Consider the following 57491-nt stretch of genomic DNA (forward strand, 5'->3'; position numbering starts at 1 on the left):
GTATTGTGCTGTCCATCGGTGCTCTGGCGATTGCCGCCGCCCTGCTCACCCTGATGCTTGGCCCCGATCACTGGAACTGCTTCCGCGAGCATGCCGGCGCCTGGTATGGCCAGGTACTTCTGTTCGGCTGGACCTGGTGCTTCGCATTCCACCTGTTCGGTGGCTTGCGCCATATCCTGCAGGACTTCGGCCAGGCCTTCGCGGTGCGCGCCTTCGTCACCCTGGGGTGGCTGTCGGTCATTCTGAGCCTGGTGCTGACTGCAGCCATCTGGGCCTATGTGCTGTTGGCTGGAGGTGCCGTATGAACCGCTACCGTACCCCGTTGAAGAACGTGCGTGGGCTGGGTGCCGCCAAGACCGGTACCGAACACTTCGTGATCCAGCGCCTGACCGCAACCGCGCTGGTGCCGCTGTCGATCTGGTTCCTGATCTTCGTGCTGAGTCTGATCGGTGCCGATCACGCTGCCGCCAGCGCCGCGGTCGCCAAGCCCTGGAATGCGATCCTGCTGGTTGGCTTCCTGATCGCCTCGTTCTGGCATGCGCAGCTCGGCATGCAGGTGGTGCTGGAAGATTACGTGCACAACTCGCTGCTCGCTCTTGCGGCGCAGACACTCGTGCGCTTCGTCGCCGTGCTAGGCGCCATTGTCAGCGTGTTTGCCGTGGCGCGTATCGCGCTGGGCATTGCCTGAGCCAGCGATCCAACAGGAATCCATAATTCGATGTCCGCTTACAAGATCACAGAACACAAGTACGACATGGTCGTGGTTGGTGCCGGCGGTGCCGGCCTGCGCGCGACCTTCGGCCTGGCCCAGAAAGGCCTGCAGACGGTCTGCCTGACCAAGGTCTTTCCGACCCGTTCGCACACCGTGGCCGCACAGGGCGGTATTTCCGCCGCGCTCGGCAACATGGGCGAGGATGACTGGCGCTATCACTTCTACGACACCATCAAGGGCTCGGATTGGCTGGGCGACCAGGACGCCATCGAGTACATGTGCCGCGAAGCGATTCCGGCCATCATCGAGCTCGAACACTACGGCGTGCCGTTTTCGCGCACCGAGGAAGGCAAGATCTATCAGCGCCCGTTCGGCGGCATGACCACCAAGTACGGCGAGGGCCCGTCCGCGCAGCGCACCTGCGCGGCGGCCGACCGTACCGGCCACGCCATGCTGCACACGCTCTATCAGCAGTCGCTGGCGCACAACGCGCGTTTCATGATCGAGTACTTCGCGCTCGACCTGATCTTCGACGAAGAGGGTGTTTGCCGCGGCGTGCTCGCGCTGGACATGGCCGAAGGCTCGCTGCACCTGTTCCGCGCCCACGGCGTGGTACTGGCCACCGGCGGCTACGGACGTGCCTATTTCAGCGCCACCTCCGCCCATACCTGTACCGGCGACGGCGGCGGCCTTGTGATGCGTGCCGGCCTGCCGATGCAGGACATGGAATTCGTGCAGTTCCATCCCACCGGTATCTACGGTGCGGGCTGCCTGATCACCGAAGGCGTGCGCGGCGAAGGCGGCATCCTGCGCAACAGCAACGGCGAGCGCTTCATGGAGCGCTATGCACCGCACTACAAGGATCTGGCCTCGCGCGACGTGGTGTCGCGTTCGATGACCATCGAGATCCGCGAAGGCCGCGGCGTCGGCGAGCACAAGGATCACATCCTGCTCGACCTGACCCACCTGGGCCCGGAAGTGATCAACGACAAGCTGCCCGGCATCGCCGAGAGCGCGCACATCTTCGCCGGCGTGGACGTGGCCAAGCAGCCGATTCCGGTATTGCCGACGGTGCACTACAACATGGGCGGCATCCCGACCAATTACCATGGCGAAGTGGTGCGCAAGCAGGGCGACAATCCGGATGCGGTGGTGCCCGGCCTGTACGCCATCGGCGAAGCGGCCTGCGTGTCGGTGCACGGCGCCAACCGCCTGGGCTCCAATTCGCTGCTGGACCTGGTGGTGTTCGGGCGTGCGGTGGCCAACCGCTGTGCCGAGACCATCAAGACCAACCAGCCGCACAAGCCGCTGCCCTCCGATGCCTGCGACAAGGCGCTGGGCCTGCTGGACAAGCTGCGCTACGCCAATGGCTCCACGCCGACGGCGGTGATCCGCGACAACATGCAGCGCACCATGCAGTCGGACGCAGCGGTGTTCCGCACCAGCAAGACGCTGAAGGAAGGCGTGGACAAGATGGCGCAGATCTTCGCCACCTTCGAAGACGTCAAGGTGTCGGATCGCTCGCTGGTGTGGAACTCGGACCTGATCGAGACCTACGAATTGAACAATCTGCTGCTCAATGCGGTGGCGACGATCAATTCGGCCGAGCAGCGCAAGGAAAGTCGCGGCGCGCATGCGCACGAGGACTTCCCCGACCGCGACGACGTCAACTGGCAGAAGCACACGCTGGTCACCGTGGACGACAAGGGCACGTGCGCTTTCGACTATCGCCCGGTCCATATGTACACGTTGAGCAAGGATGTGGATGTGGTCCCGCCGAAGCCGCGCGTGTACTGATCGTCGATGCCGATGGCTGAGCCCGCTCCTTTCCCATACCCACCGATCAGGCGCTCTGCGCAAGTCGGTCGTGCGGATCCGGGGTGTGGCGTCAGCCTGACGCAGGTGCGGCGCCGGCCAGTGGCCGGACGCCGTGCCACTGTCTCGGCGGTGGCCTCCATCGTCTTCAATTCCATGCGCACGGTGCGGTTTTCGCTCGCGCCGCGCGTCGCCTGAGCCAACGAGAGCAGCTATGGCAGAGTTCACCCTCCCCAAGAATTCCAAGATCGGCAAGGGCAAGCATTACCCTGCACAAGGCGCCAAGAACACGCGCACCTTCAAGGTGTATCGCTGGGACCCGGACGTGGATGCCAATCCGCGCACCGACAGCTACGAGATCGACCTGGACAAATGCGGCCCGATGGTCCTGGACGCGTTGATCAAGATCAAGAACGAGATCGACCCGACCCTGACCTTCCGCCGCTCCTGCCGCGAAGGCATCTGCGGCTCGTGCGCGATGAACATCGACGGCACCAATACGCTGGCGTGCACCAAGGCGATCGCGGCCTGCGGCAAGGCCGAGGTGCCGATCTATCCGTTGCCGCACATGGATGTGATCAAGGACCTGGTGCCGGACCTGACGCATTTCTACGCGCAATACGCGTCGATCAAGCCGTGGATCCGCACCCAGACCCCACCGCCGCCGGATCGCGAGCGCCTGCAGTCGCCGGAAGACCGCAAGAAGCTCGACGGCCTGTACGAGTGCATCCTGTGCGCCTGCTGCTCGACCAGCTGCCCGAGCTATTGGTGGAACGGCGAGCGCTACCTGGGCCCGGCGATCCTGTTGCAGGCCTATCGCTGGATCATCGATTCGCGCGACGAGGACACCGGCGCACGCCTGGACGATCTGGAAGACCCGTTCAAGCTCTACCGCTGCCACACCATCATGAACTGCGCTCGGACCTGCCCGAAGGGGCTGAACCCGGCGCTGGCGATTGCCGAGATCAAGAAGCTGATGATGGCGCGTCGCGCCTGATCGCAAGGCGGTGCGGTCCCGCCCTGGCGGGATGGCGTTTGCAGCGGCACCGGCCTCCAGGCTCGGTGCCGCTGTCGTTTTGGTCCGCCGCAGGGCGGGTGGAGAAAGAGATGGACGAAGACACGCTGCTGAAGAAATTGCGCTGGCGTTGCCGGCGCGGCATGCGCGAGCTGGATCAATTGTTCGGCAGGTATCTGGACAGGCGCTGGGCGCAAGCGCCGGCGGCAGAGCGCGCGGTTTTCCTACAGTTACTGGATTGCGAAGACGATAAGTTGTGGCGGTGGTTCATGGGATACGAGGCCTGCCCGAATGCCGACAACGCCGCACTCATCGCCGATATTCGCGCCATGCCGGCTTGAATGGCGTCCCTCGCGCGGGCTTGCCTGCGCGCTGCTGCTGATGGCGCTGCTGGCCCAGTGCGCTGTGTGGGGCTGCGGTGCGCCGATCTGGGGAAGACTGGTGTTGTCAGGCGTCGCGGTGCTGCTGGCGTTTCGGTCGCTCACGCAGTTGTTGCGTTCGCCGGTCCGTCAACTGGTGGTGCCATGGGCCGACGCCGCGGCCAGTGTCGACGGCGAGCGTATGGAGGATCTGCAGGTGCGCTGGCGCGGGCCGATCGCCGTCGTGTCCTGGCAAGGCCGTGGCAACCGCCGCATCCACCTGCATTTCTGGCCGGATACGCTTTCGGCAACGCAGCGACGTGAACTGCGTCTGGCCGCACAGGCGCACGCGATTTCGTCCCGGGCGCCGCAAGTGGCACCATAGCGTCCCTTTTCCGGTTGAACCGCATGTTCAAACCTATCCCGGTTGCCATCGGCCTGCGCTATCTGCGTGCCAAGCGGCGCAATGGCTTCATCTCGTTCATCTCGATGGCATCGATCCTGGGGATCGCCCTGGGCGTGACCGTACTGATCACCACGCTGGCGGTGATGAGCGGTTTCCAGAAGGAGATCCGCGACCGCCTGCTGCAGATGGCCGCGCACGCCACCGTCAGCGCCGAAGGTGCGCCGATGCGCGACTGGCAGCACGCGGTCGAGGTCGCCATGGCCGACCCGCGTGTTGCCGGCGCGGCACCCTATATCGAGACCGAATCGCTACTGCAGGGACCGCGCAAGCAGCCTGCCATCGTGCGCGGCGTGATTCCGTCCGAGGAAGCCAAGGTGTCGGTGCTGGCCAAGAAGATGCAACAGGGTTCGGTCGACAGCCTGACCCCGGGCTCCTACAACATCGTGATCGGCAAGGAGCTGGCGCTATGGCTGGGCGTGGATGTCGGCGACGGCATCGTGGTGCTGCTCAGCGATACCCAGGCCACGCCGTTGGGGGCAATGCCGCGGCTCAAGCGCTTCACCGTCAGCGGCATCTTCGAGGCCGGCTACAACGAGATCGACCGCGGCTTGGCAGTGGTGAACATGCAGGATCTGGCCCGGGTGCTGCGCATGGACGGCGTGACCGGCGTGCGGCTGCGCCTGCACGACATGGATCAGGCCTGGAACGTTGCACGCGACCTGGCGCTCAATCTGCACGGCCCGTACCGCGTCAGCGACTGGACCCAGGAAAACGCCAATCTCTATCACTCGTTGAAGATGGAAAAGACCGTGATGGGCATCCTGCTGTCGCTGATCGTGGCGATGGGCGCGTTCAATCTGGTGTCCTCGCAGGTGATGCTGGTGACCGACAAGCAGGCCGATATCGCGATCCTGCGCACGCTCGGCCTTTCGCCCGGTGGCGTGATGCAGGTGTTCATGGTGCAGGGCTCGTTGATCGGCTTCATGGGCACCATCATGGGCGTGATCGGCGGCATCGTGCTGACGCTCAATCTCGAGCGCATCCTCGGCGTGATCGAAACGGTCTTCAACGTGAAGCTGCTGCCCGAGGACGTGTACTACATCACTGGCCTGCCGACCGACATGCAGACGCAGGACGTGGTGATCATCACCGTGGTCGCGTTGGTCATGAGTTTCCTGGCGACCCTGTACCCGGCGTGGCGCGCCTCACGCACCCAGCCGGCGGAGGCGTTGCGTTATGAATGAGATCCGGGAAGCGGGATTCGGGAATCGGGAATCGGGGATGCAACAGTCGAACCAAGCCGACCTGGTGATTCGCGCCGAGGCGTTGGGCAAGACCTACGCCGAGGGAAAGATGCGCACGCCGGTGTTCGACGGCCTGGATCTGGCGGTGGCGACTGGCGAGACCGTGGCGATCGTCGGCGCCTCGGGAGCGGGCAAGAGCACCTTGCTGCATCTGCTGGGCGGGCTGGATGTTCCGACCTCCGGAGAGGTGTACGTGGCCGGCGAGCGCATGTCCGCGCTGTCGGACGGCCAGCGCGGCAAATTGCGTAACCAGGCGCTGGGATTCGTCTACCAGTTCCACCATCTGTTGCCCGAGTTCACCGCGTTGGAGAACGTGATGATGCCGGTGCTGCTGGCGGGCAAGGACGTGGCGGTGGCGCGCGGGCAGGCGCTGCAGCTGCTGGAATCGGTAGGGCTTGGGCACCGCATCGAGCACAAGCCTGGCGAGCTGTCCGGCGGCGAGCGCCAGCGCTGCGCGGTGGCGCGCGCCCTGGTGAATCGTCCGGGTTGTGTCCTCGGAGACGAGCCCACCGGCAATCTCGACGACAAGACCGCAGGCACGGTGTTCGAGCTGATGCTGGAACTCAACCGCGCCCAGCGCACCAGTCTGGTGTTGGTGACCCACGACCGCAGCCTGGCGCGTCGGCTGGATCGGGTGCTGGAGTTGCACCAGGGCAGGTTGCGCGAGCTGGCGCCTTCGGCGGTGTAGCTGCTGCGACAGCATCGGCCCGTCCGGTGCCGTTTCGATGAAGAGTTTCGTTCGCGGCGCGAATCGCTGTCTTGTATCGGGCACGGCGCCACCCCGGTGAACGCCGGTGTCGTTGATACGACCGTTGCGCCGCAAGTCCTGGGCCACTGCGGCCTTGCTTATGGAGCGAGCAAGCGCGGCGGCCGACGTTGACTTGCCAGCATCGCCAAGCCTGTCACGCCCTGGGCAACGTGATCGCGTGGCCACAGCGTTCGTCGGGATCTGCGATGTCGGCTGGCGGGCACCTGCATGACGGCATCGGCACAGGTCTGCGATGACCTGCGCTGGGCCGCCGTGCACTCAGGGGATGATGCGCAATGCACGCAAACGGGTGAACAACTCCAGAAACGAAGCGCGACTGTCGTAGAAGTCCGTAAAGCCCAGTTCGCGGCTCTTGGTCATGTCGTTGACGCACTCGATCTCGCGACCCAGATCTGCGTCGGTATGCCACCACGAAGCCAGGCGATCGACGTCGGTCTCCACCAGCGCATGTTTGGCAGCCAATTCGGCCCACAGCGCAGGTGCGGTATCGGTCAGGCGTGCTTCCAGAGGCTGCGGTGTCTCAGGGCAGGGCGCCGCCTCGAGATCGAAGAACTGCGCGATTTCGCCCCACATCCAACGCCAGCGGAACACGTCGCCGTTGACCGTATTGAAGGCCTGATTACGCGCTGCGGGATTCAGACCTGCCCAAGCCAGTTGGCGGCCGAGCAGCCCCGCATCGGTGAGATCGGTAAGACTGTTCCATTGCGCCTGTGAGCCGGGAAACACGAACGGTTGACCGGTGTGCTTGCACAGCGATGCATAGACCGCCAGGGTCACGCCCATGTTCATCGCATTGCTGCCGTTGGCCATGCCGATCATGGTGTGCGAGCGATGCACGCTCCAGCCGAAGCCATGCCGCTCGGCGTGCGCGAACAGCAGGTCCTCGAGCGTGTAGTAGAAGTTTTCGCCCGGCTGGCGCGGCTCGCTCTCGCGAAACGGCGTTTCGGCCTTGCCGCTACCGTAGTTCTCGAACGCGCCCAGGTAGTGCTTGGTGCCGGTGACCAGAGCCATGTGTTGCAGTGGCGCATGGCTCAATGCATCACATAGATGGCGCATCATCGCACCGTTGGCTTCGACGTTCTCGCGCTCGGTATCGCGACGTGTCCAGGTGCAGAAGAACACATGGGTGATCGGCAGGTCGCGCAGAGCAGTGTGGGTGGCTTCCGCATCGAGCAGATCGGCGGCCACGGGGATGACGCCATCCTGAGGCAAGGGGCGCCGCGCGAGGCCGTAGACGGTCCAGCCATCGGCCACCAGCACGTTGGCGAGGTTGTAACCGGAGATGCCGGTCACGCCGACGATCAGTGCAATACCTTTCCGCATTGGGGGGGGACTCCTCGAAACAGTGGCGACCATAGCCGCAACGCCATGAAATCGAGGCGAACAAAGCGTGAGTCAGTCCCTGGCTGGATGTTTTCTCGCGCCACGGCGCAGAGCGGCAATGCGTTGGCGACACGCGACCTGCGCTCCGGGCGTGGCGACGCCAGCCGTCGCTGCGCAGCGGTTGCCCGCACAGACCGCATCTTCGACCGCCTTTGGCGCTGCGGCGACAGCGTGTCCAGCGATGCGCCTGTGCCGCGCGCGTGCAGCAAACCGCCACGGCCGAGACGGGCATCTTCCTACAGGCGCAAGCGATCGTCTGGGCTGTTGCAGTCCGCTCGTCCCAGCCTAACGTGGTCTGGCGAAGCGAGGGCGATCACGGTGGCGACAGGCGATAGGCAAGCAACCCCAGCGGTCATGGCGCTGCCGCGCATCACCGCCGTGCCCGTCGCGGCGGCATTCCTGCTCGGCGTCGTGGCGTGCGCGTGGTCTCCAGCGGCCGCGCCGCGTGGGATCTACGTGGCCTGCATGCTGATCGCCGGGTTCGCCGTGGGAGCCATTCTGTGGAAACGTCCAGGGTGGAGCAGGTGGGGGCTAGCGGCGGCGACGGCCGTGTTGGGCTTTGGATTCACCGGCTGGCATGCCGTCGCTGTGTTGCAGGCGCAACTGCAGCCTGCCGATGAAGGGCGTACTGTCAGCGTCAGCGGTTCGGTCGTCGGATTGCCGATCGTCGAGCCGCGGCGCACCCGTTTTCAGCTGCACGTCGACGACGATCGGAAGCAGCCGCCTGCATTGCGCGGAAAGCTGTTGCAACTGGCGTGGTACGACCCCTTCGGCGCCGAGCGGATCGGGCCACGCGCCGCGCTGCGGGCCGGATCGAGCTGGCAGTTGCCGCTCAAGCTGCGTGCACCACGCGGCTTGCGCAATCCGGGCGGCTTCGATGCCGAGCGCCAGGCGCTGGCGCAGCGCCTGGCGGCAACCGGCGCCGTGCGCGACCCGGTCACCGCGCGTCAACTCGCTGCGCCGCGCGGCGTGGATGCCTGGCGTGACCGGATGTCGTCGCACATCGCCGCGCAGGTGCCAGGGCCGTCGGCCCCGTATTTGCGGGCGCTGGCGCTGGGCGACACGCGTGGGCTGGATGATGCGGCATGGGCAACGCTGCGTGCCACCGGGCTCAGTCATCTGATCGCAATCTCGGGTTTCCATGTCGGATTGGTGGCCGCCTTCTTTGCGTTGCTGGTGACGGCGCTGTGGCGCTGGCAGCCGGGTCTGGGGACCACCATCCCGCGCCTGCATGCGGCCGCGATCGCCGCGGCGATCGGCGCAACGGCCTATGCGGTGTTGGCAGGTCTGGCCCTGCCCACGGTGCGAACGGTGCTGATGATTGCGGTGGTCGCAGCGGCGCGGGTGTTGCGAAGACGCGCCACGACGGCCCAGATCCTCGCGCTGGCCCTGCTGGCGGTGCTGGGCTGGGAACCATTGAGCGTACTGGTGGCAGGCTTCTGGCTGAGCTTTGCCGGTGTCGCCTGGCTGGTATGGTGTCTGCCGCCGGACGACCGTGCCGTCGTGCGGGGATTTGTTTCTGCGCAGGCAGTCGCCACGGTCGGTCTGTTGCCGCTGACCGTCAGTCTGTTCGGCCAAGCGTCGTTGATCGGTCCGCTGGCCAATCTGGTCGCCATTCCATGGTGGACCTGTGTCGTGGTGCCCTTATGCCTGCTGGGAACCGCGCTCGAAGCGCTTTACCTGGGGGCCGGCACCTGGGCATGGCGGCTGGCGGGCTGGTGCTTCGAGCTGACCTGGCCCGGCTTTGTCTGGCTGGGGCGGACCCCGGCGGCGCTTTGGTGGGTGCCCGAATCCACCGCGATCGCGTTGCTCGCGGCCTTGCTGGGGGCATTCTGGCTACTGCTGCCGCGCGGCACGCCGGGCAAGATGTTGGCGATCATGTTGTGGCTCCCCTTGCTGTGGCCGGATCGCGAATTACCCGCCGCAGGGGAGGCCGACCTGCACGTGTTCGATGTCGGCCAGGGCCTGGCCGTGCTGGTGCGCACGCAGCGGCACGCGCTGCTATTGGATACCGGCCCGGCGGTGCGCGACGGCTTCGATGCCGGCGAGCGCGTGGTCCTGCCGGCATTGCACGCACTCGGCGTACGTGGGCTGGACGCGCTGATCCTCAGTCACGCCGATGCCGATCATGCTGGCGGGTACGCCGCGGTGCGCGCCGGAATGCCAGTCGCCACGACCGCGGCGCCCGCCGGAGCGCCAGTGGATGTGGCCACCCGCTGCCAGGCCGGCCAGCAGTGGGAATGGGACGGAGTGCACTTTTCCTTGCTGCATCCCAGCCCTCGCTTCCCCTATTTGCGCAACCAGTCCAGCTGCGTGCTGCGGGTCGCAACCCGGCACGGCAGCGCGTTGCTGCCGGGCGACATTGACGAGCTTGTCGAACATCGCCTGCTGCGCGACGCAGGCGCAGGAGTGCGGGCGGATCTGGTAGTGGTGCCGCACCATGGCAGCGCCGACGGTTCGCATCCGGCCTTCATCGCCGCCACCGGTGCGCGGCTTGCGCTGGTGTCTGCGGGGTATGGCAACCGCTTCGGGCACCCGCGCGCGCAGGTGGTACGGCGCTGGCGGGAAAGTGGTGCCGAAGTGCTCAATACTGCCGACTCCGGCGCGCTGCGGGTGTGGCTGGGCGCCGACGGCCTGCAGGTGCGCGAACGACGGCGTTGGCAGCCGCGGCTGTGGGACGCTGCAGAACGGCGGCGGTCGGCTGTTATCCTAGCGGCCAGCGAATAGGCGGCCACGTCGCCGGAGGAATCGAATCGTGTTGGAGCTGGTCAAGGCGGGCGGTTGGCCGATGGTGCCGTTGCTGTTGTTGGGCGTGATCGCGTTGGCGATCGTGCTGGAACGTCTGTGGACCTTGCGCCGCAACGAAGTAACGCCTCCAGGCCTGGGGGAAGAAGTGCGTAACTGGGCCGCGCGCGGCAAGCTCGACCCCACCCATATCGAGTCGCTGCGCCGCAATTCGCCGTTGGGCGCGTTGCTGGCGGCGGCGCTGGATGTGCGCGGCCGTCCGCGCGATCTGGTTCGCGAACGGATCGAAGACACCGGCCGCCATGTGGTCCATCGCATGGAGCGGTACCTGAATGCGTTGGGCACGATCGCCTCGGCCGGTCCGTTGCTGGGCCTACTGGGTACCGTGGTCGGCATGATCCAGATGTTCCTGGGCATCCTCGACCATGGCGTGGGCGACGTGAATCAGCTGGCCGGCGGCATCGGCAAGGCACTGGTGTGCACCGCCACCGGCATGATCATCGCGGTGCCGGCACTGATGGCGCACCGTTTCTTCAAAGGGCGCATCGCCGGCTACATCATCGAGATGGAACAGGAAGCCACGCTGTTGCTGGATACGATGGATGGCCGCGTGGCACCGGCCGCGGTGCCGAGCGCGGCTGGCGCCAGACCTGCCGCGGCGAAGGGCTGACGGATGCGTATCGGCAGTGACCGAAGCCAGGACGAGCCGCATATCGACCTGGTGCCATTGATCGACGTCATTCTCGTGCTCATCATCTTCTTCGTGGTGACCACGACCTTCGACGCACGCTCCACATTGCAACTGCAGTTGCCGACCGCCAGCGATCAGAACACCAGCGCGCCGCCGCGCTCGCTGAGTGTGCTGGTCAATGCAGACGGGCATTACTTCATCAACGATCAAGAGGTGCTGCGCGCGGATGTGGACTCGCTGAAGCAGACCATCGCCCAGATCGCCGGCGACGATCGCGAACAGACCGTGTTGATGCGGGCCGATGCGCGCACGCCTTACCAGGCCGTGGTGACTGCGCAGGATGCATTGGGCCAGCTTGGCTTCCGGCGCATTGCCATCGCCACTGCGCCGCAGCCCGGCGCTACCGGTACGACCAGCAGGAACGGAACCCGCCAGTGACCAATCCTAACGAACGCCCGGCGCCAGTCTCGTCCTGGCGCACGTACCGTCGCCTGCTGGCCTTCGCCAAGCCCTACCGGCTGTTGCTGGTGGTCGCGTTGATCGCTGCCTTGATCGAGGCGGCCGGTACCACTGGCTTCCTGGCGTTGATGAAGCCGATCACCGACGAGACCTTCATCTACAAGAACTCCGCGGTCAGCAACTGGTTGCCGGTACAGATCATCCTGTTGTTCGTGGTCCGCGGCGCCGCCGGCTACATCACCGACATGGCGATGGGCAAGTCGGCGCGCAGCATCGCGCGCGATCTGCGCATCAAGGTGATGGCCAAGTATCTGCGCCTGCCCGGATCGCGCTTCGACGCCGAGCCGGTACCCTCGATGCTGGTGCGCCTGGGTTCGGACTCGGACCAGGTGGCGCAGGCGGCGGTGGATGCGGTCAAGGTGATGATCCAGCAATCCTTGCAGGTGATCGGCGCCCTGGCGCTGATGCTCTGGCACAGCTGGCAGGTGACCTTGACCATCGTGGTGCTGGCGCCGGTACTGGCCTGGGTGATGGACAAGGTGGCGCGGCGTTATCGACGTATCAGCCACAGCATCCAGGAAAGCGGTGCGCAGCTGTTGCAGGCCGCCGACCAGACCTTGTCCAGCCATCAGGAAGTCAAGATCTACGGCGCGCAGCAGACCGAAATGGAGCGCTACGGCGCACTGGCCGATCGCAACCTGCGCCTGGCGATGAAGGTCGAATCCACCCGCGGGCTATCGACTGCAACGGTGCAGATGATCGGCGCGATCGGCTTGTCGGCATTGTTGTTCGTGGCCGGAACGCAGGCAGCGGCTGGGCGCCTGACCGCTGGCGATTTCGTGGTGCTGATGACCTCGATGCTGACGATCATTCCCGGCCTCAAGCAACTCACCAACGTGCAGAACATGGTGCAGCGCGGCCTGGCCTCGGCCGAACGCCTGTTCTCGGTGCTGGACAGCCCGAACGAGCCGGATCAGGGCACACTGCCATTGACGCGCGCCAAGGGCCTGATCGAGTTCCGCGGCGTGACCGCGCGCTATCCGGAGCAGGTGAATCCAGCACTGGCCGATGTCAGCTTCGTCGCCCAGCCCGGCACGGTGACTGCGATCGTCGGGCGTTCCGGTAGCGGAAAATCCAGCCTGATCAAGTTGATTCCCCGTTTCTACGAAGCCGAATCCGGGCAAATCCTGCTCGACGGCCAACCGCTGCAGGCGTATTCGCTGGCCGATCTGCGCCGCCAGATCGCCCTGGTCGGGCAGCAGGTGATGCTGTTCGACGGCAGCATCGCCGACAATGTCGCCTACGGCGAGATGCGCGGCGTCGAGGCCGGTCAACTGGAGCGCGCCATCCACGGTGCCAACGCAATGGAATTCGTCGAGCAGTTGCCGGAGGGCCTGCAGTCGCACGTGGGAACCAAGGGCGGGCGATTGTCCGGTGGCCAGCGACAGCGTCTGGCGATCGCGCGCGCCATGCTGAAGGATGCGCCGATCCTCATCCTGGACGAGGCGACCGCCGCGTTGGACAACGAATCCGAGCGTCTGGTGCAGGACGCCCTGCACAAACTGATGCCCGACCGCACCACCTTGGTGATCGCGCATCGCCTGTCCACCATCGAGCATGCCGATCAGGTGCTGGTGATGGACCAGGGCCGCATCGTCGAGCGTGGCACACACACCGAATTGCTGGCGCTGGGCGGACTTTATTCGCACCTGCACGGCATGCAGTTTCGCGAACGGCAGGCATGAGCAAGCGCGGCACCCGCACACCGGGGTATTGGTACGACAGCACGCCGATCCCGTTGCCGGCGCGCCTGCTGGCGCCGGTCTACGGCGCTGCGATCGCGTTGCGGCGCGGGTTGTACCGGCGCGGCTGGCGCAAGCGCCATGGCGTGCCGGTACCGGTGATCGTGGTCGGCAACGTCACCGCCGGTGGTACCGGCAAGACGCCGCTCACCATTGCGCTGGTGTCCAAGCTGCAGGAAGCAGGCTGGACGCCAGGTGTGGCCAGTCGGGGCTACGGCCGCGACGACGCCGGCACTGCGCGTTGGGTCGATGCCGACACGCCGGTCGCACTCGGTGGCGACGAGCCGGTGCTGATCGCATGGAAGACAGGGGCACGCGTACGCGTGGACAGTGACCGCGTTGCGGCCGCCAAGGCGCTGGTCGAGGCGGGGTGCGACATCGTCGTCTGTGACGACGGGCTGCAGCACTACCGGCTGGCACGCGATGTCGAGATCGAAGTGGTCGATGGCCAGCGCCGCTACGGCAACGGCCGCCTGCTGCCTGCCGGCCCGCTGCGCGAACCGGCCACGCGGGCGCATGAGTGCGACTTCCGGGTCGTCAATCTCGGCCAGACCAGCGATGCAGTCCCGCCGGCCGACGCTGCCGGTTTCGGTGAATGGCAGATGCACCTGAGCATCGACAGTGTGCAGCCGATGGACGGCAAGCGCGCGCGACCGCTGAGCGTCCTGGCCGGTCAACGCGTGCATGCGGTCGCCGGCATCGCACATCCGGAACGCTTCTTCGCCATGCTGCGCGCCCGGGGCATCGGCGTGGTACCGCATGCCTTCCCCGATCATCATGCGTACACGGCCAAGGATTTCAGCTTCGGCAGCCGCCTGCCTGTGTTGATGACCGAGAAGGATGCGGTGAAATGCCGTCCATTCGCCGACGAGTGGCTGTACAGCGTGCCGCTCAAGGCCGGGCTGCCAGCCGCGTTCTGGGTGAGTCTGCTGGATCGTCTGGATACGCTGGCCAGCCGGCACGCCGATTAGCCGGCGCTTCGGGCTCGACTGGGGCAGGGCGCCGGCACCGGCGCATTCGGCAGGCAGCGCCCTGCATGGCCAGGCGCGCCCAGCGTCCCTTTGCGGGTCGCCAAGCGCAGTGGCGCGCCGATCAGAACCGATAGTTCAGCGACAGCCACCAGTTGCGGCCTGCGCCGGCGTAGCCCTGATCCCAGTACAGGCTGTTGATGTAGCGGCGGTCGGTGAGGTTGTTGACGTTGAGCGTGGCGCTGAACTGTGGCGTGACGTCGTAGCTGGCCATTGCGCCGACCAGCGCGTAGCTCGGCTGACGGATCACGCCGGGGCCGCTGTCCTGCACGCGCGCGATGGCATCCTGCCAGCGCACATTCACGCCCACCTTGAGTCGATCGATGCCCGGCACGCGGTAGGTGGTGGCGAGCTTGGCGATGCGCCGCGGCACATAGCTGCGCACGTTCTGGCCAGTGTCGTCCTTCAGGCCGAGCTGGGTGTAGCTGCCGCTCAGCTGCCATGCCGCGCTCAATTGCCCGGCCACTTCAGCCTCGTAGCCGGTCGAGGTGGCATCGATGCCACGATAGACCAGCAAGGTGCCCACGCTGCCGTCGCCCTCGGCAGTGTTGTCCTGCTTGGCGCGGAACAGGGCGAAGGCCGCATTGATCCGGCCGTCCAGCCATTGGCCCTTGATGCCGAGCTCGGCATTGCTGCCGGTGATGGGGTCGAGTATCGCGAGGTTGCGATCCAGCTGGGTTTGCGGATTGAAGATCTCCGCATAGCTGGCATATAGCGCGTAATCGGGAGCGAACGCATACACCGCGCCGACGAAGGGCAGGGTCTTGTCGGTGTCGTAGCGGTGCTGCACGCCGTAGCTGGCGCCGTTGCTTTCCACCTGCGTCTGGTTGATGCCGGTGATCAGCGTGAGTTGCTCGCCCAGGCTCCAGCGTGCGGTGGCGTAGGCGGTGCGCCGCGTCATGTCGAAATTGGCGCCAGCGGTGCCCGCATCGAACGGTGGCTTGGGATAGGCGCCGGTCCAGTCTTCCAGTCGTGGCAGCGCAGTGCCGATGCCGCGGCCGTACAGCGACAGCTGTGCGGTATCGACCTTGGCCCAGTTCACGCCGGCCACCAGGTCGTGGCGCCTGCCGCCCAGCGCGAAGGTGCCGGACACGTAGACGTCGGCGAACTTCTGCCGATCCTGGCTGCTGTAGAAGGACGGATAGGCGAGCAGACCGAGCCCGGTCTGGCGGTCGGGCTGGCCATAGACGTAGAACAGGTCGCCTTCGGTATCGAAGCGGCGATAGTTCAGCGAGCCCTTCAGCGTCCAGTCGCCGCCGAGCGCCTGTTGCACTTCCAGGAACGCCCGCGTATCGGTGCTGGTCCAGCCGCTCCAGTCGGCCGAGGTACTGGTCGAGCGGTCGTAGCGCGCCGGGCTACCGTCGGTGTAGTAGAGCGGCAGCGCCCCCCACATGCCGCCGCGCGGCGTGTTGTCCTGGTAGCTGGCACCGAGCGTCAGCAGCGTGCTGGCGGTCAGATCCGCTTCGAGAACACCGTAGAACACCTTCTTGTCGAGCGAATAGCGGTCCAGGTAGCTGTCGCCCTCCTGCCAGGCGCCGACCACGCGGCCACGCACGTTGCCGGAATCGGTGAGCGGCCCGGACACGTCGGCGTCCACCCGGTAAGTCGACCACGACCCGCCGCTGAGAACCACCGCACCGGTCAGCGCATCGGTCGGGCGCTTGCGTACGAAATTGACCGTCGCCGACGGGTTGCCGGTGGACGACAGCAGGCCATTGGCACCACGCAGCACGTCGATGCGCTGGTACAGCGCCGTATCCACGTCCCCTTCGCCCAGGCCGGTGGTGAATGGCAGCCCCAGACCATCGACCTGGAAGTTGAGGATGTCGAAGCCGCGTGCGGTGTAGTAGGTGCGATCGGTCTCGACCCGTTCGACATTGACGCCCGCGGCCAGCGCGAGCACGTCGTTGGCGTTGTTCAGGGCGAAGTCGTCCATCTGCTGGCGCGACACGCTGCTGACCGATTGTGGGGTTTCCAGTGGCGTCAACGCGAGCCGGGTCGCGGTATCGCTACGACGTACCGTGTAGCCGTCTGCGCGTTCGGCCTGCACGGTGACCGCATCGAGGGTGCGGGCGTTGCTGGCGTCGGCACCGTCGTCGGCGTGCGCAGTGCTGACGAGAGAAAGGCAGAGCAGCAGCGCGACGGCCAGGGGGCGCAGCGCAACGCGCTGCGGGAGCAAGAGTTCGGCGTTCATGGGGTCGTTAGAATGGGGGAGATAGCGGGGCTGTCGGCGGTCGAGCGACGACACTGGCAGCTATGAATAAGAATTATTCTCAAAAAGGCGGACAAAATGCAAACAGGCGCAGCCGTGGATCCGGCATCGCTCCAACCATCGGCCGACATGCCCCCCTTCGTGGTCGCCGTGCCAGCGCGTTACGCTTCCACCCGTTTGCCGGGTAAACCCCTGTGCATGATCGACGGCAAGCCGATGATCCGGCATGTGGCCGAACGTGCCCTGGCTGCCGGTGCCAGCCAGGTCTGGGTGGCCACCGACGACTCCCGGGTCGCCGACGCCATTCAGGGGCTGGCCGACGTCCGCGTGGCGATGACCAGCGCCGCGCATGTCTCCGGGACCGATCGCCTCGCCGAATGCGCGCGCATTGCCGGCTGGGCTGCCGACACCTGTGTCGTGAACCTGCAGGGCGACGAGCCGTTCGCGCCGGCTGCGGGCATTCGCGCCGTGGCCGAGCTGTTGCTGCGTTCCGGCGCCGACATGGCCACACTGGCCGCCGCCGTGGAAAGCGCGCACGACCTGTTCGATCCCAATGTGGTGAAGCTGGTTCGCACGGCAGGCGGCGATGCCCTGTATTTCAGCCGGGCGCCGATTCCCTGGCATCGCGACAGCTTCGCCAGCCAGCGCGACCAGCTGCCGGAGGAAGGCCAGTGGCTGCGGCATATCGGCATCTACGCATATCGCGCCGGCTTCCTGCAGCAGTTCGCCGCCATGTCGCCAGGCGTGCTGGAGCGCATCGAATCGCTGGAACAATTGCGTGCGATGGAAGCGGGGCATCGCATCGCCGTGGCACTGACGCCGGAGCAGTTTCCGCCGGGCATCGACACTGCCGACGATCTGGCGCGCGCCCAGGCACGCACGGCGTCGGCATGAAGCTGCTGATCGTCTGTCTGGGCAACATCTGCCGCTCGCCGATGGGCGAGGGCGCCTTGCGCGCCCGACTGGAGGAGGCGCGGTTGACGCGTCGTGTCGAAGTCGATTCGGCCGGCACCGGCGATTGGCATGCCGGCGAACCACCGGACCCGCGCGCCATTCGCTGCGCACGCGGGCACGGCGTCGATATCTCCGGTTTGCGTGCCCGTCAGGTGCTGCGCGAAGACTTCGACCATTACGACTGGCTGCTGTGCGCAGACGCAAGCAACCTGCGCGATCTGCAGCGGCTGGCGCCTGCCACGCTGCGCGACAAGGTCGCGCTCTGGCTACCGTGGGCAGGCGTGGAGGCGGGTGAACACATCCCCGACCCGTACACCGGCGGTGCCGCGGATTTCGAGGATGTCTGGCAACTGGTCGATACCGCCGCGCGCCAGACCGTGGCCACACTCACCCGTGGCTGATCGCGCTTGGGCATAATCCCTTCATGACTGCCCAGCTCACCCAGGAACTGCCGGAATTTCCCACCTGGCTCAACGCCAGGCCCTCCACCTTGCAGGAGCATCGCGGGCGTGCCCTGGTGCTGGCGTTCGTCAATGCCAGCTCGGTGTGGTGTGCCGAGCGCCTGGCCGAACTGGCGCAGTGGCAGGCCCGCAGCCCCGGGCGGCTGCAGGTGATCGTGGTGCAGGTGCCGCGTTTCGATAGCGAACGCCTGCCGCAGCGCTCGCTCAAACAGTTGCGCGGACACGGCGTCAGCGCGCCGATCCTGCTCGACCGCGACTGGGAGACCTGGCGCCGTTTCGGTATCGATTCCTGGCCCACCCTGGTGCTGCTGGATGCGCATGGCCGCGAACGCCAGCGCCTGGTAGGCGTCACCAGCGACCTGGACCGGGCGCTGGCCGCCTTGTGCGAAGGCCAGCAACAACCCTCCGATGCCGACCTGCAGGGTGTGCCCGAGCGCGAACCCGAGCCGCGTCTGGCACTGCGTTTCCCGACCGGGCTGGCGGCCACCGAGGATCGCCTGTACGTGGCAGACACCGGCCACCACCGTGTGCTCGAATGCACCCACGGCGGGCGGGTGCTGCGGCAGTTCGGCCATGGCAATGCCGATCTGATCGATGGCGGCATCGGCGAAGCTGCATTCCGGCGTCCGCAAGGCCTGGCGCTGGAGCGCGACCAGCTGTATGTCGCCGACACCGGCAACCACGCGCTACGCCGTATCAACCTGCGCAGCGGCCAGGTGGATACCCTGTGCGGCACCGGTCGTCCGGGCGAGCCGTCGGAAGGACCGGTCGCGTTCGCTGGCGCCTCCCCGCTGAACTATCCGCAAGGGCTGGCCATCGCCGACAACCAGGTGTTGATCGCCATGGCCGGCGATAACCGCATCTGGAGCTATGACCTGGGGCGCGCCGCATTGCGTGCGCGTGCCGGCACCGGCGCACTTGAAATGCGCGATGGTAGCGGCCATCTGGCTGCTTTCGCGCAGCCGGCAGGATTGGCGGCGGTGCAGCAGGTCGCCTACGTTTGCGATGGCCTGGGCTCGTCGATCCGCACTATGCAGCTACGGGGCGATCTGATACAGACCCTGGTCGGCGGGCAGGGCCTGTGGCAGTTCGGCGAGCAGGACGGGCCGCGCGGCACGGCGCAATTGCAATTCCCGCAGGCCATCGCACTGGCAGCCGATTCGCCGCTGCTGTGGATCGCCGATACCGGCAACGGGCGCTTGCGTTGCCTGCGCTTGGGCGGCGGCGAGTTGACCACGGTCCAGTTGCCGCGCCGCCTGCATGGTCCGGCCGGATTGGCGGTCACGGCTGGCGCGGTGTGGATTTCCGAAACCGATGCGCATGCTGTCCTGCGTTACGACCTGGCGAGCGGCGCGCTGAGTGATGTTGCGATAGACGAATGAGCGCAAGGCCCAAAGCCGATTTCGATGGAAAGGCGTTTGCCGCACAGCTGAGTACCGCGCCCGGCGTCTACCGCATGTACGCGGCAGACGACACGCTGCTGTACGTCGGCAAGGCCGGCGCCTTGCGTAAGCGGGTAGGTAGCTATTTCAACGGGACGCCGAAGAACGCGCGACTGACCTCCATGTTGTCGCAGGTCGCGCGCATGGACGTCACCGTGACCCGCAGCGAAGCCGAGGCATTGCTGCTGGAAAACCAGCTGATCAAGTCGCTGTCGCCACGCTACAACGTGTCCCTGCGCGACGACAAGAGTTACCCGTACGTATTGCTGACGCGCGAAGACTGGCCGCGGATCGCGCTGCATCGTGGTCCCCGCGCGGTGCCGGGGCGCTACTTCGGCCCGTATACCGGCGTGACCGGGGTACGTGAGACGCTGAGCCTGATGCACAAGCTGTTCAAGTTGCGCAGCTGCGAGGACAGCGTGTTTCGCAATCGCTCCCGACCCTGCCTGCAGTACCAGATCGGCCGATGCAGCGGCCCCTGCGTCGGCCTGGTCGCCGCGCCGGACTATGCCGAATCGGTACGTCGCGCCACCATGTTTCTCGAGGGCAAGAGCGACCAGCTCGGCGAAGAGATCATGCATTCGATGCAGCAGGCCAGCGAAGCACTGGAGTTCGAGCGGGCTGCGCGCCTGCGCGATCTGTTGTCGTCGTTGCGCAGCATGCAGAACCGTCAGTATGTGGATGGCCGCGCCGCGGATCTGGACGTGCTGGCCTGCGCCACCCAATCCAGCCAGGCCTGCGTGCTGCTGCTGAGTTTTCGCGACGGTCGCAATCTGGGCACGCGCTCGTTCTTTCCCAAGACCAATGGCGAAGACAGTGCCGACGAGATCCTCGCCGCCTTCGTGTCGCAGTACTACGCGGAACATTCGCCGCCACGCGAGATCCTGCTGGATCGCGAGATTCCCGACGCGGAGCTGATCGAGGCCGCGCTCAGCGCCGCAGCCGAGCACAAGGTGGCGTTGAAATGGAACGTGCGCGGTGAGCGCGCCGGCTATCTGCTGCTGGCGACCCGCAACGCGCAGCTGACCCTGGTGACCGAACTCACCAGTCAGAGCGCGCAGCACGCGCGCAGCGAAGCGTTGCGCGAGATGCTCGGGCTGGCCGAACCGGTCAAGCGCGTGGAGTGCTTCGACATCAGCCATACCATGGGCGAGGCCACCGTGGCCTCGTGTGTGGTGTTCGATGCCAGCGGGCCAGTGCGCGGTCAGTACCGGCGCTTCAATATCTCCGGCATCACGCCCGGCGACGATTACGCTGCGATGCGCCAGGCGATCGAGCGGCGCTTCCGCCGCGCCGTGGAAGAGAACGGCGTGCTGCCGGACGTGCTGTTGATCGACGGCGGTGCCGGTCAGCTGGCGCAGGCGCAGGCTGCGCTGGCCGATCTGGGGGTGGAGAACGTGTTGCTGGTCGGCGTTGCCAAAGGCGAAGAGCGCAGGGCAGGGCACGAGGCGTTGATCATGGCCGATGGCCGCGAACTGCGGCCGGGCGCCGCATCGCCAGCACTGCAATTCATCCAGCAGGTGCGCGACGAGGCGCATCGCTTCGCGATCACCGGCCACCGTGGGCGCAGGCAGAAGGCGCGCATGACCAGCAAGCTCGAGGATATCCCCGGGATCGGGCCGCGGCGTCGGGCCAGCCTGCTCAAGCATTTCGGCGGTCTGGTCGGTCTCAAGGCCGCCGGCGAAGCCGAGATCGCACGGGTGGATGGCGTCAATGCTGCACTCGCCGCGCGAATCTACGCTAACCTGCACGGGCTGGCGCTTCCCGATGCGCCAGGCGAGTCGAGCCCGTAATGAAGTTGACCATCCCCACGTGGCTGACATTGCTGAGGATCGTGATGATCCCGGTGTTGGTCGTGGTGTTCTACCTGCCGTATACCTGGACCAATTTTGCATCCGCTGGCGTGTTCGCGCTTGCGGCCATCACCGACTGGCTGGATGGCTGGGTCGCGCGACGCTATCACCAGTACTCCGCGTTCGGTGCCTTCCTGGATCCGGTCGCCGACAAGCTGATGGTGGCGGTGGCGTTGTTTCTGATCGTGCAAGGCCACCCGACGCCGTGGATGGCGTTCTGGGCAGCGGTCATCGTGGGGCGCGAGATCGCCGTTTCGGCGCTGCGCGAATGGATGGCCGAGATCGGGCAGCGCGCCAAGGTACGCGTGGCACTGATCGGCAAGATCAAGACCACCGCGCAGATGGTGGCGTTGCTTTGTCTGTTGTACTCGGTCACACCCGGGCAGATGCCGACACACGAAATCTGGCTGGGCAGCCTGATCTTCCGTGCCGGCTACTGGACGCTGGCCATCGCCGCGCTGCTGACGCTGTGGTCCGGATTCCAGTACCTGCAGGCGGCATGGCCAAGCCTGCGCGCCGACGAGAAGGCGGCGATCAGCAACAAGGCGAAGAAAATCGAAAGCAACAGTTGACAGCTATGCTGTTCGCTGTAGAATTTCGCCTCCCAAGCGGGAATAGCTCAGTTGGTAGAGCGCAACCTTGCCAAGGTTGAGGTCGCGAGTTCGAGTCTCGTTTCCCGCTCCAAGTTTCAGCAGGCAGGATGCCTGGTTTGGATGTTTCGGCCTGGTGGTAGAGTGGTTATGCAGCGGACTGCAAATCCGCGTACGCCGGTTCAATTCCGGCCCAGGCCTCCACATCGCCCCCGCAGTGTTCTCATCGTCAGCGATGACGGGGCTAGCGCAACGAAGTAACAAGCTGTACAATTTCGCTCCACGCGGGAATAGCTCAGTTGGTAGAGCGCAACCTTGCCAAGGTTGAGGTCGCGAGTTCGAGTCTCGTTTCCCGCTCCAATTCTTATGCTATGGACTTCCAGTGAGGTCCATAGCTCCTTGATCCCACAGTGGTTTCTGTCTGTGGAGCATCCAGCGAAGTCTGCTGAAATCCACCCCCAGCCACGATTTTTTAGTACATAAATTAGTACTGAAAATCCGGGCGCTGGGTTGTCCGGTTTTCGGCTGTGCTGCTTCCATCGACGTCGGTACACCTCTCCTCATCCTGAAGGAGAGCTCGATGGCTTTGACAGATACTGCCGTACGGCAGGCCAGGACCACTGGCAAGGACTACACCCTCAACGACGCGCACGGCTTGCTGCTCTTCGTGAGTGCCAAAGGCAAGAAGAAGTGGCACTTCCGTTTCTCATGGCTGGGCCAGCAGCCTCGCATCGCCATCGGCCCGTACCCAGAGATCAGCCTCAAGGAGGCGAGAGCCCGCCGGGATGAACTCCGGGCTCAGCTTGCCAATGGTGTCGATCCGCGGGTGTATCTTCGCCAGGCCGAAGAAAAGGCGTTGGCGGCAGTGACCCATGCTTTCCAAGCAGTGTTCCAGTCGTGGCGGGATTTCAAGGCATTGAGCCTGAAAACCGGCCGGCAGAGCACGCTGTCGCAGATCAATCGCATCTTCGACAAGGACGTGCTGCCCTGGCTCGGCACGTTGTCCATCTTTGACGTGACGCCGGCGCACCTGCTGGAAGTGTTGCGCAAGATCGAGCGCCGCCATGCGCTGACCACTGCGGAGAAGGTGCGCACCTGGTTCAACCAGATGTTTCGCTACGCGATGGTGGAGAAGGGCCTGCCTGCGAACCCTGCCAGCGATCTGGACATCGTGGCCGTGCCCAAGCCGCCGGTGAGCCATAACCCGTTCCTGCGCATGGAGGAACTGCCCGCGTTCCTGCGGACATTGCGAAAGTACCGTGGCTTCAAGACCACGCGCCAGGGCATTCAATTGCTGTTCCTCACTGGCGTTCGAACGGGCGAGTTGCGCGCGGCGGTGCCCGAGCAGTTCGATCTGGAACGAGGCCTGTGGACCATCCCCGCGGTGATCGTCAAGCAACTGCAATTGAAGATGCGCAAGGAAGGCCAGACCGTGCCGCCCTACGTGGTGCCGCTGTCGACCCAGGCCATTGCCATCGTCCGCGACCTGCTCGACGCCCAGGCAAGGCGGCCGGCGCAGCGCTATCTGCTGCCCAATCGTGATGACCTCAAACAGCCCATCAGCGAAAACACGCTCAATGGCGCGCTGCGTCGCATGGGCTACGAAGAGCAGCTGACCGGCCACGGCATCCGGGGCACGATCTCCACCGCTCTCAATGAGCTGGGCTACCGTGTGGAATGGATCGATGCGCAGCTGTCGCACGCCGACCCCAATCAGATCCGCGCCGCCTACAACCATGCGGCCTACGTGGAGCAGCGTCGTCTGATGATGCAGGACTGGGCCAATCGCCTGGATCGTTGGGAGGCGGGGGAGCAGGTTGAGGAAGCGGGTGCATCGCCGGTGGCGCCAGAAAGCCTGGAAGTGATCGAGGCCTATCTCAAGGCGCTTGCCTCGGGGCAACTGCGGTCAAAGGACGATACGCTGTTATTGCTGGGGAACTCTTTGCACGCACGCATGACATCGGCGACGTAGGCAAGCGTGCGCGTTACTAGCAACAGATGTTGGTGAAGTCGTCTTGGTGCATGTCGACCGCTCAGATCCAGATTGATTGAGGTTAAGGTACCTCCTGCAGCCCACTGGTTTTGTGGCTTACAAGTAGGAGGCAAGTCTTTTTATATCGCGAGGCAGGATAGCAACGCCGGCATGGGCGATGGCCAAAATCGTCTTAGTGTGAGGGGAAATCTGGAGGAGGCAAGATGAAATGGCCCTGGAGTAAAGCGGCGTCTGCGCCGGAGGTACTGGACGATAACGGTATCCGACACGCGTTGGAGCACCGGCTTCTTCAATACGCGTGTCTCTATCAACGCCGCCAAGGAGTAGGGAGGCTTCGGAACATAGAAGGGCTGAGTACTGACCTGTATGTCCGGATCAATGGCAGTATGCCGATAGCCTATGTACACGGGTGGAGCCTTTATCCGGGCAATAAAATGGCACTTGTGGGGCACTTCGCCGTTGAGAAAGATCTTGTGGGCAAAGGCTTTGGCGAAGCGCTCGCGAGAGGTTTCGCTAACGCACTACGCCAAGAGTTCGGAATCGAGCAGATCGTTTTCAGCGAGCGTAATTACTCGGCGAACCACGAAAGGCTTTTTAAGCGTTTAGGCGCACAGCCACAGGAACGTCGAGAGTATCCTGGTTGCCCTGATTGGGTGTGGGCAGTGCCAGACGGCCTTGCTGTTTGATCAAGCGGCGCGTTCTGACTGGGCTTGCCGTAGGTTGCAGAAAGCCCTGACCCCGAGCGTGTTGCAGTATGCCTCTGCTTCCTTCGGCCACCTCGGCGCCTGCTGCAATGGTCCGGCCGTCCATGTCGATGATGGCCAAGCGGGAGAGGCTTCCATTGAAATCCGCGCGATGGTCCGGGGCCCCGCATGCCGCCAGTCCGTCCACGGTAAATCGTCCGCAATAGTCAACCGGCGCCGGCATTGACCAATGTGCGGGCGATGTCCATGTTGTGAACTTTGACGCGCGCGTTCAGCGAAATACTGGCCCGCTCCAGGACGAAGGCGGTAGCTTCGCATCTGATGTCGTCATCTTGGGCATTTGGGCGTTCTTGCAACGGAACGCTCGGGCTCATTGACCAGGATTGTTGAATTTGCGAACATCATGAAGTCATGAAACAACGAGCGAAGTAGATGCCGATGAGCTCTTCGAGAAAAGCAACTGCTCAGGACAGCGCAGGCGCTGGGGGCAAGGATGTTTCGCTTCAGGTCATGGTGCCCACGCGCATCAAACGGGAGGTAAGTTTGCGGGCCGCCCAGGAAGGTGCGACACAGCGGACCATCATCCTCCGTGCGTTGAAAGCCATCGGTTTCGTGGTGAAGGACGACGAGCTATGTGACAAACGGAAAATACGCTGATGGCCACAACGAGCAAACCCGCTGACGATCCAGTCAATCTGCCGTTCCGCCCGCGCGCGCGCCTGTTGCAACTGCTGGGCGATCAACTCATCGGTAGTCCGCGCCTCGCGGTCTTTGAACTGGTCAAGAACGCATACGACGCAGATGCGGAGACCGTCACCGTTACTCTCAAGGGGCTTCGCACGACTGATCCGACTATCGTCGTGGAAGATGACGGGGATGGAATGGCCTTGGCCACCATCAGAGATATCTGGCTTGTGCCCGCACATGACCATCGGGAGGTGCAGCGCAAAGCATTGAAGAGGACGAAGCTGAATCGACTGCCCCTCGGTGAGAAGGGGCTGGGCCGCTTCGCAGTGCACAAGCTCGGAGATCACATCGAACTGGTCACTCGGGCGAAGGGTCAGCCGGAATGCGTAGTTCGCATCGACTGGTCCGTATTGATGGAAAAGCAATTCTTGTCCGAGGCAAAAGTCGCTGTAGAGACCCGAAACCCGGAGGTTTTCAAAGGGGCCAAAACCGGGACGCGCCTGACCATCAGCAAGTTGCGAGAAGCTACATGGACACGGGGCGAGGTGCGACGCCTGCTTCGGCAGATCACGTCTATCGCATCGCCTTTCACAACTCGTTCCGACCGATTCGAGACTGAACTGAAAGTACCGGATCATCCTGAATGGGTGTCAGGAGTTCCCGATGTCGATGTGCTGCTCCAGCGTGCCCCCTGGTACTTCTGCTTTTCATTGGATGAGGGAGTGCTCGAATGGACATACCAATTTCGAGGAGTCACCGGCATCAAACTGGCGCCGCGGAAGATCGTAAAAAAGGCTACTGCGTTACTGATTGCGCAGGAGCGTGATACCGACATTTATGGTGCTGATCAGGGAAAGACGTCCACGAAGCCGAAGAGAGTCACGGCGGACAAGACTCTTTCCAGCGGAATTGGGACCGTCAAGGGCGAGTTTTATGTCTTCGACCGCGATCAGGACGTTCTGACGAAGCTGGGGGACAGTCAGCTGGTTCAGAACTTCCTGGATGAGAGTGGAGGGGTCCGAGTCTACCGGGACAGCATCCGCGTCTACAACTATGGAGAGCCTGGCGACGACTGGCTCGGGTTGGATCTCCGTCGCGTCAACACGCCCACGCGAAACATCAGTAGGAACATCGTAGTTGGAGCGATCGACCTGTCTCTTGAGCAAAGCCACAAGCTCACGGAGAAGACGAATCGTGAGGGGTTCGTGGAAAACGACGCATATCGTCGGCTCCGACAGATCGTGCTGGGTGCTCTCGCTGTCCTGGAAGTTGAGCGGAAAATCGACAAGGACAACATTCGGGCGTTGACAGGCAAGGGTCATGATCCGGAGGCGGCGAACATTGCGCAGCCTCTCCAGGCACTGAGGGATGCCGCAAAGAAGCATCACATCTCAAAAGAGCTCGACCCGCTGATCAACAAGGCTGAAAAAAATTACAACGAAATGCGGGACACGATGCTTCGTGCCGGCCTGTCGGGCATGGGCTTGGCCATCGTGTTCCATGAGATCGAACAGGGCGTGCGCGTCCTTTATGACGCGATCGAAGCCGGCCGGAGCCTCGATTCAGTACAGGTGCAAGCACGAGAACTGGTGCGCATCCTCGATGGTTTCAGTGAGCTGTTGCGCAAGGGCGAGCAGCGTCCGAACAGCGTCAAGCATCTGATCAAGCGCGCTCGCGATATCAACCGCGTCAGGTTTCGCAACCACGAGGTCAAGCTCGTATGTCCTGCCCTTGAAGACGACGCGCCTGACATCGAAAGGAGCTTTGCCTTCGGCCTGCTGCTGGGCGCTTTGAACAACCTTCTGGACAACGCTTTCTATTGGCTGCAGGTGCGCTGGCCCGAGGGACAAGGAGCATCGAAGAGAAAGCTGTACATCAATGTCGAGACGGACTTTGCAGGCGGTCCCGCGATCATTGTTGCCGACAACGGCCCGGGCTTCCAGGATGATCCGGATCGGTTGAGACGCCCATTCTTCAGTCGTCGCCCTGATGGCATGGGAGTCGGCCTCTACTACACCAACATGGTGATGGAGCTGAACAGCGGACACTTGGCGTTTCCTGATGCTGATGAGGCCAACGTTCCTGAAGGCTTTGATGGCGCCGTGCTCGCACTGGTATTCGGAAAAGGGGAAAAATCTTGATCTTCTCGGCGCCGCGTTTTGTCGTTGTGGATGACAAGGAACAGCATCTGCAGGCGATCACCAGAACATTTCAGCTTCTCGGCACCCCATGCATGGGAGTCAGATACGACCCATCCACCGAACTGAACCACGAACACTTCCGTGGTGTCCGGTGCCTCTTCATGGATCTTCATCTGGTTGATGGACAGGCAAGCTCGGATCAGCGGCGCCACTACGGTCTGATCGCATCGATTCTCGAAGACAACATCAACAAGAACGGAGGGCCGTTCATCCTTGTCGTCTGGACCGAGCACGAGCATTTGAGCGCCGAGTTGCGGGAGTATTTGGATCAAGGCATTGACGCTGAAAAGCCCCATGCCCGCCCCTTGGCGGTGCTCAGCTTGGCCAAGGAGAAGTTCATCAACGTTGATGACGGGACAATCAACGATGCCGAAGAACTTCGGAAGGCGGTGCAGCAGTCGATCATCGCCAATCCCCAGTTGGCCGCATTGCTCGGCTGGGAGGCTGGCGTGCTCGCAGCGGCCGGTGATACGTTGGCTTCACTGCTCAACCTAGTACCGGCTGCACAACGGACGAGCGCTGCATTTCCTGCCGCGCTCGACACTATTCTCAGCAGACTGACACGTGAAACCGTAGGGCGCAGTCATGTCGATGTGAATCCACGGGCCGCAATCACCACGGCGCTTGCGCCGATTCTGGCGGATCGCATTCTCAATCAGGACATTTCCGAAGAGATTCGGGCGACCTGGAAGAGCGCCGTCACTCGCCATGAGGACAAGACGTTGGAAGATGCTTCACCCACGGAGGCGGGTGAAATCAATCGCATGCTCCATTTGGCCGTGCCAGGATCGGAAACGTTGCTGCCAACCGACTGGGGTGCTGTCGTGCCATGGCCCTTTGAATGGAGCGACGACGAACTGCGCCGCCTCACCGGACTGACCATGAAGCAGATGCTGTGTGAAGAGTTCCGTTTGCGCAGCACTGCCATGGACGCATGCAGGCCGGTTTTGGTCAGAGTCGGGGCCGCATGTGACTATGCGCAAAACAATCGGGGTCCCATTTCATTCCTGTTCGGCGTGGATATCCCGGAGAGCGCGGAACGCCAAAAGACAGGTGAGGGCCAGCCTGTCAAGCTCTCGGACGCGATCTGGAGATCACCCGTCTTTCTCATGCCGGGCGCGGCTAAGCCATCACGCCTGCATGTGCACATCCGTTTCCCACAGACTCATCTTCAGGATGCCTGCGCACAGTGGGGCACCTCCTGCCGGCTGCGGGAGCAACTGCTGATGCATTTGATAAGTTCGGCCAGCACTTATGTTGCCCGACCTGGCATCGTACAGTTGCCAGTGAAGTAGGGACGGTCATGGACATTTTGGCACCAGAACAGCGCTCCAGCCTGATGTCTCGGATTCGAGGCAAGGACACCAAGCCGGAATTGAAGGTCCGACAGCTTGCATACGCCCTAGGCGTTCGATTCCGGTTGCACCGCCGCGATCTGCCAGGAAGTCCTGATCTTGTCTTTGCCTCGCGACGCAAGGTCATCTTCGTACATGGCTGCTATTGGCATCGTCATCCCGGGTGTCGATACGCATATTCACCCAATTCGAAGGTGGAGTTCTGGCAATCGAAGTTCGCCGCCAACGTGGCCAGAGATCGACTCGCTGCGAAGGCGCTGGAGGAGGCGGGATGGCAAGTGTTGGTGGTTTGGGAATGTGAAACGCGGAACGTTGAAGCCTTGCGGATTCGCTTGGCAGATTTCTTGAGAACGACAAGGTGAGGAGCTTCAATCATGGCAGCTGATCAAAGATTGGCGCGATTCAAACTTGAGCGGCTTGCTGCCGGAGCTGTGCCAAAGGTACTCGAGCTGTGTTCGGGTTGCGGCGGACTGTCGCTTGGACTGAAAACCGCAGGTTTCGAGTTGGCGGCACATGTGGAGTCGAATGACGAGGCCAATGCGACGTACGCGTTGAATTTCGCGCCTGATGACGCCGCGTTGGCGCAGCAGTGGGCGCGTTCTCGCGATATGGTCGCTCAGTCGATGCATGAACTGATCTCCGATTTCGGCTTGCCTGGTCAGCCGCATGAAGTTTTCGACGTTCTGGCGGCCGGCCTGCCATGTCAAGCATTCGCGAGAATTGGACGATCAAAACTTCGATCCATTACGGGCGATGATGACGCGTTCAAGAATGACCCGCGTGCTTCGCTCTACCGACGTTTCTTGGAGATCGTTGATGAAACTCGGCCTCTCGCGATCATGGTGGAAAACGTTCCCGACATCATGAACTTTGGAGGCCACAATGTGCCAGAGGAAATCGCTGAAGGATTGATGGGTCGCGGATATGTCACTCGTTATACGCTGCTCAATGCGGCGTTCTACGGCGTACCCCAGTTGCGGGAAAGGCTCTTTCTGATCGCTGTCGATGCGTCTTTGGGCGTAATGCCGCAATTCCCTCTTCCAAGCCATTTCATGGAACTGCCCCGTGGCTATGAAAGCAGCCGAGCTGTGGCACTGAAACATGTTAAGGAAAAAGGCTCTCACTTTTCACCGATTCCTGTTCCTGAGATCGAACTGCCCGCGTCTATAAGCGTCGAGTCGGCATTGGCCGACCTTCCATTCATCTCAGATCATCTGCGCGACACGAGGATTATTCGGAGGCGGAAAGTCGCGGACCGATTGCCGTATCGAGCGACTGATGCTTCATCCACGTACGCAGAACTGATGCGCAACTGGAAAGGGTTTTCTACCGCTGTGGACGTAAGCGGTAATGTCGTGAGGCTGACGCCACGCGATTTCCCGATCTTTGGTCGCATGCCGAGGGGTGGGGACTACCCGGTTGCATTGGGCATCGCCGAGCAATTGCTGAAGGAAAAGCTTCAGGCGGAGGACGTTCCTGCCCGAGCGGGAACAATCCGCTATGAAGCGATGAAGAAGGCAACTATCCCTCCCTACGATGGAAGCAAGTTTCCAAACAAATGGTGGAAGCTCGCCCCTGACGCCCCGGCTCGGACATTGACGGCCCACCTTGGCAAGGACACCTATTCCCACATCCACTTCGATGGTCGCCAGAAACGAATGATCTCCGTGCGGGAAGCTGCGCGCCTTCAGTCCTTTCCCGATGGATTCGAGTTTGCCGGAGCCATGAGTTCGTCTTTTCGTCAGATCGGAAACGCGGTTCCGCCTCTGCTGGGTCTCGCTGTGGGCACTGCATTGATGGAAACCCTGCAACAAGCAGTTGCCGACATGATTACTGGCGAACTGCGAGTGGCTTGAACTTGCTCGGCCTCGGCTTGGCTACAGGGACGAGACAGCTAGGCTGAACCGGCTGGGCTGGTCGACTGATGGTTGTTGATGCTCTCAGGCGAAGTCGGGAACGAAGCAGCGTGACAACCTGCTGGGCCGGCCATTATGCGGTCGGGCGTGTGCAACCTGCTGGATTGTTCGTTCACTAGGCAGGAGCCAGAGGTCAGTTGGCATTGCAGCTTGCGTCCTCTCTTGCCGAAGGAAATGTTTTGGTCGTCGCGTCGTGGTAAGCGGCAGAACAACACTGAAATTACGCCGCTTCCACGGACGGTTATCGGCTTCATTATCAAGCCGGGATTTGGTTTTTCTCGTTGATCTCCGTTGCCTGACACGACTCGGCGACAGCGCCAAGCTTGAGCGCCTCACGTTCGAGCTGGCGCGCCTGAAGGCGTGGCGCTGCGGCGCGCGCTCCGAGGCGATGAACGCTGAGCAGTGGTGCCTTTCGAGGAAACCTTCGACGAAGACCAAGCGAGCCTGCTGGAGCAGTTGCGCGCGCTGCAGAAAATCGCCCAGAGCCGCTGTTCGCCGACAAGTAATAGACATTTGGGAACCTCTCAAAACCCAGCCGCTCACTTGTTGACCAAGACCAGCCAACCCATGACTTGCGATGATCACACCCCGTAGCGCGCTGAAGTTCGACCTGTTCGCAGAGGCCTCGCGCCAGCACAAGAGGGATGAGGTGGGAGATCCGCTGCAGGTGATCGCGCAGCACATCGACTTCGCAGAACTGGCCCGGCTGGTGGATGCCTTGATCGAACGCGGGGATGGCCGCCGGGGCGGTCGGCCCGCCTACCCCACCGAGGTGATGGTGCGCATCCTGGTGTTGAAGCGGCTGTACAACCTGTCCGATGAGCAGATGGAGTATCAGTTGCTGGACCGGGGGAGCTACCAGCGGTTTTGCCTGTTGCAGGATGCGATGAACGTGCCGGACCGCAACACGATCTGGCGCTTTGGCGAGCGCCTTGGCGTGGGCGGGGCAACGGCCTTGTTCCAGGGGGTGGATGCCCAACTGCAGCGCCACGGCTACATCGCCCGGGGCGGGCAGGCCATCGATGCCACGCTGGTGCCCGCACCCCGCCAGCACATCGGCCGGGAGGACCGGCAGGCTTTGCAGCAGGGACTGCAGCCCTCATCCCTCTTCGGATTCGTCAAACATGGGGTTGTGAGAGGCTCCCATTTAATTATGATAAATTAAACATAAGGAGCGAGTAATGGAAAAAGATTTTTTGGCGAAAAATGTCGAGGCAGATGTCTTGCAAAAGATAAAAAGCATCTATGCGCTTGCCACTCAAAAAAAATCAACTCATGAGGTATGCTTAGATGGTTTTTTAAAGTCCAGAAACTCCAGCTCCGATAAGGAGGTGGAAATCCTGGACCAAGCTCTAAATGACGCCCTCTTGAACTCAATGGCGACGCTGATAGACTACTACTGCATCTATTGCATGATAAATATTGGCGTTGATCTTGAAAAAATAACAAGAGTTCAGTATCGCCTCATCGGAAAGAAATATTTGATAGAAAACAGCACTCTAGAGAAAGAAGAAAAGGATATTCTATCATTAGATCTATTTAGGCGAAAATTTGAAGAAAGACTGTCTGCTTCATGCGGAATGGATATTGGCCAAGTTAATTTGCATGACTATTGGACTGGCTATGTGGCGGATGCCATCTCAACAATCCTCAACGCATACGGAGTTCTGAAAAACAAAAGGATTGAGCTTAAATTCGATCGAGTTAATAATTGTTTCATTTTTGATGGAAAAATATCCGAGTATCATCATTGCATGGGATTTCTGTACTGCAATCCATCGTCTAATACTGGTGTAAGATATAATATTTACCTTGATATAAATAACTATCTTAAGCACAACTCTATTCCTAGAGTTATGCGTAGGGTAGAAGAGTTTCCGGGCCCTCAGGAATGGAGAATTTATTCCTTTTTTGAAATTGGAAGCCACAAGTCAATTTTTTTGAAGGATGGGTTTTTGCGGGATATGTTGGAGATGGACTTTGACATCCTTGGTGAGAACTTAAAAATCAAATCAATTGAGGGGCGTTTTGGGTTATGTCCTTTGGAACAGCGTTGGGAGATAGGCCCAATTATTACTGTCGACAATAGCAATGGCTTCATCAGTGATGATGGTGAAACATTATTTTTCTTTGTTGATGGTGTTTTTCTTGCAAAAACAAAAAAATCAATATTGATTGACTCCGAGTCAAGCTTTAGAAATGTTTTGGGTTGTTTAATTGAAGAAATTGAAGGGAAGCTTGAGTACTTCAGGAAGAAGTAATTTATATTAAAATTGCCTAGTGCAGTATTGCTGTTGCACAGCCAAAGCAAGGTCTGCAAACCCTGCCGCTGACTGCGCATGAAGTGAGCCACAGGCGAGATGGCGAGCATTACGCAAGAGCAGCAGATGCTGGGGTTCGATCCCCTGCACAACAAGACCCGCAAGGAGATCTTCCTTGAAGAGATGAACCAAGCGGTGCCATGGGCGGCACTGGTGGCACTGATCCAGCCGCATTCGCGCGGCGCGCACCAGGCACTGGGTGGACGCCCGCCGTTTGCCGTGGAGACGATGCTGCGCATCCACAGCCTGCAACTGGGGTGGAACCTTAGCGACCCGGCCATGGAGGAAGAGCTGCGCGAACGCCCGCTGTACCGAGAGTTCGCGGGGCTCTCGGGGGAGGGCCCGGTTGCCAGACGAGACCAAGATCCTGTGGTTTCGCCAACTGCTGTAGAAGCATCGGCTGGCCCCGGAGATTTTCGCAACGATCAACGCCCATCTTGCGGCGCAAGGGCTCATGCTCAAGACAGGTACGCTGATGGATGCCACGCTGATTGCCGCGCCCAGTTCGACCAGTAACGCCCAGGGTGAGCGCTACCCCGAGATGCGCGAGACCAGGAAGGGCGACCTGTGGCACGTCAGTGCGTGGGCGGCTTGCGGTCTAGGCAGGCAGTCTACGCGACGTTAAGACGGGGCCCAAAAGCAAGTCTGTTTATACCTTGAGGCAAAAGCGCAACGCCGCGGATCGGGCGCAAAGCTGGTTGCGATTAGGGTGAGAGACTGGAGACAGCGAAATGAAAAATGGCCTTGGCGCAAGAGCGCGCCTGAACCGGAAATTCAGGACGACGATGCGATCCGGCACGTGCTGGAGCACCGGCTTCTTCAGTAAGCGTGTTTTTATCAAGACCGTCAGGCGGTAGTGACACTTTGGAGCTTACAGGGTCATATGGACCTGCATGTCAGTATCAACGGCAGTTTGCCAATGGCCTACGTACAGGGGTGGAGTCTCTATCCCGGCAACCGAGTAGCGCTCGTGCTGCACTTCGCCTTTGAGACATATCTATTGGGCAAAGGCTTTGGCGAAGCGCTCGCACGGGGCTATGCCAAGGCACTACGCCAAGAGTTCGGTGCCGAGCAGATCGTGTTCAGCGAACGCTGTTACTCGGTGGTCCACGAAAAGCTCTTCAAGCGCCTGGATGCGCAGGCAAAGAAACGCAGGAACCACCCCGGCTGTCCTGATTGGGTTTGGAAAATTCCGGACGCCAGCGCTGCTTGCCCCCTACAAATGAGGCCGGTTGCGCGGCATTTGGGGCCGGCGCTCTACGACCTATCCTCTTTGAATGGGATGGCCGTGAGTACGGAGAAACCCCTGATCCCTCAGAGTGTTTCGGTAGTTGTTGAGCAGCACCGCTTCGGCTTCACGGGCCACGTCAGCGCCTGCAGCGATGACTTTGCCTTCATCGTCAATAATGGCCAGGCGGGCGCGCTTGCCATCCACATCCACCAGCAGGCCCTCGTGTGAGGTAGCGTGCATTACGACGCCGGGCAATCCGCCGATGCGCTGGTTGCCGATCATCGCGCAGACCCTTCTTCCGGTTGAATTCCTGCGATCGCCTGATGCGCAACAAGTGCTGGAAGGATGTTCCCGTGGTTCGCATGACGCTCGTCGGCGAGCGCAGTCATGACCGAGAGCATCGCGCGACTGAGCGGTGCGTCTATGCAGTTGCCTGCGATAGGGCTGAGCGTGCGGCGACGAACTGGCACGTGGAACTCCTGGTGCGTGTATGTCGCAAGTCGAACGCATTTGTCGGCGGGGTGCCATTAGAAATGCGGTGGCGCTGAGCCCCGTGTTACTTGTTCCTCAGAGGTTGCTCGCTTCGAGAAGAAGAACAGCGAGCACTGTTGCGACTTCAACTCGACGAATGCGTGCAAGATCGTCGATGTTTTTCGCATTTTGGTGATTGCGTATGCGAAGGCGTCGCCAACCCCAAGCAGTCGCTCCATACAGAACCAACCGCCAGGCGACAAAATAGCCGGCGTGGGCTCGGAGCCAATGGTTCCAGGCTTCGATGCCGCCCAGCATGCGGATGCCCACCAAGTTCGCAGCCACGGCGATGCCGATGGCCAGCACCGTCCACAGCAACGCGATGCCCAGCCGGCGGTTGAGCAGCCAGGCAAAGCGGCGTCCGCGCTTTTCTGTCACGAAGGGCGCCTCTCGCACAGCGCCAAGTCGGAGGTGCATCCGCCACCAGGCGGGTCATCGAAGAACAATGCGTACTGCCGTCCTCCCCGCGCCGTGCGGCACCACTGCACCAGCCGGCGGATGCCGGAGTACCGGCCGGGCCGATCCGCATCGGTCGGGTCCTTCATGGCCGGGAAGAACGTCGCCGCGTGTCGCTTGTTCGCCGCGGCCACCACCCGCTCCCAGCGCTCGATCCGGTCGATGTGCTCCGGGAAGCGCTCGGCGATCGAGCGCAGCTCGGCCTTGCCGCAATGGATGCAGGGCATGCAGCCGACCCGCCCCATGCCCATGGAGTACAGCGGGTTAGGCGCCAGGCCATGGTCTGCGTGCTTCCTCCACACCTCCTGCACCGTCCAGTCGAAGATAGGGCGCCACAGGAAGCTGCCGGACTCGTGCCGGTTCCAGCGCGGCTGCTGCGCCCGGTGCCGACTTTCGTCGGCGCGGATGCCCAGCCACTGCAGCACCGGGCCTTGGCGCAGCATTGGAATCACCACCTGCTCGGTGATCGGCAATTCCTTGAGCTCGGACGTGCAGAACTGCGCCATCCGCGACGGAAAGCGTCCCTTGGTGATGCAGAGATCGAGATACGGGTTGCCGGTCGGTTCGTGCAACTGCGCAGCCTCGTGCACCAGCGCATCGGGAATGCCCATGCGCGGCCAATGCTCCAGCACATACGCCCGGTGCTTGGCCATTCGAACACGAAAATCCGCCTTCACCCATTCCACCCGCGGCCCGCCGGTGCGCTCATGCAGTCGCTGCACGTACTCGTACGTCAGTTCATGCTCGTTGCCCGTGTCCGCAAACACCGCCCGAAACGGACGGCCGGACTCGATCGCCATCAGGTACACCGCGGTGGAGTCCTTGCCGCCGGAGACATTGACCAGGTGCTGCACGCGCAGGCTGCGTCCCCTGGCGGTCACGGCGTGCTCCGCGGCTTCTGGATCTCCTGCACGCGGTCACGCGTCGGATCGCCCTGGTAGATGCCGCGCGAGCCCGCCGCACGGGTGCTGTGGCGTTGGATCAGCGCCATCGGCGAATTGCCGGCCAGTTCGCGGCGCAGCTCCAGTTCGGTCTTGAGGTTCTGGATCTCTTGCGCCAGGGCGCCGCTCTCCTGGTCCACGGCCTTGGTCGCGAGTTCGTTCGCGGCCACGTTGGGTTCCTTGCGGCCGGTGAGCAGCGTGCGCTGCAGCAGCAAGGCCTTCTCCATCACGCTCGCCAGCGCCACTTCCGAGGCCAGGCGCTTGCCCAGCAAGTCCTGGTCGGGTTCGTCGCGCAGCGCTTCGATCACGCCGCGCGTTACCGGCAGCGATGCACTGCCCGCCACATCCAGGTTGGCGGCCGTCGTTGGCTTGGCGCCGCTCACCAGTTCCTGCAGCGCCTTGAGCTTGGTCTCGTACTCTTCCTGGATGAGTGGGGTCAGGCCCGCGCCGGGCGTGGTCGCCGTCTTGTTGCAGGCCTGGCAGGTGCGCTGCTCGCGCTCGCCCAGCACACGGGTCGCCCAGGTCGCGGCGGCCTGGGGCGAGGTCCAGGTCTGGCAGGCCAGCCGGCCGTTGCAGTCGTTCGCGTTGATCGAGGAGGTGTCGGTGACCCCGCGGCCATTGAGCAGGTTGTAGCCGGCGCGCGTCACGTCGCCCACCACCTTGATGGCGGCCTGGCCCGAGCCGCCCGCGCTGCTGCCACCCACCCAGGGCACGCCGCTGTTGCCCTTGTTCGCCTCGGCCCGTTCGATGGCCGACACCGCATCGGTGCTGGACACGGCTTGCTTGAGCGCCATGCCCTCGGAGAGCTGGTCCCATCCGGTCTGCCCGCCGGCCATGTCCGCCATGCGGTTGGCGATCGCGCGGCAGGTCATCTTCGACCGGTCGAAGTCCAGGCGCGCCTGCAGGATGCCATTGGTCAGCAGGTTGTACAGGCCCGGGTCGGCGCGCTGGATGATCAGCGCCGGCAGCGACGCCACCGCGCTGGTGGCGTTCTGGATCACGTTGCTCATGATCGACTGGAAGCCGTTGGTGACGCCGTTGAGCTGGTTCTGCAGCGTCGTGGTGATGCTCATGTCGCCGCACACCAGGTTGCTGTTCCAGGCCGCGCCCACGCCGATGCTCTGCATGTTGCCGACCGGTCCCATGGACACGGCCCGGCCACCGCCGATGCTGTACAGCACGTCGCTGCCGAGCACGTTGCCGCTGGCGTGGAGGCCTTCTGCATCCATGCGCGTCTGCGCCCACGCCGCGCTCGCGGCCAGCGTCAGCGCCGCCAGGCCCGCAGGCCCGAACCGGCGCACGGCAGAAAACTGCCATTGGGAAAAACGGTGTTTCATCGACGTGCCCTCAGAAGAAGTCCACGCTGCCCAGGAACACCTGGCCGCGCCGCTGGCAGCAGCTGTAGGGGCGCCACAGGGCCCAGGCGTAGTCGCCTCGCTGCGCCTGCACGTGGGTGTTTCTGTTCGGAAATACCGCGCAGCCGCTGGACAGGGTCGGAGTCAGTTCCTGCCACCTTCCTGTGGCGGCGTAGCTCTCCACCAGCGCGCCGGCCGGCCAGTAGCCCGCATGCGCGGTGGCGAGCAGTGGCTGGTAGACGTGGGGCTGGCCTTTGCGCGTGACCACGTCGCCCGCCCGTTGCGCGACCACCGCGCCGGCCAGATGGTCATCGCTCTGGTGCAGGAAGCCGCCGCGGGGATAGACGTTGCCCCAGAGGTTGGCCGTCGACCGCGAGCCGATCTCGCGCATGCCAGGGGTCAGGGCCTCGGGATAGGCCATCTCCGGCACGTTGTAGCGCCAGGCCAGCGTGTCGAAGGTGCTGAGCAAATAGGGGACGAACGGCGTGCCGGCGCCCTCGCAGGTGTAGCCGGATTGGCTGGCGAACTCGCTGAACGCCGCGCCGGCCGGGTGCCCGATCACATCCGCGTTCTTGAACTTGGCCAGGTTGTTTTCGTGGTCCTCATTGGTCGTGCCATCGCCGCCGGCCTTCGCGCTGGGATTGGGCAGGCTCATGGCCCGCACTTCCACCCAGGGGTTCTCCCCCGTGTTGCTGTAGCTCGACACGACTGCGTCCGGGATGTAGTGCTGCACCTTGATTGAGGTGCGCACGGTGCAGCCGCTCCAGGTGCAGTACAGCCAGTAGCACACGCCCACCACGCGATAGGCCAGGCAATCCGGCGACAACGCTGAGGACACGATGGTGGCCGTGTTGAGCGCGAAGGAGGAGCCTGTGCTCGCGAGCAGCGCTCCCACGACCACGGCCCGAAAGCGTCGGGAGCGCATCATGGCTTCGTGCTCCTGTAGGCCGCGATGCGGGCCAGTGCGCGTGAGACGTTCGGCTCGCCGTAGACCACGTAGCGGCCATCGACCATGACCGCCGGCAGCTTCGCGATACCGGCGTTGTAGGCATCCACCACGCTCCGGTAGGCCTGCGCGATCTGTGCCGGCGCGGGAGCGCCGGGCGGGGCCTCTTTGAGGCGCCGGCGCATGATGGCCTCGGCCCGCGCGGGATCGCTGGGCAAGCCTGCGCCCAGCGCGGCCACCAGGCGGGCAGGGGCGTCGAGCTCGGTGACGGTGATGCCCGCGGGCACGGCGACGGGATGGGCGCTGTCGGTGAATACCCGGACTTCGGCCTCGACAGCGCTCGCAAGGAGTAGAAGTATTAGCAGTGCAGCCAGTCGCGGTCGCGGGTGCATAAGCTGCTGCAGCGGCGAGAAGAGAGGGTGGGGCATAGCGGCTCAAAGAGATGATCAGAACTCCCAGTCGAACCGATCCCTCCGAGGCAAGCCATCGACAAGCCGATGCGTCGCGTCACCGCTTTGTCTGCAGGAAAAAACGGGCGCCCGATGAGAGCGCCCGTGGATCAAAGAAGGCCAGCTTCGGCAAAAGAGTAGGGATCACCTTTGCCAACGATGACATGGTCAAGGATGCGAACGTCTACCAGCTCTAGTGCTGCACGCAGCCGGTCGGTGATGATCCGGTCGGCTTCACTGCGGGAGGTGCATCCAGAAGGGTGGTTGTGAGCGAGGATCACGGCAGCGGCATTCAACTCGATTGCACGCTTGACGATGGTGCGTGGATAGATCACAGCTTGATCGATGGAGCCTTGGGCAAGTGCCTCGAAGGCGATGACGCGGTGCTTGATGTCAAGGAACACGGCTGCGAAAACTTCATGAGTCTCGCTGCCCAGCTTGAGCCGAAGGAAATCGAACACTGCCTTTGGACTGTCGATGCAGGCGCCGCGTTGGAAAAGCCGATGCTCCAGTAGAGCAATGGCTTGGTGGATGAAACGTCGCTCTGGGTCGGAGAAGACAGTTGAGCTGGTGGAATGGGTTGGATCGAGGCGGGCAAATTGCGTGGACATGGATCCTCCGATGGATGAAGGAGGTTCGCGACCCCACAGGGGACGGAATCCCCCGAGGGTTGATGATCATGGGCATCCGCCGGCACGGTAGTGCCGGCCGTTCGCGGTGGGTGGATGCGATGCGGACTGGAGCGATCAGCGTGGATGGACCACGCCGCAGCCTTGAAGATCGGGCTGCCTGGGCAAGCCGATGGAGAACCATCGACTGCCTGCGTATGCGAATGATGACTTCTCCCCGTGGCGGGTTCCATCAGAAACCCGCTACGCCTCGGCATGTATTGATTCGCTCGACGAATCGCAATGTTCAGAGCTGTTGCAGAAATCTCTTTTTTTTGCGTGGATTCCATATGCTTCCGTTCATTGCGATTTTGGCGGCCGCTAAAGACGTGCCACGAATTCATCGATCCAGCTACGTACCATTTCCGAGTAGGGTGCGGTGGGATGTGCCATCTGGCGTATCTCACCGAATACCCTGTCCTGCAGTAACTGAAGGCGCTGTGGAATGTCCTGTGTCGGTAACACCGTGAGTGCAGTTGCCAAAGGTTCTGTCTTCAACTCTTCAATGATGTTGCCCAGTTCTATGGCCAGGTTGCCCATGAACTCCAGTTGGCGCAGCACCCTGGTGCGATCCTGGACCAGACCCAGCCGGTTGAGTCCGTAAATCTGGATGGAGGTGGCACCGCGTACGCTTGGATGCCCTGGACGACCTGCCAATACGAGGCCCAGCGGTGACTTGCGATCAATATGGAAATGCAGATGTTCCCTGGGTTCGTCTTGGGTCGGATCCAAGAGGAGTGGCATTTCGGTTCCTGGAAAATCCTTCTCTGATTGGGCGTGCTTGCTTCCCGTCAACAGCGGAAAGCTGTCCTTCTTCCCGGACTGGGTCCAGGCCATGGGGGTGCTGCCGAGCCCGCCGTTGGCATACAACTGCGCCAAGCTCGTCGAGCCGGAAACAATGCGCTGCTTGCGTCTACGATTGCAATCGATGCAGCTCGGAAGCAAGTTTTCCCAGCTCATCCCCAGCCACCAGTAGCCGGGGTGTTTAGGATCCTCGCTAACCGCGCCTTTGGGCCGGTAATGCTCGATGTCCACAGGGGCTGATGCCGGGTAGAAGGTTTCGCAGTAGGCGCACTTCCCGTGGAAGAGCAATGCGAGCTGTTTCTTGACCTCCTCATGCTTGTAGACGGCGAACTTGAAGGTCCCTTTTTTGGAAGATGTATTGGTCTGATGGTCTCGCGCCCGGTCTTTCTCGGTCTTTCCTTTATTGTCTTTGGCGGTCAGGCAAGCTGGTGCACTGACTGTGCCCCTGTCCACTTTGCGCATCACTGCATTCCCTGTAGTGCCTGCACGATGCGTGCTTTGACGCGCTCTCTCAACCGAGCCCCTTGCTCCTTCGGAATGCTGGACCGTTGCTGCAAGTACTCGGCGACTGCCTCTTGCACGATGCGCTGGGCCTCGGAGGTTCCAATCGGCATGGCCGAAGCGATGTCCCTGTTGAATTCATCGACAGCCTTGCGCTGTTCGTCCGTCAAGCCGTTGGGTGCCATGGCGAGTAGATCGGCAATATGCGCGAGCTGGCTTTCCATCTGAGGATCGTCAGTGGAATGGAGTTGGAAGAGATCGGAGGTCAGCAGCTGTTCCACCCGGAGTTCGGAAATGGAAGGGAGTTGGGTCTGTGCCTCGACGCGCATAGATAGCCCCGCGCCTGTCAATCCGTGTTCCAAGGTAGCCCGTCGCAGTACGACCACTTCGCCATCATTCATGCCGCGAAGGCACAGCGGATCATGGGTGGTTGCGATGAACGTCACGTTGGGCAGTGCCCTTCGGAGCCCGCGCATGATGTTCATTTTCCATCGCGGATGCAGGTGGGCTTCGACCTCGTCGATCAGTACCACGCCTGTCGCTGACTTTAGGCTGTCGAAATCCTTATGAATCTTGGAATTCATGAGTCCGCGCATCACGTCGCATGCCATCGCCAGAACGGAACGGAATCCCGAAGAAGCCACGTTGAGGGGACTTTGGACCAATGGTTCGCCATCGACAGTGGTGTCGGTTACGACGAAGCATTGCCTTTGTTCCTGGTCGCGGCGGATGACGTCAAAGTCCCCTTCGATCGAAAGTATGTCGCGCAGCGCTCTGACCACCATTGCGAACCGCTCCTTGCTCAGCTCCAGAAGCCATTGTTCCGGATTGGGAAGCACACTGGCATCGAAGAGATTGCGAATGAATGCGGCGGGTGAGCTTTTACGACTCTGCCGGTGCTGGTACTGCCGGAATGCGCCATACGCGAAGACGGGAACGGCATCTTGAGTTCCAGGTGCCTGATCGACCATCCTCTCGTGCTGAATGCGCAGTGTTCGAGTGGAGTCGTCCGAAAGGCGAATGGTCACCTTCGCACAATTGATCGCTGGTGAGTCCTGAGCGCCGAGCAGGTCGGGTGAAAGAACAAAGTTGCGCGCCGTCAGCCCGAGTGCGTTGCGTGCAGCAGGTGTTGCCAGTGTCAGTGCAATGGCTTCCAGGATGGAACTCTTTCCGGCAGCGTTCTCGCCCAGAATCAGGGCTGACGGGCTGCGTGGGGTGTCTCGGTCCGAGCGAACATCTTCCGGATCTTGAAGCTTGAAGTGGATGCCTTCGATGGCTTTGAAGTTCTCGATGCTGATTTCAGAAATCGTCGCTTTGCTGGATCGGTGCCAGCTCTCCGGGGTATCCGTTGGATTCGGCGGCTCCTCTTCGCTGAGTTCAGACCAGCAGCGGGTAAGGCGATCGTATGCATCGCGAGTGCCCTTGAGCTGGCGAAACACGCGTTCAATACGGCTCATCGCCAAAGCTGGGCGGGTACCCCTTCTCGCGCCGAGTGCGGCTGCCAGTCGGCGCAATAGCAAGTACCAAGTTCCTCCGAACTCCAGCTTCTGGAAATCGAAAACGTGGCTTGGCATGTCACCGTAAGGCGATGAGAGCTGTTCCCGGAGTTCTTCGAAGTATCGAGTGTGCTGAAGGCGCCTTTGTTCGACAAGTTCCAGCGAATTCAGGTGAAAGTGTTCGATTGTGAAGGTCCCTCGTCGCGTGAGGCCCCAGAGCGCACCATCCTTTCCTACCCAAAGGTGGATATGGAAATTTCGATCCGTGCAGGGATCTAGGAGCAACGGCTTCTCCCTGGGAGGGTAGTCCGTCGCGGGCCACAGCCCATAGTTGTTGCCAGCGAACTGGTCAAACAATGCGGGGCGCGGAATCGCTGCCCGCTTGCCAAACACCGGGAAATAGTTGGTTTCCCTGGGCCTGCACGACGAGCAGATGGCGTAGAAGTTCTGCCAAGCAAGGGCCAGCCAACTGTAGTACAGGTGAGCCTGTTCGCTGCGCTCGTAGGGGAGGGCTTCCTCGGGAGGTCTGAAGTGATATGGCGTTGTCTCGCGCTCCGCTTCGCAGAATGCACAGCGACCGTGGAAAAGTCTTGCGAGCGCGATCTTGAGGCTGGGGTGTTCAAAGTTCAATTCAGAGCGATAGATCTTCGACTGACTGCGCTTTTCCTCGGTGTCTGCCATGAATCTGGCGAGCGTCTCGCGCTGCAGTGTGGCCGCACTTCCCCTCAGTACTTCGGGTGGTGGCTCTGTCTCTCTTTCGATGTGCTGCATGTTTCTTCCTCCGTGTGCTTTTCTTTTGCGTCCATTTGGTGCGGATGGTGCCAGCGCGATTGCAATGCGATATGCGGAGATGCTCCAAGCCCGAGGCGTTACTAAATCCTTGGTGAGATCTTCAACTGGGCCAAAGGCTTTGGCGCGACATCCTGCATCGACGGTCTGTGCCCGGCGCCAATCGTACCCAACACTTGCAGTTCGTTCAGATAGTCCTTCGCAAGTTGGCGCTCATCGGCTTCATAGGAAGCGATCGTGTCCACGACGGTGTGCCACACACCGCTCTGCAGTGCAGGGCCGATGGCTTCGCTGGCGGGCTGGAGCGTGCCAAGCAGCGTTTTCAATCGTGCTTCCCGGTGTCGCCGCCATCCTTCTGCGTGTTGGGCTCCAGATGGGTGGAAGCTGTCGATCAATCGGTCTGCGGCCATGGCTCCGGCATTTCCGAGCGCCTCGATGGTGTCGCTGGGCATGTCCAGATTCAGCCCGCCTTCGCCGTCCCGTTGGCTGATCTGGACGATACGTTCGCGAAACCCCGGATAGGGAAACATGATCTCGTCGCGCCAACTCTGCATGGTGTTGACGATGCTGCTGAAGAAGCCGATCAGCCCACTCAGTGGCGCGGTGTCGTCGGCAGGCTGCCAGTAGCGCTGCATCCCGCCACGCCGGTCTTCTGGCAGATAGACGCGGCCACCGGCGTTGTCAGCCGCCTCTGGGGTGCTGATCTGGTGGTCCGGATGCTCCGCTTTCAGATTGACTGCGAAAGTGGGGTGACCCGGCAGTAGCGAGTCAAACATGTGCAGTGGCATGTTGCTGCCGATGCCACCGTCGGAGAACCAGACACGCTTGGCCAGAAGCGGGCGACTTTCTCGTTTGCGCTGCGCATTGTCCTTGAGGCTCCAGTCGATCGCATGCAGTGGCACCGCAGACAGAAGGAGTGGGAAGCTCAGGCTCATTCTGACCGCTACCACCACCGGCAAGCCGGCATTCCTTGGCAGAGGGCGCAGCGTCTGGCCGCTGGCGCTCTGCACCTCCAGCGATTTTGCTTGGCTATCTTCTTCGTGTTCGCTGCTGTGGGAATGGGCCTGGTTCAAGGCATCCATCACCGACTTCGGAAAAAGCAGACTCCACTCTTCGGGGTCGTAATAGAACGGTGGAGTACCGTCCCGAAATGGAATGGCGTAGATCATCTGCTGGGAAATCGCAGTGGTCATCACTTCCAGATTGATGGCTCGCGGCTGGGTGGGGTCGGCATGGCCCCACAGCTGTCCGAAGGTGAGCGGTGGGGCATCAGGGGACAGGCCTGCCAGCGCATTGAGGTAGTTCGTCAGCCAGTTGGTCAAGCCTTCTTGATGATTTGTCGAGGCGGCATCATCAGGCGTTCGGCCACTGCATAGACCGTAGTGATTGCCGTGCAGCCCTCGCAAGAGACTACGCGCGAAAAATCCGACAATCGCGGCGCAGACGGCGGCTTGGTACAGCAAGGTCACCGCAATCGTTCCCACCGTGTATGCACCCAGGCGAAGGACCGAGCCGTGTGCTGTTGCTACCATCAGCGCCGTAAACACCAGAAGCGGAAGTGCTGCAGCCCAGAGTAGGGCATGCACTGTCTTTCCCCGTATAAAACTGCGGACTGACAGCGCAGTCATTCCGGTGATGAGCAGCGCCAGCCCAAGGGAAGCCGCAACGTGCTTCCACTCGTCGACGATGGGGAGGAGTGCGTCAATGAACGGGTACAGCAGCAGGCTGCCCAGTAGGACTCCGATTACCACGGAGGTCTTGTACATGCGGATGAGACCGCCAAGAACCGCCTGCACAGCTCCACGCGGATCTTTGTTCAACATACCCACCAGCACGCCGAAATGTCGTCGGACACTTGGAGCGGGTTGGAAGAGAGTGAACAGCTTGGAGCGATGATCGGCGGTGATCTTCTCGCTCAGCAGATCGGGCAGTTTTGTCAGCGTCTCGAACGCTTGCGGATTGCCATGGTGCACGCCGTACTGGGCAGCGGCGCAGGCGCTGGCCGCGATGGCACCTGCGGACGTGCCGCCGATATTTTTGAACTGGTACTTCGATGCAAGCCGGGCAATCAGCTTTGGATAGATCACCCCGCTGGTGATCCCACCTTTCATCACAAGGTCGCAGTACTCCACCATGACGCTCCCCCCATGTGTGTAGTGCCAGTCCGCATACCAAGGCTCCCTGAGCCCGGCTTCGCGTGGCGAGCACTACTTTTGACCAATAGTGTTGCACCCCGTAGTGCTTTGCCAGATCGAGACTAACCCTGCCGCATGCAGCTCAGGGGAGATTGAGCGGCACACTCGATCCCCCAATATGGCCCCGCATTGGAAGGCTCTCTTGCAGGCGTCAACGGAGGATAGCCCGACCGAACACGGTAGTGAGCGTGTTGCTTGTCACGCCCCCCAAATGTCTACTTCTCGGAGTGCGTCAGCAGGTCCATCGCTGAAAGCAGTGCATCGTCTTCGATCGGCCCGGCCAATGTCATTGCCTTGCCCGTACGGCGATCCTGCAGCTGCAACGAAGGGGTCCCGCTCACCCGTGCGCGTTGCGCTTCCTCGGTTTGCCGCTGCACAACCTCCTGCGGGCGTGGACTGCCCAGGCACGCCTGCAGCGCTGGCGTCATGCCAGGATAGGTAGCACCGGCCTGCAGACCTTGGCCTTCACCCTGCGTGTGTCCGTAAATCCACTCCACAGCCTTCCAGAAACCCACCTGTCCTTCGACCTCTCCCGCGCACTCGGCCAGGCGCGCCTCATTCCCAGCGGCCGGCTCGTGCATGGCCAGCGGCAAGTGGTGCCACTGCAGGTTCACATCCGGGTTCGCATCGATCCACCGCTTGAGTTGCGGAAAATACCCCTGGCAGTACGGGCACTCCAGGTCCGCATACAGCGTGACCGTGAAGCGCGCATCGGCCCGCCCATGGATCCACGGCGGTCCCGGCGGCAGCGGTGGTGCCGCTGTCGTGGTGGATGCAGGCGTCGTGCCCTGCCGGGGAGCCAGCGGCCAGACCGCCAGCGCGATCGCCGCCACCACCAGCACGATGGCCAGGATCGTCGGCCATTCCAGGCGCAGAAGGAGGGTGCGCACACGGGAGAAACGCCGCATGTCTGGTCTCCGTCTCAGCCCAGCGCATCGAGCGACAGCGGCTCGATCCCGCGCGCCCGGTCGATCTTCTCGGCCACGCGCAATGCGGCATCCAGTTCGCTGATCCCGTGCTGCTGCATCAGCGCGAAGCGCTCGGCCTTCTCTTCCGGTTCGGTCATCGCGAGCGCCAGATAGAGGCTGGGCGGCACCGCACGGAACAGCAGCTCCATCGACTTCGACAACACCACGCCCTCGGTGAACTTGCCGGCCTCTTTGCGTGCCGACAGCATCAGCGCCTTCTGCGCCGCGTTGAGCTCGCGAAACCGCGCGATCTTCTCGACCTCGTCCGGCGGCATGGACAGGCAGATCCACCACTCGATCATGTTGAGCATGGGTTCCGCGGCGCGCGGCAGGTCGTCCAGGTTCTGCGTCGCCAGCCAGTACCAGGCGCCGAGCTTGCGCCACATCTTGGTGATCTTGACCACGTAGGGCGCCAGCAGCGGGTTCTTGGTGATGATGTGGCCCTCGTCCGTCACGTTGATGATTGGCCGGCCCAGGAATTGGTCGCGCTCGGCGAGGTTGTTGACGGTGTTGATCAGCGAGATGTAGGCGATCGACAGCTGCGCGTTGTAGCCCTCGCGCGCAAACGTGGCGAGGTCCACGATGGTGATGTCGGCCTCGGGCCAGGGCGTGCCGGGGCGGTCGAACATTTCCCCGTCCACGCCCTGGCAGAACATGTCCATCGCATCGGCCATCTCCAGCAGCCGGGTGCGCCGGCTTTCCGGCAACGTGGTGTCGCTTGCGCGCTCGCGCAGCGCATCGCGCACGTCGCGGGTCAGCACCGTGCGTGCCGATGCCGCGCAGCGGCGGGCGGCATCCAGGATGCACTGGCGGATCAGGCTGCGGTCGGCGCGCGTCATGCGCGCCTCCTCCTTGTCCTCTCCGCCGGTGATCATCAGGCGCGCGGTGATCTCCAGCTCCCCCAGCACGTCGCGCTGTTCGTCGTGCTCGGGAGCGGGGGCGCCGTGCTCGCGGTCCTCGTCCAGGGCATCGGCGTCCAGGGTCTGCACCTGGCTCGGCGTCTCGACGAGGCGCCGCGCATCGGCAAAGGGCGCAAGGCGGACGCCGGCGCCGGGAGCGAGCTTGACCCGATGCACCGTCAACCCGAGCCGCTTGGCGAAGTCGCCGAACAGGCCGAAGCTGTTGCCGGCTTCCACCACGAAGAGCCGCGGCCGGTAGATCGCCATCACCTGGTTGAGCAGGTTGTTGAGAGTGGCGCTCTTGCCCGAGCCGGTGGGCCCGAACAGGAACAGATGGGCGTTCATCTGCCGGTCCAGGCGGTTGAGCGGATCGAAGGTGACGGTGCCGCCGCCGCGGTTGAAGAGCGTGATGCCCGGATGGCCCGTGCCCTGGCTGCGGCCCCACACGGGGGCCAGGTTCGCCGCGTGCTGCACGAACATCAGCTGCGTGTACCACTTGCGCGTGTCCTTGGCCGGATCGAACACGCACGGCAGCCACCGCAGGTAGGTGTTGAGCGGCGCCACCTCGTCGTCCTCGCGCACTGGCTGCAGGCCAGCGCCGAGCATCACGTTGGCCAGCTGCAGGCCGCGCTCGTCCAGCTGCGCCAGGTCGCGCCCGCGCAGGTAGAAGGCGAGGGCACCGTGATAGAGCTTGTGGGCGCTGCCGATCAGCCCTCGCGCCTCCTGCACGTCGCGCCGCGTCTGCTCGGAGGCCAGCGTCTCGCCCACCGCCTTGCGTGCCAGGTGGTTGAGGTGGGATTCGAGCACGTCCTGCGGCGTCGCGACCAGCGTCAGGCATACCACCGTGTCCTCCGGCATCTGGTCGAACAGCGCGTTGACCGCATCGCCGCCCTTGCGCGTCTCGCCCGTGAGGTGGCCCGTGCCCGGTGCGCTGCGCAGCCGGTCCATCACCACCGCACGGTGCGGCATGCCGTCGAACCACCATAGCCCGTTGGCGACATCGGAGCGCGGCGCGCCGAAGAAAAGGCGCTGTGCGAAGTCGGTGCCGCTCGCCAGTTCGATCTCGCTCTCTTCGCTCTCTTCGTCGGTCGGATAGCGCGTGAGCTCGTAGAAGCGCTCCCGGTCCTGGGCCGTGTCGCCCAGCAGCGTCGGGCAGGGGTTGAACCAGCGCAGCAGCCAGGCGTGGATGTCGGCCGCGCCCAGGCGCTGCGCACGCACGCCCGCGTTCGACAGGCCGCCCTGCAGCCGGTCGCATACCGTCGCCAGGGCCTGCTCCGGGGACGGGCCACGGCGCTGGGCACTGGTGCTCGGAACACGGCGGTGCACCACCATCCGCACCCGGCGTGCCTGGCCGCGCCAGGGCAGGCGCGTCACCGCCGTGTCCTCGAACAGGCCGCCCGGTTTTGCGACCGCGCGCAGGTGGTGGGCAAGAAAGCGCTGGTAGAACGCGGTGAACGCGGTGCCCCGTGCCCGCGGCTGCAGGTAGGCGTCCAGGCCGCGCAGATAGCCCTCCCAGTCGGCTTCGTCCTGGGCATAGAGCTGCACCACCCACGGGTGATCGTCCAGCTCGTCGAACGCATCCTGCAGCGCGTTCTCCAGCGCATCGCGCGCCTGCCACAGCCAGTGCATCTCGCGCCCCTCGGTGCCGATCGGCGTCAGCTCGAAGAGCGCTGCCACGGAGACCCCATCGTCCAGCAGCACGCTGCGCGATTCGGGCAGGTACTCCACCCACGGCAGCAGGTCCGCGAACGAGGGGGCCACGCCGTAGAGCGTGCGCTCATCGGCGAGCGTGGCGCGCGGCTGGCCGGGATCGCGCGCGTGGGCGCCCGGCGCGGGAATGCCGTGCGCCGCCAATGCGGCGACGTGCCGCTCCCAGGCATCCGGCCCCTCGGGATCGCTGCCAGTGGGATCGCGGCGGGCCTCGGCCCCGGCGTCCCGGCCTGCCCACGGCCAGCGCGGCCGCCGCACCATCAGTAGTCCTCCACGCGCTCGCCCGGCATGGCGTACTGGATGCGCTGGTACAAGGGGAACACCGTGCTGTAGCCGGGCACGGGCACCGGATCGGTGCCCGCCAGGTGCGGGAAGACGTACATCACCAGGTCGGGATTCGGCAGCCGGTGGAACTGCCTATAGATCTCGTTTGCCGCGGTGCGGGTGTACGCCGTGTTCTCGGCCGGCATGGCCTGCCGGTCGGCCTCGGTGAGCGGGCGGCGCAGCACCTGGCGCGCATCGAGCAGTTGCCGCGCGGCCGGCCCGTTGGCGCTGCCGCCACCGCCGCCCGTCTCCTGGTCCCAGACATCCCGCATGGTGCGATCGCCGTGGGACAGCAGCGCTTCCTTGTGGGTGGCGCATCCCGTGAGCAGGGCCAGCGACAGGGCGAACAGCGTCCCCCCGGCTGCCGTGGGCTTAGTCCAGGTCCGTCGCATGTGCGCCTCCGAGGGTGTGGTTGACCTTGCGTCCCTGCGCGTCGTAATCGATCTGCAAGGGTTGTTCGAGGTGGATGGCGACCTGGGCGCCGGGCGGCACGTAGACGGCGGCGAATGCCTGGCCATAGAGCTTGTTCACCCACTGCGACATCTCCTGCACGCCCGCGCCCAGGATGCGGCCCATGGCTTCGTTGCCGGAGATGCCCACCGTGCCCAGCGCGCCAGTGCCGTTGCTGACCACCGCCACGTTGCCACTGTCGCTCTTGATCAGCGAGGCGGCGCCGGCGCCAGCGGCGGTGATGAGGGCCTGCGAGCCGAGGTACTGTTGCGCGTTGCTGCGGCGTTCGCCGCTGACGCAGGGGATGCCGTGCGGATCGCTGATCCAACCCAGGCCGCCCAGGATGGGGCCGTGGCCATCGGCGGCGTTGCCCGTGCCCGCGTTGGCTTGGGTATTACCCCCCTGGCCCTTGTCCTCGGGCACCGTCCGGATCGTGCCGTCGCGAAACACGAAGGTCACGGAGCGGATCTGGCCGCGCACGCACGACAGCGTCCAGTCGCCGGATGCCGTGCCGCTGACCACCGCGCCCGCCACCTCCGGCAGGTCGATGCCGTTGGCGGTCAGGTTGTCCGGACCGATCAGTACCTTGAAGGGGTAGGGGTCGTTCACTGTCCCGTCGATGGGAACGCGCCCGATCAGGGCCGTCATCGCGACCGACCCCATGAGCGTCGCGTTGGTGGGGACCGTGTAGACCGCCTTGGCCGAGGCCTTCGCCGACGCGCCGGCATCGGCCAAGGCCGCCGCCGAGGACGGGACCGATGGGTTGCCGGCGGTGTCGGCGGCACCGAAGCGCATCGGAAACCGGTCCGCCTTGCCAGCGGGCGCGGTCGCACCCTTGGCGCCTTCCGGCCGCGCATCGTCGGGCTCGATCCAGCGCACCCCGCGCGTGCTGGCTGCCGTGCCGAATCCCTTGCCATCACCCTCTTCGAGTCCGAGGCCGACCGGCAAGTCCGCATTGCCGTTCTTGCCGCCCATCTGGTCGAGCTTGTGCTGCAGGTCCTGCAGCAGCCCCTGGGTCTGCTGCTTGTCGCCGGCCACCTGGTCGCGCTCTTGCTGCAGGCGGCTGCGCTCGCTGTCGAGCGCGGCCTGGATGCGCTGGTCGATGGCGCTCTCACGCTGGCGAAGGCGCTCGTTCTCGGCGCGCTGGTTCTTGTTGTCGCCCAGCGAGGTCTGCAGTTCGTTGCGCAACTGCTTGACCTGCGCCACGAGCGTGGCCACCGTGTCGCGCGGCGTGTCGCCATCGATGCCGAGTGCCTTCATCTCCTCCGGGGTGAGCTGGGCGGCCACCTCGCCCGAGGCCGCGCGATCGGACTTTCTCCCGGAAAACACCTGGATCCCCACGAACACCAGCAGCGCGGCCATCGGGATCATCAGCCACTTGAGCAGGCCGTTACTTTGCATGCGGGTCTCCCGGGGATGGCGCCGCATCCGCCTCGTTGCCGGAAGCGCGCGGCAGGTTCTGCGCGGCGTCGATGCGGCTGATGCGCGGCAGCAAGGCGTCGGCCAGGCCACGCCCACGCGTCACCAGGTACAGCACCGTGGTATCGGTCGGATCGCCCGCCGGTCCCAGGCCCGGGTGCTGGAACGTCGCGGCCACGAAGTCCCCGAGCAGGGTGCGCGGATCGAGGTCGATCCAGCGCGGCGAGGTATTGGTCAGGCGGACTGCGGTGACCCATTGGTCTTCCATGCGCCAGGCGGCGAGCGGCTGCGCCCGCACGGGCAGGGACGGTGCCAGGGTGTCCAGGTCCAGGCCGCGGCGCAGGGTGGCCTGCGTGACCCCGCGCACGGGCTCCACGGTGCGCAGGGGCGCGTACAGGTACTGCGCGGCGTAGCGGGTGAGCACCACCGCGATGGGGGTTTCGCGCCGGGCAATGGATGCGGCCTCCGGTGTCGATGGGGCGGTGGCATCGGCTGGCGGTTCGGTGTCGGCGCCGCCGCTGGCGCGATCGCGCGCGCCATACCGCGGGGCCGGTGCCTCGCCCTCGACGATGCGCACCGGCTCCAGCGGCGCCTGTCCGTCCTTTGCTGGCTCGGCGGCGATGTCCAGCAGGATCAGCGCACCGCTGTCTGCGTCCTGCAACTGCAGGCGCGTCGGCTCGATCGCCTCGCTGGCCTTGAGGTAGATCGCGCCGCCCGCGCTCTGCACGCGCAGGCGGTCGGCGATCGCGTCCGGTACGCCGACGCGCACGTTGCGGTCGACGAATAGGACGCGCTCCTCGCCGATGCGCAGCGGCACGGCGAGCGGCAGGCGCTCCCAACGCAGGATCTGCAGCGCGTGCGCCGCGGGCGCGCCGCCCCACAGGACGCATGCGCCCAGCGCCAGTGGCAGGACGAAGCGATTCATGGATGGCCTCCGGACGGCGTGGGGGTTGGGTTGGTGGGCGTGAGCGTGGAGGGCAGCGTGGTGGGGGCTGGTGCCGAGGCTGCAGGGGCGGGCGGCGCGATGCGCTGTGGTGTGCCGCTGTAGCAGTCCAGCGCGAGCCCGAACGGGTTGCGCTCGGGATCGACGTCCAGGCGCACGACCTTCAGCGGATAGCGCACCAGCGCCCGCTTGACCTGCTCGCCGCCGTAGTACTCGTCGGCGCTGACGTCCAGGGTGACCACCCAGTCGCGCTCGGACAGCACCTTGACCCGCGCCGCGGGATCGTCGCCGTAGCCGCGGCCGGGCAACTCGTACAGGCCCCGCACGCGCTGGCGCAGCTCGCCGTTGTTGCGCCGGGCTTCGTAGTCCTGCTGCAGCAGGGCCTGGCAGGCGGGCGTGAGGTAGGCGGACAGGGCGCGCAGGTTGCGCGGGTAATCGTCCTCGCCATTGGTGGGCCAGCGGTTGAGCTGCTGGAAGACGTAGAGGGCGAATGCATAGACGCTCTCGGGCGGCACGTCCCACCACTTGCGCGTGCTGCCCGAGCGAAGATCCGGCGGCACATGGATCGTGAGGTGGCGCGGCGCGTTCCACCAGCCCAGGCCCAGCAGGAGCGCCAGCGCGAACAGCGCCGCACCGCCACGCCGCAGGGTGGTGACGTGGGCCTGCAGGTGCGCCACTTCGTTCTTAAAGCGGCTCATGGCGTGCGGCCCCGCGGCCGGGGGCGGCGAATGCGCGACGTGCGCCGCGTGGTCCAGCAACCCGTGCGGGTCACCAGGCCGCGGCCACCGAAGCGGGCGGCCCAATGGGGATGGCGCAGCGCCAGTTGCCACTGCATCTGCCGGTACAGCCAGGTGTCGGGGCGCCCGCGCTTTTGCCGGCGCAGAAGGCCGCCACCGATGAACACGCCCGCGGCGATGCCCGCCACGATCATCGTCGGCACCATGGCCACGCTGCGCGTGAGCCAGGCCAGCGGCAGGCCTGCGATCAGCCCGGCCGCGGCGGACAGGCCCGCGCAAATCCAGAGCTCGTCGGCGGTGAGGCCGCGCACGACCACGGGCTGGCGGTTCAGGCGATGCGGCAGGAAAGCCACGAGGCCGTCGCGCGGTGTGTCAGGGGGCGCCATTACAGGATCGCCGTGGCCTTGGTGAGCAGCCAGATGCCGACCACCAGCAGCATTGCGCCCACGGCCACGGTCAGGCCGAACTGGCCCCACGTCGCGCGGCCGGTGTGGATTTCCGAGTAGCGTGTGTAGGCGTGGTAGCAGACGCCGATGAACATCGACGCCACCACCAGCAGGGCCACCAGCAACACGATGTCGTAGCCGTAGTTTTGTAAGGTTTTGAGGATGCCGCTGCCGGCGCCACGCGAGGGGTCCTCCATGGTGGGAAGGCCCGAGGCGCGTGCCACCGGGGCCAGCGGCACGAGGGTGGCCGCGAGCGCGGTGCCAGCCATGCGCGCAGCACGGCAGCGAAGGCGGGTAGGGAGGTTCATGGCGAATCCTTGGGGGTCATCAGGAAAGCAGGAAGAAGCTCAGCACCAGGTACAGCGCGAGGAACCGGACGATCACGCCCAGGAACTGCCGTTGCGAAATCCGGTGTTCGGCCCAGCCGACATAGGCCGTGCGCATGGCCCAGACGCCCCACAGCAGCAGGACGGCGAAGACAAAGCTCAGCACCACGGCCGAGACGGCCGAAGGCGTGAAGCCGCCGTTGGCCTGGAACGCGGCGATCTGTTCGGCGCTCGCGGTCATCGCGATCGCTCCTGCGCCGGTGAAGCACGGGTGCTCTCGACGGGGGCCTCGCGGGTGTAGTGGCCTGCCAGAGACGACGGGTCGCGCGGCTGCGCGCGCGGGGGCGTGAGGTAGCTGGCAAAGCCCGCCCGCATGCGGCCCACGTCGTCGCGCAGGCGGGCGTAGTCGAAGTGGTAGCGGGCCGGCTGCACAGCCGCTGTGGCGTCCGATGCCAGGGCGATGCGGTCCACCTGGTCGAGCAGGCGCATGGCGCTCGCCAGTTGCTCGCGTTCGATGGCGGGATCGGCGTGCGCCGATGCAACGCCGCCACAAAGGAGTGCCACGGCCAGCACGCCGCACGGGGGGAGGTGGACGGGAGCGTCGTGGCTGGCCGTGGCACGCGAGGTCATGTCGGGTCTCCTTGGGCGATGGGAGACTTGATGCTGCAGGCTGCACCGGCCGCGTGCTTGCAACAATGGGGAAAGCCCAAGGACCGGTTTTTTCAGCGGCGCAGTGGCTATCAGGGCGTGCTGCTCAAGCCAGTCTGGCGAGATGCTCCTGGCCAGTGTTCTGCAGAAGGCGGTACGGTCTGTCTACCGCCTGCTCGACGGACCTATGATCGCGACCCATGAAAAAAGTCAATTCAGAGACACAGCGCAACATTTCCTCCGCTCTCCAACTCTGGCAAGCCTTCGAGTACCTCAACCCGCAAAAGCCTCCTGAGGTAAAGCGCGAAAAAAACCTTTGCAACTGGGAAATTCCTATAGACAGCCCCTCCGACCACGACATGCCGTGGGTCGATACAGAGAAGCGGGACGATCTCGATAAGTTGTTTATCGTGAGGGAAGACTCTACGAAGCGCTTCCTCCTGTATGCGGGTGTGCTACCCGGGGAGGTGTACACGAACGCAGCGCGAGTGATTCTGGGCACACCGGCGATTCATGACGACGAAAAACCGAGCCCAGCAAATGCAGCATCGCTCGTCTTGGCCATCGATGATGAGGGCTACGTGGCTGGTCTCCCCTTCGTCAGCTCGACGCCGTGGGCTCTTGGCAACCTTGCGGCTGCTAGCCGCAAGGGGACACGGTTCGATTTCAGGGGTTTCTTTGGCACCGATGGCGCCGAAGCTGCAACGGTTGAAGCCCTGAAGGCGCTGCTGGTGAAAAGAACTCTGCTTCCACCGCAGGCCGACAACAGCAGGGAACTGTCCACGGTCTCCTCCCTTCTGACGAGTGAGCAGGATGAGGCCAAGGCCGAGGAAATTCGCAAGACGTATCGAACCATCACTGCCGACGATATTCGGGCAATGACGGCGCTGCTTTTCAAGAACCTGGGGTGGGCTCCGTCCAGTGAGGCGCCGTGGGTCATCAAGACGCAGAGCGTGGGCAAAAAGAGCAAGAAGGAAATGGATGACCCGCTCAACAGCTTCTACGCAGAGGAGGTGGAAACGGTTCAGAGGGCATTCTTGGCAGGGGACACTGGAGCCGCGCTCAACCAATTCCTGGCCAGCATCGAGTCGCCTGAGCGCGTGGATCTGGACGCGAAGGGCGACAAAGCGCCCTTGGTGGACGGCTTGCATCCCAGCAAGCTGCCGCTGGCCGCATGGCCCGGTAGCCACCCGCTGGTGACCGCTCAACAGTTCGCGGTGAACACGATCCATCGTGATCTCGCCAGCGCGGGCCTGTTCTCGGTCAATGGACCACCAGGGACCGGAAAGACCACCATGCTCAAGGACATTGTGGCGACCGTGGTTCAGCAGCGCGCAGATGCGCTGATGGCCTTCAATCACCCCAACGATGCCTTCAGCGAGGAACTGAAAGTCGAGGACCACAAATACAAAGTCTGGAAGCTTGATGCCTCGCTATGCGGCTACGGCATGGTGGTCGCCAGTGCCAACAATGGCGCAGTAGAGAACATCAGCCTGGAACTGCCAGGGCTGAGCGCCATCGATGAAGCGGTCAAACTGGATTATTTTTCTGAAGTCTCTGATTCGATGGGTTTGAAGAGGAAGGAGAGTCGGCCGGCGTCTCCACAGACGTGGGGATTGATATCTGCCGCCTTGGGCAACTCTACCAATCGCAACGCTTTCGCAAGCACGTTCTGGTTTCCGAACAAGGAATGTAAAAAGCTGCCCGATGGCACGCCCAATCCTCTTGCGCAGGTGTCCTTGCCTGAGTGGGTCGACAATCAAAAAGCCAGCGCTCCGTCCTGGCAAGATGCAAAGGCGCGCTATCAATCGGCCCGCCAGAGAGCGGCAGCGGAGGTCAAAAAGGCCGCTGATCTGGCGGACACCTTAGAGCGTTTGCCTCGAAGCCAGGACACGCTGGTCCAGCTGCAGGCCCAGGAGACTGAACTCCAGGGTGAGCTGGTGCAGCTTGAATCCGCAGCAAGCAAGGCGAAGCAGGCCAGCGATGCAGCGGCGGCTGCTTTGGTGGTATCGACCTCGCGCTTGGAGCATGCCCAGGCCTTGGCCGCATCCAAGGCCAAGCACGAGGAAGCCGTTGCTCTTGCCTCCGCGCACGTGACAAGCCGGCCCGTGGGGGATGTGAATGCGCTGATGATGGAGATGGCCGAAGCTGAAAGTGAAGAGAAGGCCAGCCAGCGCAATCTTGTCAATCATGACCGGTGCAGGCCAGGGCTTCTGACGCGATGGTTCTCGCGGGACAAGGTGGCCGAGTGGGAGGCGAGGCATCGGCAATTGAATGACCTCATCGAGCGAGCGCAAAAAAAGTTTCAAGACGCACAGAAGCTGATGCACTCGATCGAGCACTGGGATACGAAGCTCCGTTCCCTGCACGAGCAGGAGCAGAAATGCAAAAGTGCGGTCAACGCCGCATGCCATCGCATGGAGAACGCTGGGTTTCCCCGCATCACCAGCCTCTCGGTTGTTGCGGCCGAACATGCGAAATGTCAGGGCAATGCGAGCGCCTGCAGGCACGAGTTGCAGCGAGTTACCGGCCTGTTCCAACAGCGCACATCGACGCTGGCCGAACTCAGGAGCACCCAGGCGCAGTTGAGCGGCAAGATTGCGACGATGGTCAAGAAATTGGAGGCAGCTTCCTTGCGGGACTCCAGCCGAAAGGCCTGGCATCTGTTTGCGCTGTCCCGCGACGAATTCCACCAAGTCTCGCCATACCAGGACGATGGCGCCCTCTTCAACGCGCGCCGTGAGCTCTTTGTGGCATCCATGGAACTGCACAAGGCATTTGTCGTGCACGCATGGAGCAAGCTCAAGCCAACCTTGTCGGTGTTCATTGACCTCCTGCAAGGGAAGCTCCATGGCTGGCGGGTACAGGGTGGCGTCATGCCCTTGTGGGATGCTTTTTTCGTTACCGTTCCGCTGGTCTCGACTGCGTTCGCATCGTTCCCACGCCTCTTCAAAGGCGTCAAAGGCAATGACCTTGCATGGGTTCTCATCGATGAAGCGGGCCAGGCGACTCCCCAGCAGGCCATTGGTGCGATCTGGCGTTCCAAACGGGTGGTGATTGTTGGCGATCCAATCCAACTTGA

Annotated in this window: 49 protein-coding genes, 3 tRNA genes and 3 pseudogenes (2 of these 55 cut by a window edge); 33 read left to right on the forward strand and 22 right to left on the reverse strand. The window is 63.3% G+C overall.

All coding sequences use genetic code 11. The features are described from left to right. The 8 genes from sdhC to lolD form a co-directional block, all read left to right on the forward strand. Nucleotides 1-305: the 3' portion of a succinate dehydrogenase, cytochrome b556 subunit gene (gene sdhC, locus LL962_RS04560; protein WP_104587050.1), read on the forward strand. The gene continues 91 nt to the left of window position 1, outside the view; the window shows 305 of its 396 coding nt (coding positions 92-396); its start codon lies off the left edge, out of view; its stop codon occupies nt 303-305. Continuing rightward, the gene (sdhD, locus tag LL962_RS04565) at nt 302-688 is read left to right on the forward strand and encodes a succinate dehydrogenase, hydrophobic membrane anchor protein (protein ID WP_104587051.1); all 387 of its coding nucleotides are present in this window, start codon (nt 302-304) and stop codon (nt 686-688) included. The genes sdhC and sdhD overlap by 4 nt, the downstream gene beginning before the upstream one ends. Before the next feature lie 30 nt (nt 689-718). Then, the gene (gene sdhA, locus LL962_RS04570; protein ID WP_228316062.1) at nt 719-2509 is read left to right on the forward strand and encodes a succinate dehydrogenase flavoprotein subunit; all 1791 of its coding nucleotides are present in this window, start codon (nt 719-721) and stop codon (nt 2507-2509) included. Nucleotides 2510-2741: 232 nt separating this feature from the next. Next, nucleotides 2742-3524: a succinate dehydrogenase iron-sulfur subunit gene (locus LL962_RS04575; RefSeq protein ID WP_104587053.1), complete on the forward strand. Its 783-nt coding sequence runs from the start codon at nt 2742-2744 to the stop codon at nt 3522-3524. A 110-nt stretch (nt 3525-3634) separates the two neighbouring features. Continuing rightward, nucleotides 3635-3883 carry an FAD assembly factor SdhE gene (locus LL962_RS04580; protein ID WP_104587054.1) on the forward strand — a complete coding sequence of 83 codons (249 nt, stop codon included), beginning with the start codon at nt 3635-3637 and terminating at the stop codon, nt 3881-3883. Beyond that, nucleotides 3834-4286, forward strand: coding sequence for a hypothetical protein (locus LL962_RS04585; RefSeq protein ID WP_228316063.1), 453 nt, complete (start codon nt 3834-3836; stop codon nt 4284-4286). Before LL962_RS04580 ends, LL962_RS04585 begins: the two co-directional genes overlap by 50 nt. Before the next feature lie 23 nt (nt 4287-4309). Continuing rightward, entirely contained in the window at nt 4310-5551 is a 1242-nt protein-coding gene (locus LL962_RS04590) for a lipoprotein-releasing ABC transporter permease subunit (protein ID WP_104587056.1), read from the forward strand. Then, nucleotides 5544-6299 (forward strand): lipoprotein-releasing ABC transporter ATP-binding protein LolD, encoded by a 756-nt coding sequence (gene lolD, locus LL962_RS04595; protein WP_441004852.1) that lies wholly within the window; start codon nt 5544-5546, stop codon nt 6297-6299. Before LL962_RS04590 ends, lolD begins: the two co-directional genes overlap by 8 nt. A gap of 339 nt (nt 6300-6638) precedes the next feature. Here the strand turns inward: lolD and LL962_RS04600 are convergent, their stop codons facing one another. After that, nucleotides 6639-7703: an SDR family oxidoreductase gene (locus LL962_RS04600; protein WP_228316064.1), complete on the reverse strand. Its 1065-nt coding sequence runs from the start codon at nt 7701-7703 to the stop codon at nt 6639-6641. A 414-nt stretch (nt 7704-8117) separates the two neighbouring features. On the opposite strand from LL962_RS04600, the pseudogene LL962_RS04605 reads away from it, so the two are divergent. The 5 genes and pseudogenes from LL962_RS04605 (at nt 8118) to lpxK (ending at nt 14431) form a co-directional block, all read left to right on the forward strand. After that, nucleotides 8118-10664 (forward strand): annotated as a pseudogene (locus LL962_RS04605) (DNA internalization-related competence protein ComEC/Rec2). Continuing rightward, complete coding sequence (locus LL962_RS04610; RefSeq protein ID WP_255626197.1) at nt 10552-11178, forward strand: MotA/TolQ/ExbB proton channel family protein; 627 nt, start codon at nt 10552-10554, stop codon at nt 11176-11178. Before LL962_RS04605 ends, LL962_RS04610 begins: the two are co-directional and overlap by 113 nt. A gap of 3 nt (nt 11179-11181) precedes the next feature. Beyond that, nucleotides 11182-11637, forward strand: coding sequence for an ExbD/TolR family protein (locus LL962_RS04615; protein ID WP_104587060.1), 456 nt, complete (start codon nt 11182-11184; stop codon nt 11635-11637). Next, nucleotides 11634-13403, forward strand: a complete 1770-nt coding sequence (gene msbA / locus LL962_RS04620; RefSeq protein ID WP_228316067.1) for a lipid A export permease/ATP-binding protein MsbA — start codon at nt 11634-11636, stop codon at nt 13401-13403. The genes LL962_RS04615 and msbA overlap by 4 nt, the downstream gene beginning before the upstream one ends. Further along, on the forward strand, nt 13400-14431 hold the full coding sequence (lpxK, locus tag LL962_RS04625) for a tetraacyldisaccharide 4'-kinase (RefSeq protein ID WP_228316068.1): 1032 nt from the start codon (nt 13400-13402) through the stop codon (nt 14429-14431). The genes msbA and lpxK overlap by 4 nt, the downstream gene beginning before the upstream one ends. Before the next feature lie 121 nt (nt 14432-14552). Here the strand turns inward: lpxK and LL962_RS04630 are convergent, their stop codons facing one another. Beyond that, nucleotides 14553-16682, reverse strand: coding sequence for a TonB-dependent siderophore receptor (locus LL962_RS04630; protein WP_228316069.1), 2130 nt, complete (start codon nt 16680-16682; stop codon nt 14553-14555). 147 nt (nt 16683-16829) lie between these two features. On the opposite strand from LL962_RS04630, the gene kdsB reads away from it, so the two are divergent. From kdsB to LL962_RS04680, 10 genes and pseudogenes are all read left to right on the forward strand, one after another. Next, nucleotides 16830-17594, forward strand: a complete 765-nt coding sequence (gene kdsB, locus LL962_RS04635) for a 3-deoxy-manno-octulosonate cytidylyltransferase (protein WP_228316209.1) — start codon at nt 16830-16832, stop codon at nt 17592-17594. Then, the gene (locus LL962_RS04640) at nt 17591-18055 is read left to right on the forward strand and encodes a low molecular weight protein-tyrosine-phosphatase (protein WP_228316070.1); all 465 of its coding nucleotides are present in this window, start codon (nt 17591-17593) and stop codon (nt 18053-18055) included. The genes kdsB and LL962_RS04640 overlap by 4 nt, the downstream gene beginning before the upstream one ends. 23 nt (nt 18056-18078) lie before the next feature. Continuing rightward, nucleotides 18079-19497: a hypothetical protein gene (locus LL962_RS04645; RefSeq protein ID WP_228316071.1), complete on the forward strand. Its 1419-nt coding sequence runs from the start codon at nt 18079-18081 to the stop codon at nt 19495-19497. Then, the gene (gene uvrC, locus LL962_RS04650) at nt 19494-21350 is read left to right on the forward strand and encodes an excinuclease ABC subunit UvrC (RefSeq protein ID WP_228316072.1); all 1857 of its coding nucleotides are present in this window, start codon (nt 19494-19496) and stop codon (nt 21348-21350) included. Before LL962_RS04645 ends, uvrC begins: the two co-directional genes overlap by 4 nt. After that, entirely contained in the window at nt 21350-21982 is a 633-nt protein-coding gene (gene pgsA / locus LL962_RS04655; RefSeq protein ID WP_228316073.1) for a CDP-diacylglycerol--glycerol-3-phosphate 3-phosphatidyltransferase, read from the forward strand. The genes uvrC and pgsA overlap by 1 nt, the downstream gene beginning before the upstream one ends. Nucleotides 21983-22018: 36 nt before the next feature. Beyond that, nucleotides 22019-22094 (forward strand) — tRNA-Gly (locus tag LL962_RS04660). Between the two features lie 36 nt (nt 22095-22130). After that, nucleotides 22131-22204: transfer RNA gene (locus LL962_RS04665), tRNA-Cys, on the forward strand. 80 nt (nt 22205-22284) lie between these two features. Then, a tRNA-Gly gene (locus LL962_RS04670) sits at nt 22285-22360 on the forward strand. Nucleotides 22361-22580: 220 nt separating this feature from the next. Then, nucleotides 22581-23828: pseudogene (locus LL962_RS04675) on the forward strand (tyrosine-type recombinase/integrase); the annotation flags it as partial. A gap of 368 nt (nt 23829-24196) precedes the next feature. Beyond that, nucleotides 24197-24679 (forward strand): hypothetical protein, encoded by a 483-nt coding sequence (locus tag LL962_RS04680; RefSeq protein WP_228316074.1) that lies wholly within the window; start codon nt 24197-24199, stop codon nt 24677-24679. Nucleotides 24680-24903: 224 nt separating this feature from the next. Here the strand turns inward: LL962_RS04680 and LL962_RS04685 are convergent, their stop codons facing one another. Next, a complete protein-coding gene (locus LL962_RS04685) occupies nt 24904-25071 on the reverse strand; it encodes a hypothetical protein (RefSeq protein ID WP_228316075.1) in 168 nt (55 codons plus the stop codon). Between the two features lie 58 nt (nt 25072-25129). On the opposite strand from LL962_RS04685, the gene LL962_RS04690 reads away from it, so the two are divergent. From LL962_RS04690 to LL962_RS04730, 9 genes and pseudogenes are all read left to right on the forward strand, one after another. After that, nucleotides 25130-25354: a hypothetical protein gene (locus LL962_RS04690; RefSeq protein ID WP_228316076.1), complete on the forward strand. Its 225-nt coding sequence runs from the start codon at nt 25130-25132 to the stop codon at nt 25352-25354. Beyond that, nucleotides 25354-27525: an ATP-binding protein gene (locus LL962_RS04695; protein ID WP_228316077.1), complete on the forward strand. Its 2172-nt coding sequence runs from the start codon at nt 25354-25356 to the stop codon at nt 27523-27525. The genes LL962_RS04690 and LL962_RS04695 overlap by 1 nt, the downstream gene beginning before the upstream one ends. Continuing rightward, complete coding sequence (locus LL962_RS04700) at nt 27522-28880, forward strand: hypothetical protein (protein WP_228316078.1); 1359 nt, start codon at nt 27522-27524, stop codon at nt 28878-28880. Before LL962_RS04695 ends, LL962_RS04700 begins: the two co-directional genes overlap by 4 nt. Nucleotides 28881-28888: 8 nt before the next feature. Then, entirely contained in the window at nt 28889-29302 is a 414-nt protein-coding gene (locus tag LL962_RS04705) for a very short patch repair endonuclease (protein ID WP_228316079.1), read from the forward strand. Between the two features lie 12 nt (nt 29303-29314). After that, entirely contained in the window at nt 29315-30796 is a 1482-nt protein-coding gene (locus LL962_RS04710) for a DNA cytosine methyltransferase (RefSeq protein WP_228316080.1), read from the forward strand. Between the two features lie 640 nt (nt 30797-31436). Next, nucleotides 31437-31958 (forward strand): annotated as a pseudogene (locus LL962_RS04715) (transposase); the annotation flags it as partial. 79 nt (nt 31959-32037) lie between these two features. Continuing rightward, nucleotides 32038-33117, forward strand: a complete 1080-nt coding sequence (locus LL962_RS04720) for a hypothetical protein (RefSeq protein WP_228316081.1) — start codon at nt 32038-32040, stop codon at nt 33115-33117. 126 nt (nt 33118-33243) lie between these two features. Next, nucleotides 33244-33693: a transposase gene (locus LL962_RS04725; RefSeq protein ID WP_441004853.1), complete on the forward strand. Its 450-nt coding sequence runs from the start codon at nt 33244-33246 to the stop codon at nt 33691-33693. A 367-nt stretch (nt 33694-34060) separates the two neighbouring features. Next, nucleotides 34061-34636, forward strand: a complete 576-nt coding sequence (locus LL962_RS04730; RefSeq protein WP_228316082.1) for a hypothetical protein — start codon at nt 34061-34063, stop codon at nt 34634-34636. A gap of 339 nt (nt 34637-34975) precedes the next feature. Here the strand turns inward: LL962_RS04730 and LL962_RS04735 are convergent, their stop codons facing one another. The 19 genes from LL962_RS04735 to LL962_RS04830 all read right to left on the reverse strand — a co-directional run bounded on the left by LL962_RS04735 (nt 34976) and on the right by LL962_RS04830 (nt 54391). Continuing rightward, nucleotides 34976-35317 (reverse strand): hypothetical protein, encoded by a 342-nt coding sequence (locus tag LL962_RS04735; RefSeq protein ID WP_228316083.1) that lies wholly within the window; start codon nt 35315-35317, stop codon nt 34976-34978. After that, complete coding sequence (locus tag LL962_RS04740; RefSeq protein ID WP_228316084.1) at nt 35314-36249, reverse strand: phosphoadenosine phosphosulfate reductase domain-containing protein; 936 nt, start codon at nt 36247-36249, stop codon at nt 35314-35316. The genes LL962_RS04735 and LL962_RS04740 overlap by 4 nt, the downstream gene beginning before the upstream one ends. 23 nt (nt 36250-36272) lie before the next feature. Continuing rightward, the gene (locus LL962_RS04745) at nt 36273-37673 is read right to left on the reverse strand and encodes an integrating conjugative element protein (protein WP_304956881.1); all 1401 of its coding nucleotides are present in this window, start codon (nt 37671-37673) and stop codon (nt 36273-36275) included. A gap of 10 nt (nt 37674-37683) precedes the next feature. Next, nucleotides 37684-38619, reverse strand: coding sequence for a TIGR03756 family integrating conjugative element protein (locus LL962_RS04750; RefSeq protein ID WP_441004854.1), 936 nt, complete (start codon nt 38617-38619; stop codon nt 37684-37686). After that, nucleotides 38616-39065, reverse strand: a complete 450-nt coding sequence (locus tag LL962_RS04755) for a TIGR03757 family integrating conjugative element protein (RefSeq protein WP_228316085.1) — start codon at nt 39063-39065, stop codon at nt 38616-38618. Before LL962_RS04755 ends, LL962_RS04750 begins: the two co-directional genes overlap by 4 nt. Before the next feature lie 131 nt (nt 39066-39196). Beyond that, entirely contained in the window at nt 39197-39697 is a 501-nt protein-coding gene (gene radC, locus LL962_RS04760) for a RadC family protein (RefSeq protein WP_228316086.1), read from the reverse strand. A gap of 378 nt (nt 39698-40075) precedes the next feature. Continuing rightward, nucleotides 40076-41020, reverse strand: a complete 945-nt coding sequence (locus tag LL962_RS04765) for a hypothetical protein (protein ID WP_228316087.1) — start codon at nt 41018-41020, stop codon at nt 40076-40078. Then, nucleotides 41020-43326, reverse strand: a complete 2307-nt coding sequence (locus tag LL962_RS04770) for an AAA family ATPase (RefSeq protein ID WP_228316088.1) — start codon at nt 43324-43326, stop codon at nt 41020-41022. The genes LL962_RS04765 and LL962_RS04770 overlap by 1 nt, the downstream gene beginning before the upstream one ends. Nucleotides 43327-43427: 101 nt before the next feature. Next, nucleotides 43428-45479: a hypothetical protein gene (locus tag LL962_RS21035; protein WP_441004855.1), complete on the reverse strand. Its 2052-nt coding sequence runs from the start codon at nt 45477-45479 to the stop codon at nt 43428-43430. A 275-nt stretch (nt 45480-45754) separates the two neighbouring features. After that, on the reverse strand, nt 45755-46447 hold the full coding sequence (locus LL962_RS04785) for a DsbA family protein (RefSeq protein WP_228316089.1): 693 nt from the start codon (nt 46445-46447) through the stop codon (nt 45755-45757). A gap of 14 nt (nt 46448-46461) precedes the next feature. Next, nucleotides 46462-49377, reverse strand: coding sequence for a conjugative transfer ATPase (locus LL962_RS04790; protein ID WP_228316090.1), 2916 nt, complete (start codon nt 49375-49377; stop codon nt 46462-46464). Further along, complete coding sequence (locus LL962_RS04795; protein ID WP_228316091.1) at nt 49377-49832, reverse strand: TIGR03751 family conjugal transfer lipoprotein; 456 nt, start codon at nt 49830-49832, stop codon at nt 49377-49379. Before LL962_RS04795 ends, LL962_RS04790 begins: the two co-directional genes overlap by 1 nt. Continuing rightward, on the reverse strand, nt 49813-51291 hold the full coding sequence (locus tag LL962_RS04800) for a TIGR03752 family integrating conjugative element protein (RefSeq protein ID WP_228316092.1): 1479 nt from the start codon (nt 51289-51291) through the stop codon (nt 49813-49815). Before LL962_RS04800 ends, LL962_RS04795 begins: the two co-directional genes overlap by 20 nt. Then, nucleotides 51281-52234, reverse strand: a complete 954-nt coding sequence (locus tag LL962_RS04805) for a TIGR03749 family integrating conjugative element protein (RefSeq protein ID WP_228316093.1) — start codon at nt 52232-52234, stop codon at nt 51281-51283. Before LL962_RS04805 ends, LL962_RS04800 begins: the two co-directional genes overlap by 11 nt. Further along, complete coding sequence (locus LL962_RS04810; RefSeq protein WP_228316094.1) at nt 52231-52950, reverse strand: PFL_4703 family integrating conjugative element protein; 720 nt, start codon at nt 52948-52950, stop codon at nt 52231-52233. Before LL962_RS04810 ends, LL962_RS04805 begins: the two co-directional genes overlap by 4 nt. After that, on the reverse strand, nt 52947-53375 hold the full coding sequence (locus tag LL962_RS04815) for a TIGR03750 family conjugal transfer protein (RefSeq protein ID WP_228316095.1): 429 nt from the start codon (nt 53373-53375) through the stop codon (nt 52947-52949). The genes LL962_RS04810 and LL962_RS04815 overlap by 4 nt, the downstream gene beginning before the upstream one ends. Continuing rightward, nucleotides 53375-53743 carry a TIGR03745 family integrating conjugative element membrane protein gene (locus LL962_RS04820; RefSeq protein WP_441004856.1) on the reverse strand — a complete coding sequence of 123 codons (369 nt, stop codon included), beginning with the start codon at nt 53741-53743 and terminating at the stop codon, nt 53375-53377. The genes LL962_RS04815 and LL962_RS04820 overlap by 1 nt, the downstream gene beginning before the upstream one ends. 19 nt (nt 53744-53762) lie before the next feature. Then, on the reverse strand, nt 53763-54002 hold the full coding sequence (locus tag LL962_RS04825; protein WP_228316096.1) for a TIGR03758 family integrating conjugative element protein: 240 nt from the start codon (nt 54000-54002) through the stop codon (nt 53763-53765). Beyond that, a complete protein-coding gene (locus tag LL962_RS04830) occupies nt 53999-54391 on the reverse strand; it encodes an integrative conjugative element protein, RAQPRD family (RefSeq protein WP_228316097.1) in 393 nt (130 codons plus the stop codon). The genes LL962_RS04825 and LL962_RS04830 overlap by 4 nt, the downstream gene beginning before the upstream one ends. Before the next feature lie 218 nt (nt 54392-54609). On the opposite strand from LL962_RS04830, the gene LL962_RS04835 reads away from it, so the two are divergent. Continuing rightward, nucleotides 54610-57491, forward strand: partial view of a DEAD/DEAH box helicase gene (locus LL962_RS04835; RefSeq protein ID WP_228316098.1) — the 5' portion only. 742 nt of this gene lie beyond the right edge of the window; only the first 2882 of its 3624 coding nucleotides appear in the window; its start codon is at nt 54610-54612; its stop codon lies beyond the right edge, outside the window.

The sequence above is a fragment of the Xanthomonas sp. NCPPB 1067 genome (genome assembly GCF_020783795.1).
Lineage (GTDB): Bacteria > Pseudomonadota > Gammaproteobacteria > Xanthomonadales > Xanthomonadaceae > Xanthomonas > Xanthomonas melonis.

Coding starts and splice junctions, on each gene's coding strand:
- sdhD (WP_104587051.1), top strand. CDS start 302: ATGAACCGCTACCGTACCCCGTTGAAGAACGTGCGTGGGCTGGGTGCC.
- sdhA (WP_228316062.1), top strand. CDS start 719: ATGTCCGCTTACAAGATCACAGAACACAAGTACGACATGGTCGTGGTT.
- LL962_RS04575 (WP_104587053.1), top strand. CDS start 2,742: ATGGCAGAGTTCACCCTCCCCAAGAATTCCAAGATCGGCAAGGGCAAG.
- LL962_RS04580 (WP_104587054.1), top strand. CDS start 3,635: ATGGACGAAGACACGCTGCTGAAGAAATTGCGCTGGCGTTGCCGGCGC.
- LL962_RS04585 (WP_228316063.1), top strand. CDS start 3,834: ATGCCGACAACGCCGCACTCATCGCCGATATTCGCGCCATGCCGGCTT.
- LL962_RS04590 (WP_104587056.1), top strand. CDS start 4,310: ATGTTCAAACCTATCCCGGTTGCCATCGGCCTGCGCTATCTGCGTGCC.
- lolD (WP_441004852.1), top strand. CDS start 5,544: ATGAATGAGATCCGGGAAGCGGGATTCGGGAATCGGGAATCGGGGATG.
- LL962_RS04600 (WP_228316064.1), bottom strand. CDS start 7,703: ATGCGGAAAGGTATTGCACTGATCGTCGGCGTGACCGGCATCTCCGGT.
- LL962_RS04610 (WP_255626197.1), top strand. CDS start 10,552: ATGGTGCCGTTGCTGTTGTTGGGCGTGATCGCGTTGGCGATCGTGCTG.
- LL962_RS04615 (WP_104587060.1), top strand. CDS start 11,182: ATGCGTATCGGCAGTGACCGAAGCCAGGACGAGCCGCATATCGACCTG.
- lpxK (WP_228316068.1), top strand. CDS start 13,400: ATGAGCAAGCGCGGCACCCGCACACCGGGGTATTGGTACGACAGCACG.
- LL962_RS04630 (WP_228316069.1), bottom strand. CDS start 16,682: ATGAACGCCGAACTCTTGCTCCCGCAGCGCGTTGCGCTGCGCCCCCTG.
- kdsB (WP_228316209.1), top strand. CDS start 16,830: ATGCCCCCCTTCGTGGTCGCCGTGCCAGCGCGTTACGCTTCCACCCGT.
- LL962_RS04640 (WP_228316070.1), top strand. CDS start 17,591: ATGAAGCTGCTGATCGTCTGTCTGGGCAACATCTGCCGCTCGCCGATG.
- LL962_RS04645 (WP_228316071.1), top strand. CDS start 18,079: ATGACTGCCCAGCTCACCCAGGAACTGCCGGAATTTCCCACCTGGCTC.
- uvrC (WP_228316072.1), top strand. CDS start 19,494: ATGAGCGCAAGGCCCAAAGCCGATTTCGATGGAAAGGCGTTTGCCGCA.
- pgsA (WP_228316073.1), top strand. CDS start 21,350: ATGAAGTTGACCATCCCCACGTGGCTGACATTGCTGAGGATCGTGATG.
- LL962_RS04680 (WP_228316074.1), top strand. CDS start 24,197: ATGAAATGGCCCTGGAGTAAAGCGGCGTCTGCGCCGGAGGTACTGGAC.
- LL962_RS04685 (WP_228316075.1), bottom strand. CDS start 25,071: ATGAGCCCGAGCGTTCCGTTGCAAGAACGCCCAAATGCCCAAGATGAC.
- LL962_RS04690 (WP_228316076.1), top strand. CDS start 25,130: ATGCCGATGAGCTCTTCGAGAAAAGCAACTGCTCAGGACAGCGCAGGC.
- LL962_RS04695 (WP_228316077.1), top strand. CDS start 25,354: ATGGCCACAACGAGCAAACCCGCTGACGATCCAGTCAATCTGCCGTTC.
- LL962_RS04705 (WP_228316079.1), top strand. CDS start 28,889: ATGGACATTTTGGCACCAGAACAGCGCTCCAGCCTGATGTCTCGGATT.
- LL962_RS04710 (WP_228316080.1), top strand. CDS start 29,315: ATGGCAGCTGATCAAAGATTGGCGCGATTCAAACTTGAGCGGCTTGCT.
- LL962_RS04720 (WP_228316081.1), top strand. CDS start 32,038: ATGGAAAAAGATTTTTTGGCGAAAAATGTCGAGGCAGATGTCTTGCAA.
- LL962_RS04725 (WP_441004853.1), top strand. CDS start 33,244: ATGCTGGGGTTCGATCCCCTGCACAACAAGACCCGCAAGGAGATCTTC.
- LL962_RS04730 (WP_228316082.1), top strand. CDS start 34,061: ATGGACCTGCATGTCAGTATCAACGGCAGTTTGCCAATGGCCTACGTA.
- LL962_RS04745 (WP_304956881.1), bottom strand. CDS start 37,673: ATGAAACACCGTTTTTCCCAATGGCAGTTTTCTGCCGTGCGCCGGTTC.
- LL962_RS04750 (WP_441004854.1), bottom strand. CDS start 38,619: ATGATGCGCTCCCGACGCTTTCGGGCCGTGGTCGTGGGAGCGCTGCTC.
- LL962_RS04755 (WP_228316085.1), bottom strand. CDS start 39,065: ATGCCCCACCCTCTCTTCTCGCCGCTGCAGCAGCTTATGCACCCGCGA.
- radC (WP_228316086.1), bottom strand. CDS start 39,697: ATGTCCACGCAATTTGCCCGCCTCGATCCAACCCATTCCACCAGCTCA.
- LL962_RS04765 (WP_228316087.1), bottom strand. CDS start 41,020: ATGCGCAAAGTGGACAGGGGCACAGTCAGTGCACCAGCTTGCCTGACC.
- LL962_RS04770 (WP_228316088.1), bottom strand. CDS start 43,326: ATGCAGCACATCGAAAGAGAGACAGAGCCACCACCCGAAGTACTGAGG.
- LL962_RS21035 (WP_441004855.1), bottom strand. CDS start 45,479: ATGGTGGAGTACTGCGACCTTGTGATGAAAGGTGGGATCACCAGCGGG.
- LL962_RS04785 (WP_228316089.1), bottom strand. CDS start 46,447: ATGCGGCGTTTCTCCCGTGTGCGCACCCTCCTTCTGCGCCTGGAATGG.
- LL962_RS04790 (WP_228316090.1), bottom strand. CDS start 49,377: ATGGTGCGGCGGCCGCGCTGGCCGTGGGCAGGCCGGGACGCCGGGGCC.
- LL962_RS04795 (WP_228316091.1), bottom strand. CDS start 49,832: ATGCGACGGACCTGGACTAAGCCCACGGCAGCCGGGGGGACGCTGTTC.
- LL962_RS04800 (WP_228316092.1), bottom strand. CDS start 51,291: ATGCAAAGTAACGGCCTGCTCAAGTGGCTGATGATCCCGATGGCCGCG.
- LL962_RS04805 (WP_228316093.1), bottom strand. CDS start 52,234: ATGAATCGCTTCGTCCTGCCACTGGCGCTGGGCGCATGCGTCCTGTGG.
- LL962_RS04810 (WP_228316094.1), bottom strand. CDS start 52,950: ATGAGCCGCTTTAAGAACGAAGTGGCGCACCTGCAGGCCCACGTCACC.
- LL962_RS04815 (WP_228316095.1), bottom strand. CDS start 53,375: ATGGCGCCCCCTGACACACCGCGCGACGGCCTCGTGGCTTTCCTGCCG.
- LL962_RS04820 (WP_441004856.1), bottom strand. CDS start 53,743: ATGAACCTCCCTACCCGCCTTCGCTGCCGTGCTGCGCGCATGGCTGGC.
- LL962_RS04825 (WP_228316096.1), bottom strand. CDS start 54,002: ATGACCGCGAGCGCCGAACAGATCGCCGCGTTCCAGGCCAACGGCGGC.
- LL962_RS04830 (WP_228316097.1), bottom strand. CDS start 54,391: ATGACCTCGCGTGCCACGGCCAGCCACGACGCTCCCGTCCACCTCCCC.